This is a genomic window from Comamonas sp. SY3, from assembly GCF_041730275.1.
GTDB lineage: Bacteria > Pseudomonadota > Gammaproteobacteria > Burkholderiales > Burkholderiaceae_C > Comamonas > Comamonas sediminis.
The window spans coordinates 1-57,284 of sequence record NZ_JBGTYN010000002.1 but is presented as its reverse complement, the minus strand read 5'-3'; the positions used below and the strand labels follow the sequence as shown (position 1 = coordinate 57,284).

The 57,284-nt window shown below is 62.5% G+C and carries 52 protein-coding genes and 1 pseudogene (1 of these 53 running past the window's edge); 15 read left to right on the top strand and 38 right to left on the bottom strand.

Features of this window, described 5'->3' with window-relative positions; genetic code table 11:
- The 38 genes from ACCQ08_RS03300 to ACCQ08_RS03115 all read right to left on the bottom strand — a co-directional run.
- Positions 1-444, bottom strand: partial view of a hypothetical protein gene (locus tag ACCQ08_RS03300; RefSeq protein ID WP_373448891.1) — the 5' portion only. It extends 42 nt beyond the left edge of the window; 444 of the gene's 486 nt are visible here — the first part of the coding sequence; it begins with the start codon at positions 442-444; its stop codon lies beyond the left edge, outside the window.
- Complete coding sequence (locus tag ACCQ08_RS03295) at positions 441-1,064, bottom strand: glycoside hydrolase family 108 protein (protein WP_373448890.1); 624 nt, start codon at positions 1,062-1,064, stop codon at positions 441-443. The genes ACCQ08_RS03300 and ACCQ08_RS03295 overlap by 4 nt, the downstream gene beginning before the upstream one ends.
- Positions 1,061-1,384, bottom strand: a complete 324-nt coding sequence (locus tag ACCQ08_RS03290) for a hypothetical protein (protein WP_373448889.1) — start codon at positions 1,382-1,384, stop codon at positions 1,061-1,063. Before ACCQ08_RS03290 ends, ACCQ08_RS03295 begins: the two co-directional genes overlap by 4 nt.
- A gap of 97 nt (positions 1,385-1,481) precedes the next feature.
- Positions 1,482-2,345, bottom strand: a complete 864-nt coding sequence (locus tag ACCQ08_RS03285; protein ID WP_373448888.1) for a DUF2569 family protein — start codon at positions 2,343-2,345, stop codon at positions 1,482-1,484.
- Between the two features lie 185 nt (positions 2,346-2,530).
- Complete coding sequence (locus tag ACCQ08_RS03280; protein ID WP_373448887.1) at positions 2,531-16,852, bottom strand: PLxRFG domain-containing protein; 14,322 nt, start codon at positions 16,850-16,852, stop codon at positions 2,531-2,533.
- Between the two features lie 51 nt (positions 16,853-16,903).
- Positions 16,904-19,003, bottom strand: coding sequence for a hypothetical protein (locus ACCQ08_RS03275; RefSeq protein ID WP_373448886.1), 2,100 nt, complete (start codon positions 19,001-19,003; stop codon positions 16,904-16,906).
- A gap of 70 nt (positions 19,004-19,073) precedes the next feature.
- Positions 19,074-20,966 (bottom strand): hypothetical protein, encoded by a 1,893-nt coding sequence (locus ACCQ08_RS03270; RefSeq protein WP_373448885.1) that lies wholly within the window; start codon positions 20,964-20,966, stop codon positions 19,074-19,076.
- A complete protein-coding gene (locus ACCQ08_RS03265; RefSeq protein WP_373448884.1) occupies positions 20,966-22,132 on the bottom strand; it encodes a hypothetical protein in 1,167 nt (388 codons plus the stop codon). Before ACCQ08_RS03265 ends, ACCQ08_RS03270 begins: the two co-directional genes overlap by 1 nt.
- Positions 22,125-24,749 (bottom strand): hypothetical protein, encoded by a 2,625-nt coding sequence (locus ACCQ08_RS03260; protein ID WP_373448883.1) that lies wholly within the window; start codon positions 24,747-24,749, stop codon positions 22,125-22,127. Before ACCQ08_RS03260 ends, ACCQ08_RS03265 begins: the two co-directional genes overlap by 8 nt.
- Positions 24,750-24,753: 4 nt before the next feature.
- Positions 24,754-25,344 (bottom strand): hypothetical protein, encoded by a 591-nt coding sequence (locus tag ACCQ08_RS03255; RefSeq protein ID WP_373448882.1) that lies wholly within the window; start codon positions 25,342-25,344, stop codon positions 24,754-24,756.
- 113 nt (positions 25,345-25,457) lie between these two features.
- A complete protein-coding gene (locus ACCQ08_RS03250) occupies positions 25,458-26,594 on the bottom strand; it encodes a hypothetical protein (RefSeq protein WP_373448881.1) in 1,137 nt (378 codons plus the stop codon).
- Positions 26,591-29,881: a hypothetical protein gene (locus ACCQ08_RS03245; RefSeq protein ID WP_373448880.1), complete on the bottom strand. Its 3,291-nt coding sequence runs from the start codon at positions 29,879-29,881 to the stop codon at positions 26,591-26,593. The genes ACCQ08_RS03250 and ACCQ08_RS03245 overlap by 4 nt, the downstream gene beginning before the upstream one ends.
- Before the next feature lie 811 nt (positions 29,882-30,692).
- Positions 30,693-31,256, bottom strand: a complete 564-nt coding sequence (locus ACCQ08_RS03240; RefSeq protein WP_373448879.1) for a LamG-like jellyroll fold domain-containing protein — start codon at positions 31,254-31,256, stop codon at positions 30,693-30,695.
- 10 nt (positions 31,257-31,266) lie between these two features.
- A complete protein-coding gene (locus ACCQ08_RS03235; protein ID WP_373448878.1) occupies positions 31,267-31,638 on the bottom strand; it encodes a hypothetical protein in 372 nt (123 codons plus the stop codon).
- Positions 31,639-31,742: 104 nt separating this feature from the next.
- Complete coding sequence (locus tag ACCQ08_RS03230) at positions 31,743-32,150, bottom strand: hypothetical protein (RefSeq protein ID WP_373448877.1); 408 nt, start codon at positions 32,148-32,150, stop codon at positions 31,743-31,745.
- Positions 32,131-32,349 (bottom strand): hypothetical protein, encoded by a 219-nt coding sequence (locus tag ACCQ08_RS03225; RefSeq protein WP_373448876.1) that lies wholly within the window; start codon positions 32,347-32,349, stop codon positions 32,131-32,133. Before ACCQ08_RS03225 ends, ACCQ08_RS03230 begins: the two co-directional genes overlap by 20 nt.
- Entirely contained in the window at positions 32,346-33,044 is a 699-nt protein-coding gene (locus tag ACCQ08_RS03220; protein ID WP_373448875.1) for a DUF6682 family protein, read from the bottom strand. Before ACCQ08_RS03220 ends, ACCQ08_RS03225 begins: the two co-directional genes overlap by 4 nt.
- Positions 33,044-33,454, bottom strand: a complete 411-nt coding sequence (locus tag ACCQ08_RS03215) for a hypothetical protein (RefSeq protein WP_373448874.1) — start codon at positions 33,452-33,454, stop codon at positions 33,044-33,046. The genes ACCQ08_RS03220 and ACCQ08_RS03215 overlap by 1 nt, the downstream gene beginning before the upstream one ends.
- A gap of 47 nt (positions 33,455-33,501) precedes the next feature.
- Positions 33,502-33,981, bottom strand: a complete 480-nt coding sequence (locus tag ACCQ08_RS03210; RefSeq protein ID WP_373448873.1) for a hypothetical protein — start codon at positions 33,979-33,981, stop codon at positions 33,502-33,504.
- 63 nt (positions 33,982-34,044) lie between these two features.
- Complete coding sequence (locus tag ACCQ08_RS03205; protein WP_373448872.1) at positions 34,045-35,340, bottom strand: DUF4043 family protein; 1,296 nt, start codon at positions 35,338-35,340, stop codon at positions 34,045-34,047.
- Between the two features lie 56 nt (positions 35,341-35,396).
- Positions 35,397-36,419 (bottom strand): hypothetical protein, encoded by a 1,023-nt coding sequence (locus ACCQ08_RS03200; protein WP_373448871.1) that lies wholly within the window; start codon positions 36,417-36,419, stop codon positions 35,397-35,399.
- Between the two features lie 261 nt (positions 36,420-36,680).
- On the bottom strand, positions 36,681-36,974 hold the full coding sequence (locus ACCQ08_RS03195; RefSeq protein WP_373448870.1) for a hypothetical protein: 294 nt from the start codon (positions 36,972-36,974) through the stop codon (positions 36,681-36,683).
- Between the two features lie 152 nt (positions 36,975-37,126).
- Positions 37,127-39,421: a hypothetical protein gene (locus ACCQ08_RS03190; protein ID WP_373448869.1), complete on the bottom strand. Its 2,295-nt coding sequence runs from the start codon at positions 39,419-39,421 to the stop codon at positions 37,127-37,129.
- 10 nt (positions 39,422-39,431) lie between these two features.
- Entirely contained in the window at positions 39,432-41,024 is a 1,593-nt protein-coding gene (locus ACCQ08_RS03185) for a terminase (protein WP_373448868.1), read from the bottom strand.
- A gap of 13 nt (positions 41,025-41,037) precedes the next feature.
- On the bottom strand, positions 41,038-41,760 hold the full coding sequence (locus ACCQ08_RS03180) for a terminase small subunit (protein ID WP_373449074.1): 723 nt from the start codon (positions 41,758-41,760) through the stop codon (positions 41,038-41,040).
- A gap of 354 nt (positions 41,761-42,114) precedes the next feature.
- Positions 42,115-42,651 carry a hypothetical protein gene (locus tag ACCQ08_RS03175; protein WP_373448867.1) on the bottom strand — a complete coding sequence of 179 codons (537 nt, stop codon included), beginning with the start codon at positions 42,649-42,651 and terminating at the stop codon, positions 42,115-42,117.
- The gene (locus ACCQ08_RS03170; protein ID WP_373448866.1) at positions 42,641-43,150 is read right to left on the bottom strand and encodes a hypothetical protein; all 510 of its coding nucleotides are present in this window, start codon (positions 43,148-43,150) and stop codon (positions 42,641-42,643) included. The genes ACCQ08_RS03175 and ACCQ08_RS03170 overlap by 11 nt, the downstream gene beginning before the upstream one ends.
- 14 nt (positions 43,151-43,164) lie before the next feature.
- Positions 43,165-43,407 carry a hypothetical protein gene (locus tag ACCQ08_RS03165; protein ID WP_373448865.1) on the bottom strand — a complete coding sequence of 81 codons (243 nt, stop codon included), beginning with the start codon at positions 43,405-43,407 and terminating at the stop codon, positions 43,165-43,167.
- Entirely contained in the window at positions 43,404-43,811 is a 408-nt protein-coding gene (locus ACCQ08_RS03160) for a hypothetical protein (RefSeq protein ID WP_373448864.1), read from the bottom strand. Before ACCQ08_RS03160 ends, ACCQ08_RS03165 begins: the two co-directional genes overlap by 4 nt.
- 92 nt (positions 43,812-43,903) lie before the next feature.
- Positions 43,904-44,401, bottom strand: coding sequence for a hypothetical protein (locus tag ACCQ08_RS03155; protein ID WP_373448863.1), 498 nt, complete (start codon positions 44,399-44,401; stop codon positions 43,904-43,906).
- On the bottom strand, positions 44,398-44,622 hold the full coding sequence (locus tag ACCQ08_RS03150) for a hypothetical protein (protein ID WP_373448862.1): 225 nt from the start codon (positions 44,620-44,622) through the stop codon (positions 44,398-44,400). Before ACCQ08_RS03150 ends, ACCQ08_RS03155 begins: the two co-directional genes overlap by 4 nt.
- Complete coding sequence (locus ACCQ08_RS03145) at positions 44,619-45,413, bottom strand: hypothetical protein (RefSeq protein ID WP_373448861.1); 795 nt, start codon at positions 45,411-45,413, stop codon at positions 44,619-44,621. Before ACCQ08_RS03145 ends, ACCQ08_RS03150 begins: the two co-directional genes overlap by 4 nt.
- The gene (locus ACCQ08_RS03140) at positions 45,410-46,432 is read right to left on the bottom strand and encodes a hypothetical protein (protein ID WP_373448860.1); all 1,023 of its coding nucleotides are present in this window, start codon (positions 46,430-46,432) and stop codon (positions 45,410-45,412) included. Before ACCQ08_RS03140 ends, ACCQ08_RS03145 begins: the two co-directional genes overlap by 4 nt.
- Positions 46,429-47,148, bottom strand: a complete 720-nt coding sequence (locus ACCQ08_RS03135; RefSeq protein WP_373448859.1) for a phage antirepressor KilAC domain-containing protein — start codon at positions 47,146-47,148, stop codon at positions 46,429-46,431. Before ACCQ08_RS03135 ends, ACCQ08_RS03140 begins: the two co-directional genes overlap by 4 nt.
- On the bottom strand, positions 47,145-47,432 hold the full coding sequence (locus tag ACCQ08_RS03130) for a CII family transcriptional regulator (RefSeq protein WP_373448858.1): 288 nt from the start codon (positions 47,430-47,432) through the stop codon (positions 47,145-47,147). Before ACCQ08_RS03130 ends, ACCQ08_RS03135 begins: the two co-directional genes overlap by 4 nt.
- Positions 47,425-47,835 carry a hypothetical protein gene (locus ACCQ08_RS03125; RefSeq protein WP_373448857.1) on the bottom strand — a complete coding sequence of 137 codons (411 nt, stop codon included), beginning with the start codon at positions 47,833-47,835 and terminating at the stop codon, positions 47,425-47,427. The genes ACCQ08_RS03130 and ACCQ08_RS03125 overlap by 8 nt, the downstream gene beginning before the upstream one ends.
- A gap of 105 nt (positions 47,836-47,940) precedes the next feature.
- On the bottom strand, positions 47,941-48,135 hold the full coding sequence (locus ACCQ08_RS03120; protein WP_373448856.1) for a hypothetical protein: 195 nt from the start codon (positions 48,133-48,135) through the stop codon (positions 47,941-47,943).
- Positions 48,128-48,382, bottom strand: coding sequence for a transcriptional regulator (locus ACCQ08_RS03115; RefSeq protein WP_373448855.1), 255 nt, complete (start codon positions 48,380-48,382; stop codon positions 48,128-48,130). The genes ACCQ08_RS03120 and ACCQ08_RS03115 overlap by 8 nt, the downstream gene beginning before the upstream one ends.
- Here ACCQ08_RS03115 and ACCQ08_RS03110 point away from each other — a divergent pair.
- The 15 genes and pseudogenes from ACCQ08_RS03110 to ACCQ08_RS03040 form a co-directional block, all read left to right on the top strand.
- Complete coding sequence (locus tag ACCQ08_RS03110) at positions 48,381-49,184, top strand: helix-turn-helix transcriptional regulator (RefSeq protein WP_373448854.1); 804 nt, start codon at positions 48,381-48,383, stop codon at positions 49,182-49,184. The genes ACCQ08_RS03115 and ACCQ08_RS03110 overlap by 2 nt on opposite strands.
- 37 nt (positions 49,185-49,221) lie before the next feature.
- Positions 49,222-49,344, top strand: coding sequence for a YHYH domain-containing protein (locus tag ACCQ08_RS03105; RefSeq protein ID WP_373448853.1), 123 nt, complete (start codon positions 49,222-49,224; stop codon positions 49,342-49,344).
- Positions 49,345-49,353: 9 nt separating this feature from the next.
- The gene (locus ACCQ08_RS03100; protein ID WP_373448852.1) at positions 49,354-49,527 is read left to right on the top strand and encodes a hypothetical protein; all 174 of its coding nucleotides are present in this window, start codon (positions 49,354-49,356) and stop codon (positions 49,525-49,527) included.
- Positions 49,528-49,597: 70 nt separating this feature from the next.
- A complete protein-coding gene (locus ACCQ08_RS03095) occupies positions 49,598-49,891 on the top strand; it encodes a hypothetical protein (protein WP_373448851.1) in 294 nt (97 codons plus the stop codon).
- An 870-nt stretch (positions 49,892-50,761) separates the two neighbouring features.
- Positions 50,762-51,133, top strand: a complete 372-nt coding sequence (locus ACCQ08_RS03090) for a hypothetical protein (protein WP_373448850.1) — start codon at positions 50,762-50,764, stop codon at positions 51,131-51,133.
- A 197-nt stretch (positions 51,134-51,330) separates the two neighbouring features.
- On the top strand, positions 51,331-51,636 hold the full coding sequence (locus ACCQ08_RS03085; protein ID WP_373448849.1) for a hypothetical protein: 306 nt from the start codon (positions 51,331-51,333) through the stop codon (positions 51,634-51,636).
- Positions 51,637-51,728: 92 nt separating this feature from the next.
- Positions 51,729-52,001, top strand: a complete 273-nt coding sequence (locus ACCQ08_RS03080) for a hypothetical protein (protein ID WP_373448848.1) — start codon at positions 51,729-51,731, stop codon at positions 51,999-52,001.
- 39 nt (positions 52,002-52,040) lie between these two features.
- On the top strand, positions 52,041-52,406 hold the full coding sequence (locus ACCQ08_RS03075) for a hypothetical protein (RefSeq protein WP_373448847.1): 366 nt from the start codon (positions 52,041-52,043) through the stop codon (positions 52,404-52,406).
- Positions 52,407-52,415: 9 nt separating this feature from the next.
- Positions 52,416-52,838 carry a hypothetical protein gene (locus tag ACCQ08_RS03070; RefSeq protein ID WP_373448846.1) on the top strand — a complete coding sequence of 141 codons (423 nt, stop codon included), beginning with the start codon at positions 52,416-52,418 and terminating at the stop codon, positions 52,836-52,838.
- A gap of 50 nt (positions 52,839-52,888) precedes the next feature.
- Positions 52,889-53,821 (top strand): recombination-associated protein RdgC, encoded by a 933-nt coding sequence (locus tag ACCQ08_RS03065; RefSeq protein WP_373448845.1) that lies wholly within the window; start codon positions 52,889-52,891, stop codon positions 53,819-53,821.
- A gap of 90 nt (positions 53,822-53,911) precedes the next feature.
- Entirely contained in the window at positions 53,912-54,550 is a 639-nt protein-coding gene (locus ACCQ08_RS03060) for a J domain-containing protein (protein ID WP_373448844.1), read from the top strand.
- 8 nt (positions 54,551-54,558) lie between these two features.
- Positions 54,559-55,221: a hypothetical protein gene (locus ACCQ08_RS03055; RefSeq protein WP_373448843.1), complete on the top strand. Its 663-nt coding sequence runs from the start codon at positions 54,559-54,561 to the stop codon at positions 55,219-55,221.
- A gap of 59 nt (positions 55,222-55,280) precedes the next feature.
- Complete coding sequence (locus ACCQ08_RS03050; RefSeq protein WP_373448842.1) at positions 55,281-55,475, top strand: hypothetical protein; 195 nt, start codon at positions 55,281-55,283, stop codon at positions 55,473-55,475.
- A gap of 138 nt (positions 55,476-55,613) precedes the next feature.
- Complete coding sequence (locus ACCQ08_RS03045; RefSeq protein ID WP_373448841.1) at positions 55,614-56,474, top strand: DNA adenine methylase; 861 nt, start codon at positions 55,614-55,616, stop codon at positions 56,472-56,474.
- A gap of 58 nt (positions 56,475-56,532) precedes the next feature.
- A pseudogene (locus ACCQ08_RS03040) lies at positions 56,533-57,284 on the top strand (hypothetical protein); the annotation flags it as partial.

Below are 57,284 nucleotides of genomic sequence, written 5' to 3'. Positions count from 1 at the left end.
GGTGACGACATCACTTGCGTGGCCTGCAGCCTTTGCTGCCATATCGCCATACGCTGCGCGGCAGTCTTCAAATACGACTCCGAGGGCAGTGGCGTACTCAAGGACGGCGGCGGGGGGAGCAGCGGCAAGTCGGCGGGCGGCATCGGCGTTTTGGTCGCGCAGGCCGTCATTGACGCGGCGCAGGCCATCAAGCTCCAGGCGCTGCAGCGCCTCACGTTTGAGGGATGCATTCAGGGCTCCTTGGTATTTTTCGGCCGCGCTGGCGCTGGCCTTGGCTACGCGCTTGTCGGCCGCGCTGCGCTCGCTGGTGACCTGTTCGCGGAACTGACCCGCCTGCAGGCGCTCGTCGGCCAGGTCAGCACCCAAGCGGGCCTCCTGGAAGAACCAGACCAGCAGGCCTGCCAAGATGGCCACGGCGCCATGGGTGATGGTTGCGAGGCTCACCCCACCACCCCCGCCACCTTTTCGGCGCAACGGTCCAGCGGCACATTGCCCAACCGGTGATCCACCCATCCGACCATGAAGCTGGCATTGGAGGCACTCTTGGCAAGCGCGGAGTAGTGGGCGGCCTGGTAGCCATCGAGCAGCTTGATCGTCAGCTCGCAGGCCTTCACCCGGCCCCGGCGCTTTTCCAGCGCGGCATAGGCGGCCAGCGTGCGGGCACCAATGTCACCATCGGTGGCCACCATGGTGAAGTCCCGGCCACCACGGCTCAGGTCGTTGAGGGACTGCTGCAGCCAGCGCGCGGCGCGGCCTGGCCCGGCGTTCACCCCGATGTCGGTCAGCTTGGTGCCCACTGCAGGCGAAAGCGCCAGCACCTGGTCAAACTTTGGCCCCTTGATGTACGACTCGGCGTAGATGTCGATGGCCTTCTCCACCGGCATGCTCGACATCGGGCCGGTGTAGCCGTTGTCGCGCGCCACTGCCACGGTGATGCCGTGGTTTGTCTCGCCGCCTGCATCGTTGGCGTCATTGACGTAGCCGCCTTCAACGCCCAGCACGCCCACCACCACAGCAGCGACAAGCGCGCTCAGGCTGCCCCAGACTTTGCCCCGGCTTGTCATAGATGGCCCAGGTCGGTGTCAGGCTCGACGGGAACCTTGGCCATCGCCATCAGCCGCTCACGGTCAGCGCGGCGACGTTGGGCGCGCTCGTAGTCGCTGCGCCACTTCCAGACCAAATAACCGGCCTGCAGTGCTATGAACGCAAGCGAGGCCACCACAAGCCAATCGCTCAGTGGTAGCCCCCAAACCTTGAACACACCTGTTGCGGCAGCGCCAGGGCTTACCGACAAGGCAGCGCCAGCGATGTCTTGCTTTTGCTCGGCGCTCAGGTGCTGATGAATGCCCAAGAGCGCCAGCAGGGATGCGAGGTGTTTCTTCATGCCTCGCAGTTTTGCGGGGCATGCCTCTGCCGTCTAACCCTATACCGGGGAGCCCCTCCGCCTCCCTGTACTGCTGGCTTTAAACACTGTGCACAGGCTATTGACCCATCACAAACTCGTTGGCGGTTTTGTCCCAGATAGTGGCGTCGGTGGCTCCTGTACGCAGCAAACCAATATCTTTAAGGCACTCGCTACGACTTGCCTTGCCTGATGATCGGCAAATCGTCCTGCCTTCCACCGTCTCCTGCAGGACCCAATACCACTTACCATCAGCATCAGCGCGAAACATGGTGAATTTAAGCGTCACCGCTGCTCGGTGAGGTTGGGCCTCCTGGGCTAGAGCCGGGGATACTTGTGCAGATGTTGGCGGCTGTACAGGGCTTGCTTTTTCTGTCTCTTCTGGAGCTTGCTGAGACTCAACAATATTTTGCGTTGAAGATTCGGCTCTGCTACTACCACTATAAAGGTACGGAGCCCCCTTTGAATAGGTGTTCCTAACTCGCTTGGATTTTAGAAGATACAGTGTCCAAACGATTAGCCAGAACAAGCTACTAAACGTTCCTCGCACTACTTCGCCAGATACATCCGTGCCTGGAATGTATCTAGCCAGAACGAAAGCCGGTACAAAAATAGAAGCTAGCGCACCAATCCACATGCACCTAATCGCAATATTCACCGAGTACCACTCATCATGCTTTATCAACATCCAAGCAGCAGTGGCAATGACACCAGCCGACAGCAGAACCGAAAGGTAAAACACTGGCTTGAATCCATTCGGCCAAACAACACCACGCTGCTCAGCTTCGGCAATAGGAACCAAGTTTCCAGAAATTACATAAAGAGTTGAGAAAATCAACGAAAAAAGCAGTACAGCAAGCCATCCACCGCGTCCCTTGGGCTCCATCCCAACACCTCCATAATCTTTTGTTGCATTTATAAGCTTAGCAGATGCCAGGGTCATCCCCCGCAATTCCAGTGTGCTGAGAAGTAGAGGCTCTCACAGAAGAATCTCTACCACGAAGAAATCTCGTTTCACCGACAGCCAGATCATCGATGCGCTAAAGCGACCTAGCAACTACCCTGTGAACTTGGCCCTCATCTTGCTTTACCAGCGTCATGGCGTTTTTCGCAGTCGATTTTTAGGTGTCAGCGGTTCGTCTCCTGCGCCATTTCCCGCATCTGTTGGCGCAGCGCCTTGGGTGCGGTGTCGGCAATACGCTGCTGCTTGTCCTTGCCCATTTCGCGGACCTTCTTCATGATTTCAGGGATCTTCACAACTATGGGCATATCCGGGTTCTTGCGGTTCCAGCTGGCCAGGCGCTCGCGCACGCTCTCCAGCGCGGCGTCATCCTTGCGAAACAGTGCATCAGCCCACTGAGCCTTGATCTCGGAACTTTGCAGGGTATAGAAGCTGCGGCTTTTCTGCATCGCGCCATTGGCCTCCTGCACGTCTGCCACAGCGCGCGGCTGGAACCCGATGAACTTGGACAGTGCCTCACCCAGGTTCGTGTCGATGACCTTGTAGCCACGGCCGTCCTTGTACATGCCGCTGGTGGCCATATCGACACCCTTGACCGCATTACGCACAGCGCCGGGAGACGCCTCCAGAGCTGCGCTACCCACGGAACCGCCCAGAGCCATGCCAGCGGCATTGAAGATGCGTTTCGCAAAATCACCAGCTGGCCCAACAAGCTCCAGCAGATCTCGGCTCTTGTCAGTCTGTGGACCGACCAAGCCGGTACCGGGGATGAGGTTGCCCATACCCAGGCGGCCGGCCACGTCGATCGGCATGCCAGGCAGGCCCGAGATACCGCTGTTGATGAACTCGGCGCCAGCCTGGCCAATCACCTGCTGCAGGAACTGCTTGCGCGCTTGCTTGCTGTCCCAGTTGTAGCCCATCTTGTTCATGAGGCCGTTGACCAGATCCTCGACGTCCTCGACGAACGGCAGGCCACCGGCGCCGCCCATCAGCGCCAGCATGGCCACCATCAGCACCAGTGCCTTGCGGGACTCCGCGCGCTGCTGCGAGCCGGGCGTACCGGCGTTCCACATACGGCCCATCAGCTCCAGGTAGCTCACCGAGTAGGACTTGAAAGTCATCAGCGTTCCGCCGATGGCGCCTCGGCCCCAGCGCATTTTATTTGACTTACTATATTGAAATTGTGTTTCTTTTACGGCTTTTGCCGCAAAAGCGTCGGGGTCGGCCATCTTCTCGGCCACCGCGATCCGGTAGGCCGCAATGAAGGTAGAGCGGCGGTTGAGCTGCTCGGCCCAGGCGAACGGCTGCCCCCAGGCCACCACCGTGCGGCGCCAGGCGTTGCTGGCAGTTGCCCGAGCGTTACCCAGCGCGGTGCCGTCGCCAGCGCGCAGGCTGGCCTCGCCCCGGGCCTGCGCCATCAGCTGGTGGATTTCCTGGGGGCTCACCGTGCCCTCGTCCTCTGCCCGCTTCAAGGCCTTCGCCAGATCTGGCTCGTAGGTTTTGCCCACCGTGGCCATGTCCTTGAAAGCCCGGGTGAGCTGCGCACCCGCCTGCTTGACGCCGCCGTACTGGCTGAGCCACGGGAAGGTGATCTGCACCGGCTGCAGCATGTTGACCACGGCCGAGGCCACGGAGCCCCCCAGGTACTGTGCGAACAAGAAGCCGCGCACGGCCTGGCCTTCCTCCTGGGGATCCTGGATATAGGAGCGCAAACCGATGGCCACGTCCCGAAGCTGCCCTTCCTGCTTGGGGATCTCTTCGATGGCCTTCTCCATAATGCCCGCGTTCAATGCGCCAGCACCCTGGCGTGCATTGCTGTAGACGAAGGAGGCCAGCACGCGGCCCACGTCCTGGCTGTAACCTGCAATGCCCTTACGGTGGATTAGGCGCTTGAGGGCCGAATGGTTGTTTTTAGTGCGGCGGATGTATTCCTGGAATGCCGAGTCCTTGGCTTCGTTGCCTTTCGTGTCCAGGCCGAGCATGGTGCCGAAGGCCTCCAGGCTTTCAGGCGTCACGCCAGCAAGTAGCTTGTACTCATGTTTCGAGATGGTGCCCTGTTCTATGGATACGCCCGGCTCCTTGCCATACATTTCCTCCATGTTCACCTTCATAGCGGCAGCTTCCCGAGCAGATTCAAAAAGCCCAAAGTACAGGCTTTCACCATCCTTGCCACGTACCCATACCTTGTACTCACCAAAGCGGGACAACGGTGCATAGCCCTTGTCGACCAGGTCGCGCGCCTTGGTGGCTCCGGTCACCACCGAGTTGTGCAGCTCCATCAGCCGGGCGCTGTTGTCGGGGTTGGCATTGGCTTCATCCTGCAGGGTGCGCGTCACCAGGGTCAGCGCGTCATCCAGCGTGGGGGCCTCCATCACTGCCTCACGCATGTCGCGGTACTCCTCGCCGATCATGCGCATCATGTCGGCCCGCGCCGTCGTGTCGATGCTGGCGTCGATGGTGGAGCGCGCCTCCTTGAACAGGCTCAGCTGGCCGTCGGTCAGCTTGAACATGCTGCGCAGCTCGGCGTCCGTCCAGCGAATGCCGGGCTTGAGCACCTTGTTCTTGAAGGCGTCCGTCACCAGCTTCTCGTACTGCGCCAGCGGCAGGCCCTGCCAGGCGCGCGCCTGAGCAGCGCTCAGCTCCTTGGTAGCGATCAGGTAGTGCTCCTTGGTGCTGGTGTCCCAGGTGTCAGTCTCCTTTTCCAGCGCGTCCACGGTCACCGGCTTGCCATGGATGTCGCGGGTCCACATCAGCGTGCCCTCGAAAAGCGGTTTGGCGATCGCGGTGTTGTCCTCCCCGCTGATGGGCTTGCGGGCATCCTTGCCCCAGAATTTGAGGTCACCAACGGTTTCCAGGCGCGGGATCAGACGCGGGGCAAGGTTGGCCACGTCATTCGCCAGGCTTGAAACGTCGTCGGTGAACTGCTGGGCGGCATCGAACACCGGCTTGAACGCGGGATTGCGCTCGGCCAGGTTGTTCATGGTGCCCACAGTCTTGTGCCACCAGTGGACGGTGCCGGGCGCCTGGCTCATGGCGTCGTGCACGTAGGCCATGGCTCCGTCCTTGATTGCGGTAGCAGCTGCCCCCAAACCGTCATTTTTTTCTGTGGCAGTTGCCCGGTAGCGAACTGCAGGACCATTGGCCGGCCCATTGAATGGGGTGGTATTGCCCGGCGAGGCCATACTGATGGTGTCCAGAACGAAACGTTCAGTCTGGGTCAGATTCAGAGAGCGGATGTGCGCGGCCAGCCCATGGAAGCCAAGCGAGTCTGCAATGCGGGACAGCGCCACGGACAAGCGGCGAACCAGCACTGTGCGCCTTGTGCCCACCATTCGATTGCGCGTCAGGTCTTCCGAGATTTCCGCCAATGATTCCTCTACCGAAACTGCATAATGCAGCTGCGTGACCCAGTTGTCGGTTTTACCAGGATTTGCATCACGGATCGCTTCCATTTGAGCCCGGCCCACTTCTGTTTCACGCCAAGCCCTGGCCCCTTGCTCCACGCGGGGGTCAGATTTAGCCATTTGAACCATCGTGTTGTAGTGCACGTTCCCGTCACCGAGGCGGAGCGCACCAGAATGGAATAGCTCATGAAAAACGGTCTGGATAAGGTCGAGCTTGGAGGAATGACCGCCGGCAAAGATATAGACTTCGCCGGTGCTAAGCGTGGCACCCTTTGGAATGGCCTGGATGCTCGGGTCCCAGTTGCTCGCGATCTCGGGCACCTGGGAGGGGTCGAGAACGACTTGCACACCCTGGAGGAAAGGGGAGCGTTTGCGCAATCCTTGAATAATCCCCTCCGCTTGCGCAACCGTAAAGCCTTTGTCTACGCGCTGATCGCTCTGACCAGCATTCTCGGTGCGATAGCGTATGTCAGTATTCTTGGCTCCGACTGATTCTCTGGTTGACGAAGGTCCCTGTTGATCGCCAGCAATCTTGTCTAAGGACGCCATACGTCGGCGCAGCGCCACGTTCTCGCGCATCACCTCAACTCCCAGGGTCAGTGCCTGCGACAGCGCGTTGGTGGAGTCCACCGGTAGGCCCAAGATAGTGTGCAGGATACGCACCAGCGAATCCCATGCGCTCTTGAGCACGTTGCCCGATGGAGCGCTCATTTGCTTGAGCTGGCGTTGGAACTCGGGGTTGGTGAACGCTTCGGCAACGAACTCGCCCACGTTCTTCATGCCGTAGGTGCCATTGGCGCCGCCCTGCTTCTTGACGTGCTCATAGAGCTTGCGCATCTGCAGGGATGCCACGCCTTTGCGATCGAGCGCTTTCAGCGTAGCCGCATGGATCATCTCGTGCAGCAGGATCTGCTCGGCCTGGGCCTGTGCGCCAGCAGTCAACCCAATGGTGTCATTGCTGCGGCGGTACCGGGCCAAGAAGGTGAAATTGCCATCACCGCCCAGGGCTCCAGCCTCCAGCACCACGTTGGGCGACACCTTGGCCTTGGTCAGCAGGCGCGCGACCTGCTTGTTGAACCGGCTTTTTGACGTGCCGGCGATCAGCTGCAGCAGATCCTGTGCCGGTTTACCCTCGCGCACCATGTCCATCAGTGCCCTGTCTGTCGCCGTGCCTGCGCCATTGCGAAGTGCTGCACCCGCATGCGCATCATCTTGCCCGTCGAGGCCTTCTGCCTGAGCTTCAGTGGTGGGCTGTGCCGTGGCCTTGCCTTCCAGCAGCGACACCAGCTCGGCCAGGCGCTTGCGCTTGTCGCCCAGCTCCTGAGCCTTGGGGAAGCCCTCACCCTTGCGCGCTTCGAGCCCCGGGAGGTCGCGCTTGGCGCGCTCGAGGCCCTGGGCCAGGTATTCAGCCTCGTTGCTGCGGGCGTTGCGGTGGATGTCGTTGGCCAGCGACTGCAGCAGTCCGCGCAGGTTGGTCCCCGACAGCTCGCCGGCCTGCACGTTGCCCGAGTGGCTGGCGACAGTACGGTCGCCATCCATCAGGGTCAGGCTCGGCTCGTGAACCGTGGTGCCGTCCTTGAGCTGCATGGGCAGGAAGTCGGCCACCAGGTCATAGCCCAGCATCTGCCCCACCGGCAGATTGGACAGCTCGGTCTGACCTTTCATGGCCTTGTTCATGCGCTCGGCCACCTCGCGGGCGGCGGCAGTGCGCTGGGTGAAGGTCTTGCCCCCCACGGTCGCGGCGAATGAGTCCACGTCGCCCAGGGCGCCCGTGATCTGGTCGGACACCGCTTCCTTGGTGGTCACGCGCTTGCCGTCGATGGTCAGCGCGTAGCGCGCCTTGTCGTTTCCGCCTTGCTGCGCCTTGATGGATTCCTCGGCAGCCGCAAAGGCATCGCGGACAGTGCTGTAGGCCTGGCCCTCGACCGTCACGCTGCGGCTGGCCGCTTCGGCTTCCAGCGCGCCCAGAGCCTGCTCGGCCTGCTCGCGGCGCTGGTTGGCCGCCTCGATGCGCTCGGGGTTGCGCGCAATGGCGTTGCGGGCGGCCTGCAGCTCGTCCTCAACGCTCCACATCTTGCGGCGGTGCGCGCGCTCCTGCAGCTCCAGCGTCTGGATCTCGGACTCCACCTTGACGCGCTCCAGCAGCATGGGGTTGCCCGATGCCAGCGCGGCCATTTCGGCCATGCCCACGGCTTCCTCGTCGTCAAACTCCATCGAGAAAGCGCCGTCGTACTTGCGGATACCGTTGATGGTGCGCAGCTTGGTGGCGTTCAAGTCCCACATCTTGGCGTCTACCGTGCGCTCGGTGGCATAGGCCAGCAGCTCCACCTCGAAGTCCTCGCCGTACTTCTCCAGCAGCTTGTTGCCCTGGCGGATGGCCCGGCCCTCGCGCTGCTCGATGTCGCTGGGCTTCCAGGTCACATCCACATGGTGAAGCGCCACGATGCGCTGCTGCACGTTGGTGCCGGCGCCCATGCGCGGGGTGGAGCCCAGCAGCACGCGCACCTTGCCGCCGTTGACCGCATCGAACAGAGCCGCCTTCTGCTCATCGTTGTTCGCCTCCTGCACAAAGCGGATTTCCTCGGCAGGGATACCTGCGGCGATCAGGTTGTTCTTGATCTGCTGGTAGGCGCTCCAAGGCGAAGACTGCGCCAGCCGCAGCTCTGCTATCTCGTTGGCGTCGTAGCGGTCCAGCGCCTCCTGCGCTTCATCGAAGGCCTCTTGGTCGTCCACGCGCAGAGCCTCGGAGCGCTTGGCCACCAGGTCGTCGTACTCCTTGAGGATCTTGTCGTCGCCCTTGGCCTTGGGCACCGAGCGATCCAGAAACACCAGCTGCGTGCCCAGGTCGGGCGTCCACTTGTCATAGATGCGTTTGATGTTCTCGGCCACCACCTGCAGCTTGCCGCCTTCTTCCTGGCTGGCGCTGCGCGGGTCCACGGCCCGAATGTCCAGGGACAGCTTGCGGGCACGGTCCATCAGGCGCAGGCGCTCAGCGTTGCGCTCGTAGGGGTCTTGGATGTCGTCCAGCCCGTCGAAGCTGGCCATCACGGCTTTCAGCTCCGCATCTTGGGCGGGCGTCGGCTTGATCGGTACAAGCTGGCGGTCCTTGCCCCCGGCGATCTTGGGCACCGGGAAGGCCGCACCGTTGTTGTCCTCGGCGTAGAAGCGCTTGATGTCCTCCAGGCTCACGGCGTCCGTGGTCTGGTAATAGAGGTCCATCAGCGAACGCATGTTCGACCAGGTGCGGCCCAGTCGCGTCACCTGCTTGAGGCGGCCCGATTCCGTGGGCTCAAACGCTGGGGTGGCCTCCACGAACTGGGCGCGGAAGGCGTCGAAGTGGGTCAGGCCCATTTCCTGCAGCGAGTCGGCAGCCAGGTAACGCAGCATGGTGAACATCTCGACCGCGCTGTTGCTGATGGGAGTGCCCGTCAGGAATGTGACGCTGCCGGTGGGATGGTCGCGCAGCACGCGCACCTTGTTGTACAGGTCGTTGGCCTTGCGCGATCCGGTCTTGTCTCCCATGCCCCGCACGCCGGTCAGGTTGGACGAGTAGTAGAGGTTTTTGAACTCGTGGGCCTCGTCCACGCTCATGTCATCCACGCCCAGCTGCTCGAAAGTCAGCAGGCGGTCGCGCACGCCTTCGGCCAGCCGATCCATGCGCCCCTGGATTTTCTCGGCCAAGCGCTCGGCCTCCTTGACGTTGAACGGCTTGCGGCGGCCGTTGTCCTGCCCGTCCTCGCGCGCTTGTGCCCAGGCGTCCTCAATGGCTGCTTGGGCCTGGGCCATTTCCTGCTCCAGGTAGCGGCTTTCGGTTTCGGGCGCAATGCCGATGAAACCGAACGACGAATGCGGCACGATCACAATGTCCCAATCGCCCGTGGCGATCTTGCCGAACAGGCGACGGCGGCGCTTGGCCTCGAAGTCCTTCTTGCCGGCGGCGAGCACCTTGGCGCCCGGGTACAGGCGGTACACGTCCGCCTCCCACTGCTCCACCAGGTGGTTGGGCACCACGATCATAGGCTTGCGCGACAGGCCCATGCGGCGGCGCTCCATGGCGCGAGCAATGGCGGTGAAGGTCTTGCCCGCGCCCACCGCGTGGTCGACCAGCATGAAGCGCTCGTAGATGCCCCGCCAAATGGCGTTCATCTGGTGGCGACGCATCTTGATAAGGGCATCCGGCACCTTGCCTGGCAACTGCAGGTGCTGGCCGTTGAACTGGCGCACCACCCGGGTGTTGAATTTCTCGTTGAAGATTTCCACCAGGCGCTGGCGCCGCTCGCCGTCCTTGAATACCCAGTCGCCGAACTCCGCTTCGATCTCGCGGGCCTTGAGCCCGGCCAGCGCGGTCTTTTCCTTGTCGATGAAGGTGTTGCCGTCCGCATCGCGGGCCATCACGGTGACAGCCTTGCTGTTGAGGATGCGCGAGACGATGTAATCGACTGGCGCGCCCTCGGTGCTCCAGTTGGCCAGCGCTGCACGGTCGGCACTGTCTACCGTCACGTTGAAGCTGTTGGTGAGCGCAGAGAACGACACCCGAGCCTTGCCCCCGGCCAGGTGCTGCACAAACTCGCCATAGACATCAGCCGGCACCCAGGTGGCGCCCATGGTGGCGGCCACGTTCTCAGCAGTCCAGTCGGTGGGAATGACTTTCTCCAGCGCCTGCACGTTCTGCGCCAGCCCAGCCGCGCGGGCAGCGTTCAGCTTGCGCTTGACCATGCCCGACAGGTAGGCGTCGGCTGTCTCCCAGACCTGCGTCTCAGGGTCTTGGAACACCAGGGGCTCGTTGCCTTGCTGCAGCTGCTGCGCGGCTTCGGCCTCGTTCACCCCCAGCAAAGAGGCGATGCGCTCCATGTCCACCCGGCCGCGCTCGGCCAGCGTGATGGCCAGCGCGTCCGATGCCGTGGCGGCCTTGGTCGCGGGCTCGTACTTGGGCACCACGCGCTCGCGCAGGATCGGCGCAGACTGGGCCTGCTCTTTCTGCGCGGGCAGGCCCGAGCGCGCGGCCTGGTCGGCAGAGCGCGCGGGCTGGTAGCCCACTTCCAGGGCAGCCACCAGGCCGCCATCGGGCATGGTCATGGCCATCTTGAGGTTGGTGACGCGGTTGACCGGGCCATTCGCCTTCACGAAGGCATCGTAGGCCTTGGCCAGCGCCTTGCGGTTGCCTTCCATCACGGCCTGCGCCGCGTCGGCGGTTTCCAGCACCAGCTGGCGCTTGAGCAAATCGCGCAGCCCCACCAGACCCTGCAGGCGCTGCAAGCCCAGCTTGCCCAGGCGCATCGACTCGGGCACATCGGCCGGCGTGTCGAACACCTTGCGCTCGTACAGGTTGCGGCGGGTCGGCGTGCCGTCGGCGGCCAGCACCTTGAGCTTCTTGCCGTCCGCGTCGATCGCCTGCTCGAGCACGTACCACTTCCCGTTGGCGTCCTGGCTGAGCGCTTCGCTCCAAGGGCTGTTTTCGTTGATCGCCTGATAGGCAAACTCGAAGTCCCCCTCTGGCGTCTCGCGCTCGATGACGCGCTGCAGGCCTTCGGGCGTGCTCTTGACGTGGCCGGCTTCCTCGTTAGACACGGCGATGCGCAGGGCATCGCTCATGCTCTTGTGGCGCGCGGCCGTGGCTTCCATCACCTGCTCGTCAACGCTGTGGACGTTCTCAGGCAGGCGGTTGGTGGCCTCGCGCAGCAGTGCGCCCAGGTCGGTCTGCTTGTCCAGGCGCACCGTGATATCGGCGCCGTGCTGCATCGAGCCCGACCGCTCCATGACACCCAGCACGTTGCGGGCGTTGTCGCGGAAATAGGCATTCACCGTCATGGCCTCGCCGCCCAGTGGGTCGGGCACCTGCACAGTATCCACCCAGGCCGGTACCAGCGCGGCGGCGGCCTCGTCTGCGTCCTTCTTTTTGGCGGCCACCTTGCGGTATTCGGCCACGGCGACCTGCATGGCGGCCTGCTCGCCGGCATCCAGCTTCTGGAAGATCAGGATGTCCGTGACCACGTCGGTGCGGGCGTTCTCCTTGAATGCCGTGTCGGGCAGGCGGAATGCGCCCACCAGTTTGGCCTGCTGGGCCAGCGCCAGCCGGGTGCTCTTGTCCTGCGCATCCATGAGAAAGCGCGACACCACCATGGCCTGCAGGCCACCAGGGCGCAGCGCATCCATGCCGGCGCGGAAGAACTGGTTGTGGATGGACACGCCCTGCAGCTCGGGCTTGTATTGGAAGCGCAGCGACTCGCTGCCGAACGGCGGGTTGCCGATGTTCAGCATGAAAGCGTTGTCTGCCACCGGCACCTTCTGGAAACCGGAGTGCAACACAGTCGCCTGCGGGTAGAGCGCCTGGCCGATGCGCGCGGTCAGGCTGTCGTACTCGATGCCCACGAACTGGTTGGCCATGTCCTTGGGCGCCAGGCCCAGGAAGTTGCCGGTACCCATGGACGACTCCAGCACCAGGCCGCCCCGGTAGCCCAGGCGGCGCACCATTTCCCACATGGCCGACACCACGGTCTGCGAGGTGTAGTGCGCGTTGCGGGTGGAGCGGCGCGCAGCGGTGTATTCCTCCTTGGTCAGCAGTTCGCGCAGCTGCTCGCCACGCTCTTTCCACTTGTCCTTGAAGTTGCCGCTGATGGGCTCGGGGAATGCGTTGGCCAGGCCGCCCCAGCCCACGTAACGCGCCAGCAGTGCCTGCTCGTCGGGCGTCGCGCGGCGGTTCTCGGCCTCGATGCGCTTGAGCGCGGTGATGGCCGCCAGGTTGTCGTTGAACTTTTGGACCTCGCCGCCCTTGCCCAGCCCCACGTCGGCGGTGATCTGGAAGTCAGTAGCGGGGATGTTGGGGGCGCTTGCCTCGCCCCCAGGAACGGCTACGCGCCCATCGACTTCCGGTACGCGCGCTCCTGCGCTGCCATTTCCTTGCGCTCCCACGGCTCCAGGTTCGCGGCGGGCTCGGGTTTGAGCAGGACGAACTGCGCCAGTGCCACTTCCTCCGCTTCGTGCTGCTGGAAGCCTTGTTGCATCAGATCCAGCACTTCCTGCTGCGTTGCCTTCCCGGCTGTCTGCAGCGCTTGCTCCAGCTCCCCGGCCGCTTTCAGGGCGGCCACCTTCTGCGGCAGCCACTTGGCCCAATGCTTGCGGGCCATCGCCTCGTATCTCTGAGCGCTCATTGAGCTGTCCCTCCTGTTGGTCAGCGCCTGCTGGCGCTTCTTCAATGGTATCGGTTTCCGCCTCTACCGGGGAGGCTGTATGGGCTTCGATGTCTGCCTTGTCCTCAACATCAATCACGGCGCGCTTGGTATCGACACCCTTCTTGCCGCCAGCCATGGCGATGTAGGCGCCCTGCAGGTGATCCAGGCTCAGCGCGTCGGCGGCCTCGGCGCCCAGGTGCTCGCGGATCTGGTCCAGCGAGAACTTGGCCGCGTCCTTGAACTTGTGATAGCCCAGGCGGAAAGCCGCGTCCAGCACGCGCGTGAGCACCGGCAGCAGCTTTTGCTCCTGCTCGGGCATCATGTTCATGCGCGTGTTTTTGCCCAGGATGTCGCCCAGGTCGGCCAGCGCGTTCATCAGGTCGGCTTTGGCGCGGGTCTGGTCGGCGCTGGGCTTCTTGGCAGTTGCTGGCGCGGAACCCTTCTTGGCCTCGATCTTGCCGGCTGGCTGCCCTTTCTCCTGCTTGCCCTCCATAGCGGCCATGTCTGCGTCAGAGAAGTTCTTCCCATAGACGTGCGCGTCTGACGTGACTGCGTTCAACTGGCTCCGGGTGAGCCCAAGAGCTGCGATTTGCTTCACCGCTCCACTGGTGAACAATCCCCTATTCATCACTATGTCCAGGGCGCTCGCCATTTCGGGGCTTGCTGCGCGGATCGCGGCGTACCCATCACCTGTCGTGAAGTTGGACGTGCGCATATAAAGAGAATGCACCTGGCCCAAAGTGACGCCATCGCGGAGCGCTTGCGCGGCTTTTGCTACGAGGACTGACTTGTCAGCCTCGCCGTTGAGGTAGTCAACGGCAGCCTTCTGCAATTCGTACTGCGGCGCACTGATGCCAGCATCACGTTCGTGGTAGCTGTAGCGCTTTTTGGCCTCAGATTCTGGCGCGGATGCAGGCTTGGCGGCCTCGCTCTCGGCGGCCGTCATGAATTCGGGTTTCAACTCACCGCGCGCCATGCGCATGCCCTCGCGGGTCGGGCGCATGGAAACGGTTTCCTGAATACGGACCCCGCCCTCGGCATACCAGCGCACGCCATTCTTGTCCTGGCGCACCATGACGCCATCGGCGCGACGGCCGACGATGGTGTTGCCGTCCTTGTCCGCGCCTTCCTGGGCGGGCTCGGTCTTCTGCACAGCCTGCGCCTGGTCGGCGGCCTTGGACACGGTGTACGTGACCTTGTTGGCGTGGGCCAGATCCAGCTTGAAGGATGTCTTGCCGCCGCGCACCGGGTCAGCAATGTAGACCTCACCCTTGGGCGTGATGCTCTCAATGCGGTAGGGCTTGTTGCCGCTCGCGTAGTCGAAGTCCTTGGAAAGTGTGATGGTGTCGCCTGCCTTGGCGCCGCTCAGGTACTGGGCAGAGACGCGCTCCACCGCCGCTTTCTGCTCGGCGGCCTTGGACTTCTTGGGCTCGGTCGCCCGCTGCTGTGGTGCGGGCGCCGCTACCGGCGCGGCTGCGGCGGGCAACGTATCAGCAGTGCTTATAGATTGAGGCGCGATGGCGTCCGCGATCTTGCGCTGCAGATCGCCGTTCAGGTTCGCCCATTGCGAGCTGGGCAGGTTCTTGGCGATGACCGGCTTTACGCCGTCCAGGCGGGCTGCAACGGCCTGGCGCTCGGCAACTGGCATGCGGGTCCAGCTGGCGCCAGCATCATCGAGGCGCTGTGCGCGTTGGGCGCGGTCAGCTTCTTGCGTTTGAGCTTGCGCGCTTGCCGTTGGCGCTGTTTGCGCTCCAGGGTTCGCAGTCGTGGTGGTGCCATTGGTCAGTCCTGCGGCAGTAGTTGCAGGTGCAGCGCCAGCGCGTGCAGTGCCTTGACCTTGCGCTGCAACGCTTGTTGCGCCCGGTGCTGCTCCTGTTTTCGCCGGTTGCGCGCCAGCCGGCTGGGTTTGAGCGGTTTCAACGCCATTCGTTTGTGCTCCATTGGTTGCAGAGCCCGGCGCCTCCTTGGCGCGGGCCTGAATCTCTTTCTGAATCTTTTTCTGCCGCGCATGGTCGGCGGGCAGCAGGCTGGCCAGCTGGTGCAGCTCGTCGGTGCTCATGTCGGGCAGCACCTTGCGATTGAGCTGGGCCAGGGTCGCCACGTTCGCGCCTTGGGCCTGCGCGCCTGGTGCCGCTGGCGCTTCGCTGCTGGCGCCCTGAATCTCGATGCTGTCCGGCACAGCGCCAGCGTCCTCTTGCACGCTGGCGAAAGCGCCGTCGCCACCCTCGGGCATCTCCGAGGCCGATAGATCAGCCTGCAGCTCTGCCTGCAATTGAGCTTCTTGGCGGCGGGTGCGGCGGCTGCTCAACTCCATCGCCAGCTGGCGGCGCACTTCCGGCGCTTGGGCAGTGCGATACAGATCCGACAGATCCGCGTCGCTCCACTGAGCAAAGTCCATTCCGCCGATTTCCCCGGTTTCGGGGTTCACCTCAGGCGCTTCCTGCTCCTTCTTGTCGGCGGGCTTAGCCTTCTCGACCTGCTCGGCCGCCTGCGCCAGCATGGATGCCTGCTGCAGCTGCGCGGTGACGCCGCTATCCACGGCCAGCGCTGCGGCGTTCTCCATCGTCCCAGCGGCAGGCCCAGGACGGAGGCCCATGGCTTCAGATGGGCGCGGGGCGGCAGCGCCTGTTGATTCGAGAATCTCGTCGTCCGGGCTTGACACTGCGCGGCTGGCTGCGATCTGCGCATCGCGCTCGGCCTGGGCCTGGGCCTGCTGGCGCGCCAACGCGACGGCGGCATCGGGCGGTGCAGTCTGTGGAACAGCAACCTCCCCCTGCTCCTGCTCTTGCAGTGCCTGCAGGCGCAGGGCGAACTCGTCGCTTACGCGCTTGAGCCCCGGATTGGGGGCGGCGGGCGGCGCGTCCGTATCGGCTGGCGCTTCTTCACCGGGCGCGTCGCCTGGCTGGGGCTTCTGGCCAAAGGAATCGCGCACACCCTTGAAGCCTGCGGCGCCCGCGCCCATGGCGCCACCGGACAGTACGCCCATGACGGCGGCAGAGTCCAGTTCTTCATACCAGGGCTTGTCGAGCGCGATGTTCTGGAAAATCTGCTCGGCCATCGACTGGGGCAGTTCTTCCAAGAAGCCCTCGGAGATTGCGCCCTCAATGACCTGGCGCGGGATGCCCTTGACGGCGGCCTCGGCCACCAGCGGATTGGCCGCGGCGGAGGCTGCCTTATCGGCTGCCTCCTTGTTCATGCCCTTGATGCCCTGCGCCAGCATGGTGTCAGCCTCGCCGATGCCGAGACGGTTGGCCACACGGCCACCCAGCGCGCCGAATGCAGTAGTGGTCACGCCAGTAGCGCCAGCCAGTGCTGCCTGCTCGGGCGTCAGCAGCCCGTCCTTGGTTTCCTGGCGAATCTGCTCAGCAGCAGAGCCCGCACCCACCACGCCCTCACCGATGGCGCCAGCCACCCACGGCGCCACCTTGGGCGCAACTGCCAGCAGGCCGCGTGCAGCCACACCGCCCAGACCCATTGGGCCAAGGGATGTTCCGATGCTCTTGGCAATAACGCTGGGGTTCTGAATAGCTGCCACCGTCTTGTCGACAAGGCCATCAGCCTCCTGAAACTTTCGCTCTGCCTCCTTGGTGGCATCGGAGTACCAATCGCTTGTTACCTCGCGCGCGGCTTTAGGCCGGAACCCTACCGCACCATCTTCGTTCTCCAGGAATTTCCCGACGCGCCCACCAGTTGGAATGTCGGCCAATCCGACAAGGGACTCGGGCACTCCGATGGCCAAATCGACAGCACCAGCGCCTAAGTCACGCGCCCAGCCCTTCAAACCGCGCGCCGGTGGGTCTGGTCGAAACTCCTTATCACCCGCACCCCAGTCACTGGTGGCTGCAGCGGGTGCGGGCTTATCGTTCTGGCCCCACGTTTCGGTGGGCTCGGGTGTCTTGGTCGGGTCTTGTGCCATTCCCCCAATGTCGTGGCGCAAGACCGATCCGTCGAACCCTATGCTGGGCGATCAGCTTTTGACAAGAACCTTGCCATCCTTGATGTATTGCGCGCCCTTGGGCAGTGCGTCGTACTCTGCTTTGGTCTGGGGCGTGCTCGGGCCGGTCTGCCGGGCTGCGCCCGTATCCACCCGCTCCACAGCCCCGGTCTGCCCGTTGTAGCGGTAGATGCTGCCCTCGCTGGTCGAGCCGTCCACGTTCTTGGTGGCCGGCGTGACCTGAATCTTCCACGGCGATTCGGTCTGCTTGCCCGACAGGTCGCGGACTTGCTGGGCGATGGCTGCCTTTTCCTCGGGGGTCTTGGCGGCGTCGTACTTCTTGTAGAGCGCTTCCTGGCGCTCGCCCGAGCGGATGTCAAAGCCCCGCACCTGCTGCTCCAGGTTCAGGCGCCCTTGGTCGATGTTGTTGCGGGCGTTGGCGCGGCCAGACTCCCCAGTCTCGCGCATCACCGCGCGGCCGGTGTCGCCCACTTCGCGCATGGCGGCGATGTCGCGCTGCGTGCTGTTGCCCATCTGGGTCTGCTGCAGCGCCGTCGCATTGCGCTCTGCCGCCTGCTGGGCCTGCGACTCCTGATTCATCAGCGCCAGCATTCCGTTGCGCTGCGCGGCGGTGAGCTGACCATTCTGAGAACCCTTCAATGGCGTCATAAAGGAACTCACCAGTTCGCGGCGCTCGCGGTCTGCGCCCGGATCGGTGCCAATGACGCCAGACCAGCCGGGGCCATCGCCAGCAACTGCACCCATGCCGCGAGCGCTCTGAGCGGCGGAAATCCGCGCAACTGACTCCTGTTCAGATCGCTGAGCCAGTGCGTCGGCGGCAGCCATATTCTGTGGCGAAGGCAGGCCGCGCGTCTGTGCACCAGCACGGGCAGCCTCTGCCGAGTCGCCGTAACTGTTCCCCGTTCGGTACACCCCTGGCAGCACCTGGTTGACCGGCGGCTCTGCGGGTGCTGCACCGGTAGCGGGAGCCGTCGCTGACGGCGATGGGGCGAGGCCACTCAAATCCGGCGGGCCCATCTCGCCTTGAGTTTGGTAGTTATAGCCAGGCAAGCCTCTTGGCTGATCGGGGGCTGGCGCCGGATCGGCTGGCTTTGCAAACGTAGGATTTGCAGCATCCCACTGTTTGGCCGCTTCTAGCCCAGTGCTCGCAGGCGCTTTCGGTGTACCGGCCATGGATCGGGTCACACTTTGGCGTTGGCGGGCGAAAGCAGCATCACGAGCCTCCTGGGCCATCTGCGCTGCACCAGCTTCGTAGCGCTCACTGCCAGCCGCCCGTTGCGCCTGGTTCATCAGCATTGTTTGCCGCGCTTGCTCACCACGGGTGGCAGCGGGTCCTACCAGCATGCTGTTCAAAATCTGCTGCGACTTTGGAATTTCAGTAGTAGCAGGTGCTGCAGGCAGGGGCGGCTGGGTTGTTGGCGATGCAGCCGGAGCACCAAGACCTACAGCGGCGGCTGCCGGAAACGCTGCCGTACTGGCAGCGGGGGGAGAGACGCCCGTCACAGGCGCGCCAGTGGCCCCGCTGTCACCCTGCAGGCGATTGCCGGGGAAGGTGTTGGCGGGCGAAGGCGCGGCGGTCGCAGGCACGGCCGGGGTCGGTACCGGCGCGGGCGCAGCTGCTGCGCCAGCCGGTGCCGAGCTGAAACCGCTATCACCTGGCAGGCGGCTGCCCGGGAAGGTGTTGGTGGGCGAAGTCTGGCGGCGGCGGCGTTCTTCCTTGTCCACCACGCCACCATCAGCGAAGAACAGGGGCGGCTCTGGCTGCTGCGGCGCGCCAGGCGCACCGGCCGAGAAACCGCGCGGCGCCACGGGCGTGTGGGTCGCGTTCTTCATCTGGTCGAGCGCCTGCACGCCGATGGCATGCACCTGCTCGGGCGGCATCTTGAATTCGCCGTCGCTCAGTTGAACGGGCACGCCCTTGGCATCGGCGCCCATGGTGGCCAGCTTGCCCTGGCCCACGGCCTGGGTGCTGTCGGCCGGCATGATGTAAGTGCCGTTTGGCACCTCGTCTGCAACCTCGTCCGAAGTTCCCGTGCCCGGCCCACGCACGGGGCCGCCGTTGGCAAAGGGTTTGGCGGCCTTCGATTTCACCGCTGGTTGAAAGCCTCGCATGGAGCCTCCTTTGAATCTGGTTGATGAACTGTATGGGGCAAGACCGCGCGCGGCCAAGCCCTATACAGGCTCAATAGTTGTAGTTGTGGTTGGTGCTGGTGCTCTCGCTGGTGCTGCGGCTGCTGCTGTCGCTTTGGCTGCCAGATCCGCTGACGCTGGCCGAAACGTGCATGGCGCTCATGGCGCCGGCCGCCAGCTGCGCCGCGTACTGGCCCATGGCCTTGGCGCCCTCCAGCGCGATCTGCGCCTGCTGGTGCGCCTTGTTGATGTTGGCGGTGTACTGACCCATCTGCATTTCCGAGTAGGCAATGGCCATGCGGGTGTTCATGTCCGCAAAGCGCGATTGCATCTCTGTTTCGCTGATCTGAGCCTGAGCCCCGGCCTTCCATCCTTCGATCTGCGCCTGGAAGGCCTGGGTGTCGAACTGCACGGTATTGAGCGCCGCCTGCAGCTTGGCCTTGAACATATCGCCATCGGCCATGTACTTCTGGATGTGGACCCGCGCGGCCTCCATGCGCAGCTGGGCGCCCTTGACCTTGATGTCCGACTTTGCGGCCATGCCCTGGATGGTCGAGGCATAGGCGCGCGCCTGAGTCTCGAACACGCTGGCCTTGCCCAGCTCGCCCTTGACCTGGGAATCGTAGGCGTCGAACTTGGCTTTCTCGGCGCCGATCTGCTCGGCGTAGGCCTGCACGTCCGCGCGGTAGGCGTCGTACTGGTTCTTGATGACATCGGCGCGCACCTGGGCGCCACGCATGAGGCTGGTGAACACCTCCACCGATGCCTGCACGGCGCCGATCTTGGCCTTGTAGACCTCCACGCGCTGCTGGTTGATCTGCCCCAGCGCCACCTGGCCGTCGATGGCGGTCTTGTACGCCTGCAGCTTGGCCAGCGCCCCATCGAGGCGGGTGCGGTACACCTGCGCCAGCGTCTGGAAAGCCGAATTCTGCGCATTGAACAGGCCGATCTGCGCATTGAACACGCTGATTTGCGCCTCGGCCTGGAAGCGCGCCACCTCAAACAGGCGTTTGCAGGCGTTGTCGTAGATGCTGGCGGTCAGCTGCTCCAAGGCAATGCCCTGGGTCACGGCAAAGCGGATGCTCTCGATCTGCCACTTGGCCGCTTCCACCAGGATGTCGCGGTTCAGCTCGGATGCGCGCAGGCGGCCTTGCTCGCGGGCCACGCTCACCTGCTTGGCCAGCATGCCCGGCGGCATGGTGAAGTTGCGGGCTGCCCAGGTATCCACGGCCTCCTGCACGGCGCGCTGCGTCTCGGCGCTGTCGCGCTCGCGGGCGCGGCCAAAAAGCGCATCCTCCACCGCTGGGGGCAGTCCGGTACCGCCCTCCATCATGGAGCGCACCTTGGCCTCCAGCTCGGGCAGCAGCTCCGAGTCATATTCCGGCTCGGCCCAGTTGATGAAGACGTTGGGCGCCGTGAAGTCCACCGTTGGCTGGTTGCCGTCGAAGTCGGGCAGCTGCGGGAACTCAAACGCCGGCAGCGTGATGCTCTCCAGCGTATCCATTTCCGGGATGACGACATTGGGCGCGGTCGGCAGCTCCACGCTGTTGTCAATGGTCGGGCGCACCGGCACCGCGACGGCGGCCATGCCTGGCGCTTCCGGCAGGTTGAGGGCGGGCATGGTCGGCGCGGCAGGCAGCGTCTCCATGTCGCCCACGTCCAGCTGAGACAGCAGCGTGCCAATGGTGGGCTCGGTCGGAGCGTTGGGCGTCACCAGCACACCAGGCGTGTAGGTGGGTTGATCCCCCAGCTTCACAGACGGCACCGGGGTGGCGGGCGGCTGCATGATGACCGGCTGCGACACGTCGCTCATGCGAATGCTGGCCATGGCGCCCAGCGATGCCTGCAGCAGGCTGCTGTATTGCTGGGCGGTGGTTTCCAGCGCGCCCATGCGCTCGGTGACGACATTCACCGCCGTCTGCATTGCGTATACGGGTTCTGCCATTAGATGCTCCTTGCACTGACGGCGGCCAGCACCGTCCAGTCGTTGATGTAGGCCTGCTGGCCAGTCAGGCGCAGCGTGTAGGCGAAGTGGCGGCCCTCAAGGCCGCGCCCGAACTCGAAGCGCGCATTGGTCAGCGCGTCGGCCACCGGCCGGGCCTTGAGTGGGTAGGTGAAGGTCTGCAGCCGGCCGCTTTGGGTCTGGGTCACGCCGATGGATGCGGTGCCCCGCAGCTCGTACTCGATGTGCGACTCCAGCGGCAGCGCCAGCTTTTGCCCGGTCATGTCGATCAGCCCCGTGCGCACCTCGGCCGCAATGGTTTCCTCGTCGCCGTCCAGCGCATAGATGCCATCGGGCGCCGTGGCGTAGAGCTGGCCGTCGATCACCACCAGCCCCGTCATGCCGAAGGGTGCCCAGCGGCTCATGGCCCAGTTGCGCGCGTCTGCCGTCCAGGCCTGGCCCAGCAGCGCGCCCAGGTTCACCAGCTCGTCCCAGCCCACGGCCGGCGCGTCCTGCACCAGGTCACGCGCCAGCAGCCCCGAAAACACCTCGTCGCTGGCGCGGGCCTTCTCCACCAGCAGCACTGGCCGGGCCTGCGTGTGCTCGATCACCTCGTCGGAGGCCGTGGCCTGCGCGGCCAGCACCATGCGCGTGCGCATGCGGCCCAGCACCAGGTCGGCGACGCTCGCCTGCTCGATTACCCGCTGGGTCTGCAAGGCGATCAGGACATCACGGCCCCGGGCCTTCTCCTGCACCAGCTGGTACGCATGGCGCTGGTGGATCAGGCTGTCGCTGGCGCTGGCGCTCTCGGTGAGCACGGTGCGCACCGCTGCGGCGGTCAGCTCGTCGGCGCCGTGGCCTTGCTCGCCCAGCACCAGGCGATAGCGGGTCAGCAGCACATCAGCCCCGCTCGCGCGCTCGCGCACCAGCACGGAAGCCTTGACGCTCTGCTGGTACTGCTCGCTCACCTGCGCGGTTTCGGTCAGAAGCGCGCGCGTGCGGTCCTGGTAGTGGTCCGATGCGACGGCGGTTTCCACCACCACGGACAGCAGCCCATACAGCAGCACGTCACGGCCGCGCGCCGTGCTCTCGGCAATGGATCGGATGCGCACCCAGGTGCTGTCGGTGGCCACCGCCGTATCGTTCACGTCATCGCGGTAGTTACTCATTGATTACTCCCATGAAATGGTGGGCGCTCTTGTGGTCGGCCAGGCGCGTATAGCCCCAGTGCTTGCGGTAGGTTGGCGCTTCCGGGTCGGGCTCCAGCACGCTCCCATAGACGGAACTTCCCGAACAATTCGTGATGGCGTCCATGTAGAAGATGTTGCCGAACTCGTCCGGCGATGGAAGGAAGTAGCGAGGGTTCGGTACCTTGCGGTGGATCGTCTGCAGCTTGTCCATCAGCGAGATAGTCAAGTGCCCCGATTCCTCATGCTCGCCATAGGTGACGCGGCTGTACTCCTTGACCGTAGGCGGCCCGCCACCAGCGGCGCCGTACTCCCAGTTGTTGGGGTCTTTGTGCGCGATGTGCGTCACGTCCTGCGGCAGCCCACCCATCCAGTCGCCCTCGTCGGCGAAGTCGGAGCAAGGGCCGGGGTAGTAGCTGTAGCCAGACAGCCAAAACGGCCGACCTTCTGAGGGCGCTGGGTCGAACTTGGTAGCCGTGGCCATGTTGCCGCTTGAGTCACATCCGAACCAAGCGAACACCCTGTCATAGGTGAGGTAGCGATAGGAATTCGGATCGCGGACGGCGTAGACAGCCAAACTATCCCGAATCGTTTTTCCGGTGGTGGCCTCCTTCATGGCATGAATGGCGGCGCTTCGCTCGAAGAACGGAATGCAAATAGCGATGTTCAGCGAGTACCCCTCGGACATGACCGAATTGACCGTGTGCGAGTAGTAGCGATTGCGCCATAGCGATCCGCACCACGCTGGCCAGCCGTCCAGGCCGTAATAAGGCGCCGAGTCATAGCCCAGGTCTTTGCCAACGGTCTTCGTCACCGTGGTCGTGGGCGCGGCAGCGGCCCGGTCATCGACATCGGTGATGTAGAAGTTCCCAAGCAGGCCCGTGCTGCCGACGGTTTCTGTCATCTCCCAGGCGCCGACGATCATGCATTCGTCGTAGTTGTGCTCCACATTACGGTCGTAGGTCCGCCCGTCGCGGAAGTATTTGACGTACTTGAGGTCGTCGCCCACGTAGTAGACGAACATGGTGGTGTCGCAGCGGGTCGTCATCGGCGGCGCTGGGTAGCCCTCCAGCCGGCCGAAGTCATGTGAAATGCAGCCGTCACCCATAGCGGAGGGCTCCGGGAATTTGATCTGGGGAAACGTCTTCGGGTTGCCCGGCGCCCACACAGTGCCCTGAGCGACGCGCGTGACATGCCCGGAGTGCGCGGCGATTGGCTCTACCTCCAGGTTGTCCCAGTAGTCCACCTCGGCCTGCGGCGATGTGCGCAGCGCGCCCGCGCGCGACAGGATGGTAGCAACCGGCACACGGCGCAGCTTGTACTTGATCGCCAGGTTCCGAGCGCTGTTGCCGCTCAGGGCCTCAAACAGGGAACCCAGGTAGCTATTGAGCGTGGCCGCTTCGCGCGGATCGTCGGGGCGGAACGAATCAGGAACGCGCAATCGCCCTTCATGCTCGGCTGCGGTCAGCTGAATCGACAGCTGGTATGTCTTGCCCACCTGCAGTCCATCGTCGCCGAACTCGTAGCAGGTGTTGTAGCCCTCGGTACCGGACAGATTGAAGGCCCAGCCGCAGGTGGTGGCATAGCCCATGTTCTGGAAGAAGTCGCCCGAGTCGCACACCTTGATGACAGCCCCGGCCCGGCGCCAGGCCTCAAAGGCCCCTTCACTCTGGGGCGGGAAGCCTTCACCGGACGGCATGCCGCCGAACTGGTCCAGCATCCACAGAATCTCGTCATCGTTGACCGACTCGATGTACTCGCGGAATGCTGCGGTGGTGGTCGCCGGGATCACCGGCAGCGGCATGGCGTAGACACCGGCAGCGCTGATGCGGATCAGCCAGCATTTGCCCTTGTCGTCTCGCATGACCCCGTGCGACTCGTTGAATTTGTAGTCGTACTGGATCTCCCCGCTCTTGTCGGGCAAGCCGGTGTAGCCTGGCAGGCGCACGCCCACCAGCTCTGGCTCGATCTTCAAGCGCCACTTCTCGGGCAGCAGCATCTTGGCGCGCTCGATCTTCGATTCCGGCAGCTTGTCCAGCTCCTGCTTGCCGTAGCCGCCAGCGATCCCCACCACCGCAGACATCAGGCCAGAGTACCAGCTGGGGCGCAGCTTGGTGTACTGGGTGTGAATGCGAGCGGAGGAATTGGGCCGGAACTCCTGATGCCGGTTGCTGTACTCGATGGCGAAGCGCTCAAGCACCTGGCGCTCTGCAACGCCCTCGGGCATGTCTTCGGCGTAGTTGGACACGCGGCGCCGTGCAGTGCGCGTGAGGCGCATTTCCACGCCCTCGCCGGGAAAGACAATCGGCTTTGTGACCACAGCCGAGAACAGCATGGGGATGCCGGGCTTGGCGAATCCGTCGAATGTCTCGTCTGGCGGCCGGGGCACTTCCGGCTGCTGCACGAACACTTTGAGCACGCCGCCCATGTCCAAGGCCACAGCGATGCCGCCACCCGGCAGGGCGCGCACCATCTTGAGCGAGTCCAGCTCGCCGGCCTTCTTGAAGTTGCTGAGCCGGCGCACCAGTGCATCGACAGCTGCCGCGTCCTCGTCGCTGGTCAGCTGCCCGTGTAGGCCATAGGGGCGCGGCTGGTGCATGCGCTTACGAGGTCAGATTGACGCGGTAGCCGAGCTCGTACACGTCGCCGTTCTGGAACACGCGCGGTGCAGCGTACAGCGATGCAGACACCAAGGCGCCCGTGGTGCCTCCGCGCTGGTTACTGGTCAGCATGGCCGCGCCGGTCACGTTCAGGGTTCCGGCCGTGGCGATGGTCAGCGATGCCACCGTGGTCAGATTGTCGATGCTGCCAGTGTTGGTCTTGAGGGGCGTCCAGGCCGGGCGTGTCGCGCCGGTATGGCCCTCGGTCATGCTCACAATTTCGCTGGCCACGGCCGCGAAGTTGGCCGCCTGCCAGTTGGGCACGGGCGCGGTGTTGCCCGAGAAGATGGCCAGGTAGTGGCCAGCAGCCTTGGGAGTGCCCGGGTCGAAGGTCGAATTGAGCATGTGCGCAAAGCCTTCGGTGACGATCAGGTTGTCGCCTTCCTTGCTCCACGCGCCGCTGTTGACGCGGCCGAAGTATTCGCCACCGGCAATGGCGCCCAGGCGTGGCAGATAGATTCCCTCGGGGGTGAGGTCGAAGCGCTGGGCGCGGATTTCGCGTGCCGCTTCGGCGCGCAGGTTGGTCTTGGGCATGGGTGCTCCTTGGTGGTTGAACCAAGGCGCACTCATGCGCGCCGAAATGAGGCCTCAGATTACGGCGGTAAAGAGGCGGTTTGCAAACACTATGCTGGTCGAGCTGGCGCCCGTTACCCCGCGAAGGCGTTTGCCCCCGGCTCCACGGTCGCTCCGTCTGCTGTGCCCATGACATAGCCGTTGTCAGCCAGCCATGCCACCACGGCCGAGCCCCCGCCCGCTGCCTCGCCCGCCGTCTCTGCGTCCACCGCCACCGCGCTGCCCGGCACCGGGGCCTTGGCGGTCTTGCGGATCAGTTGCAGATCGGCCGGCGAAGCGCCAGCCAGGAAGGCCACATGATCCACCTGCCCCACCCAGATACCGCCGTCCACCGGATGTACGAAGGTGATGCGCTGGGGCATCTGCACAAAGCCGTGGCGCGGGTCATGGATGTGATAGGCCAGCGCCTCGGAAAAGCGCAGCACGTTGGCCCGCGCGCTCAGCAGGCGGCCCCGCCACTGGCCGAAGTATTTGCCGGTGGACATGGGCTCCATGTGCTGGAAAGCTGGCGCCGCGCCCAGGGCGGGAAGCAGTGCGATCGACACCTGCGCGAGCACGATCGGATAGTCCTCGCCGCGCAGCAGCTCGCCCCCATCGGGCCGTGTCAGGTACAGGCGCGCGCCGGTCACGGTAGGGTCCATGCACAGCGGCAGGATCACCTCCAGAGCGGCAGCAGCCTCCACCTTGCATTGCGTCATGGGCGACAGGGGCGACTCCATGGCGCCGCGCAGCCAGGCCACGGCCACGCCATAGGCCCCGGGCACCAGCGAGCCCGCGCCAGCCTGCACCATGGGCGCGGGCGGCGCGTCGAGGGTGAAGCGCTGGGCGGCCTGGCCGTCGAACTGATAGATTCCGCTGGCGCCAGCAGCCAGCACCACGTTGTTGAGCACCAGGTGCGACACCGGGCCGGCGCCAATCTCTGCCAGCGTCTCGGTGGTCCAAGTCAGCGGGTCCACCCTCACCCAGTCCTCGCCCAGGCGCCCGAACACGTCGCGGTGCAGCGTGCTCTGCCAGAGGCTATCGAGCCCCAGCCCCGACACCTTGCGCAGGCATGGCCGCATGCTGGCGCGGCCGGTGTGGCTGATGGTCACGTTGAGCGCATCGCGCACGTACAGGCGCCGCTCGTCGCCCCCGATCTGCAGGGCGTCGTCGCGCGCTGATGCGTTGTCGATGCCCGCCAGCGGGTAGAGGGGGAATGGTTTGGTCTTCATGCGGGAACTCCCTTTCTGAATTGATCGCTGTTGCCGTCTGGCCGGATGTAGTGGCGCATGCGGTTGGTGCTGGGCGCGGCAGTGTGGCCATCCACCCAGCCGTAGGGATGGATTTGCAGCGGCGGCACATACGGGTCTATGCGGCGCACCTTCATGCGCTTGTCAAAGCTCTCCTCGTCGTAGTCGAGGGTGAAGCTCTCGAAACCCTCCGCAACCACCTCACGTATGCGCAGCGACACCCAGGCTTCGCCGTAGGCATCCGCTTCAAAGCCGCGCGGCATGGTAGGAACCAGGGGGCCGACACGCAACCCTTGCCACTGATAGGGGCTGTCTCCTGCCAAGCGCGCGCCCATTGCCATCGAGTCGAACCCCATCAGCTGGAACCAGCGGTGCTGGTTGTGCACGGTCGTCTGGCCGAATGCTCCTGCGATGCCCTGCGGACGGAGATAGTAAGGCCCTGAGTCAGGCGCGAAGTCCACAGCATGGCTCCCGAACGGCGACACCTCGGCGTTTTCATACTCGGTATCAGACACATACTGTGTCCCCGGTATCGTGACCCATCCCATGCGCAGGAGATTAACGCCGGTCGGGCGGATGGTCTGCCGAGTGTTTACAGCAGCCGGCGAGCCGACGCCCCAGAGTCCGCTTGCAAAATCGCGGTCAGCAATACCCACCGGTGTGATGGTGTTGTTGTAGCCCCCAATCGCCACACCTCCCAATTTGATGCCGGTGTTGACGTATGGAATGAAAGGAAATTGCTGGTGGTTTCTCACTGCCTGCGCTGTCGCATTGTTGACAGCATAGATCGTGTGTGGCGACAGTGCGGGCCGCCCCCAGCTGCCCAGGCTGTAGTAGCTCTCACCATCAATCACCTGCTGCCCGATGCTCGCAACCGCGATGGTTCGATTCTTGTAGGTGATGACCGGCCCATCGATGAACTCCGCTCCAATGCCTGGCTCTACTCGAATGGTGTTGGCCGTCACCACAGCATCGCCCCACAAGGTCGCCTCGCTCGTCTGGTGATGGAACACGTAGCCCTTCATCAGGTCAGGCGGTGGAACCTGGCCTCGCATGAACTGGCCACTGTCGTCTGGAATGCCGTAGCCCTCGGGCGCCTCAGTCACCGTGCCGTCATCCTGCCGGTTGAACTTGCGCAGCTCGATGTATTGCGTGGATACAGGGTCTTCGCCAGGTCGGATCACCACCAGCTTGTCACTGACGGTCATGAAGTTGCGGCCTGCAACGGTGATGGTCTGCTTGCGGTCGGCGATGCGGGTCAAACCGAACAGTTGCATGTCCGATCCAATCGGGTCTACGGGTCGCCATTCCAGTCGAACAAAGGCGTCGCCCCACTCGTCGGAGGCTCGACCGCGCGCGCCAAGCTCTGGCGTCACGTTCCGAATCGCGGGCGCCCCGAACTCGTCGCGGTGTGTCCAGCGAGGGGTAATGATCGTCCAATGGATAGACAACTCGGGCGCACCAAACCACGATCCATACTGCGGATCGCCAATGCCTTGCGGCTCTACGTACCGGGTGTACAACTTCACTTCCGGTAGCTCGATCCGTGGCGGCTGGATGGAATACCGTGGGTCAAAGGTCAGCTCTCGGATCGCATCGGCCACCATCGGGTACCCGAACACATGCGCCTCGAAGCCCTGCACGTTGCGGAAGCGCCGCAGGTTCACCACCTCGGTCTGGCCGAACTCCGTGGCCACGAGGCCCGCAGGCTTGAGCGGGAAGGCCTTGTTCCACACCACCAGCCATTCGGGCACAAGCGGCGGCTCCAGCCCCTGCAGCGGCAGGTAGCGGATGCCATGCGTCACCGAGCCGGCGGCTTGCCACTCTGGGAGCGCTGGCGCTTCTACGCCAGCGGGCAGCAGCGGCCGGGCCTTGTTCTCCACCAGAGCCGCGCCGTAGCGGGTCGCAACGAACCCCTCGGCGCCGAAGACCTTGTTGCGGTTCTCGATCAGCGTCCAATCCGGCCACGCGGGCGGCGCCAGCCCACTATCCAAGTCCTCGAACTGGGTGATGACCTGGCGCAGATTCCACACCCGTGCTACGCCGTAGCGCATGGAGTCCTCGGGATAGGTCGTGATCCCTTCCAGCGGGATGTATCGGTTGTGGTTGCCCACTGCTGGCCAGCCCACCTCACCCGTGAAGGTCTTGGGGAATACCTCCTGCTGCTCGGGGATGATCCGCGTCAGCCACCGGGTGGATTCCCAGCCCTCGGGATACAGCCAGCGTGCGCCGCCGATCTGATGCCGGTGCATGGGCGGGTAGTCGATGCCCTTGGGCGCGAGCACGCGCACCGCATCGGTAGCCCAGGCCGTGCCAAAGGCCATGAAGCTGCTGCCGAAAACAGCTACGGCGCGGTTCGCGTTCTCGATGCGCGCGGCATTGCCGTAGACGCTGGCGTCGAAGCCCTGAACGGGCACAGGGCGCCACGAGAAACCGATGGCCGTTTCGTCGCCAATGCGCAGCGTCTCGGAGCCCTTGGTCTCCACCGTTCTGATGCCGGGCCAGATCGTCGGCGCAGGGACGGCTGGCGCAGCGATGCCGTCAGGCTTGATGCCAGGCGTTTGCCACAAGCTGGGTTCCGGCACCTCATTCATCGGCGCCGGTACGCCATCTGCGCGGACCTCACGCACGCGCCAGCCCACGTCATGCGCGCCCCAGCTCTGCGAATCGAAGCCTACGGGGGCAAAGCTCGGCGTCTTGTTCCGAATGGTCGGATGGGCCCAGCCGATCGCGTCGAAACCTTGGGCCAGCAACCAGCGGCTGGTACTGTGAACGATAGCCCAGTCCACCAGCTCAGCAGAGTCCCAGCCCGCAGGCCGCACAAAGGCATTGAGCAGCCGCACCCGCACATCGCCAAACAGTGCCGTGACATCCGAAGACTGGTGAAGCACCGTGCGCGCTGCATCGCGCACCGCGGGGAAGCCTTCCGCAAAGCTGCTCAGCCCTGTGGGTTTGACCAACTTTGTCTTGTACTCAATGACCGGATAGCCAAAGGCGGCCGACTCCCATCCTTGGGGCTGCGGTGGGAACTGCACCACTGGAAACCCAGTGATTGTCCCGTAGATGCCAGTCGGCCACAGTGAGCGCGGCGACACATTGGGCGCGGGCACCTGCCATTCAAGCACTCCAATGCCGGCTGGTTTCGCTTCCTGGTCCGCCGTGGTGTTGATGACCCGATGCGCTCCAGAGGTGAAGCTCTGCACGCCACCTGGATATACGTACTTGACGCCGCCCTGCACATAGCCAGCACCAAACAATTCGCCGCGCAACCCTGGGGCTAAGACATACTGTCGCAGATTCTCAATTTTGAGAGTGCCTACGGATAGGGCAGAAAATCCCGCAGGATACATCGCGTTTGCACTATTGCGAACATTGCATCCATTGACGGTAGACGATTGCCATCCTGCAGCTGAAATCCCTCTTCTAGAAAGCTCTGCTTTAGGGTTCCCGGCCTGGAACCCATCAATACCAAGCCCATTTCTCAGAACTTGATGAGTGCTTAACCCAGGAATCTCATAGCCCACCCCGAGAACTACAGCAACACCAAACGGGGGCGCTACGTATGGACCATCAAGTGATATGCGTAAAACGCCAAGGGTAATCTTCGGTGTGCCGAATCCGAGGCTGAGAATTCCCAAAGGATAAGCCTGCTGGGCTCCCCTCCCAAGAACCACCGGGCTTGAAATTGGAGGGACCGAATAGCCTCCATCGAGCACGACGACGCTCGGAAAGACGGGAGGCGTGTACATATCAACCTATCTCATACAGTCCATGAGCGACTGGTGCCGCGCCGTCCGCAAGGTAAGTCACATCATGCTTGCAGTTGGCAAGCCAAGCCGACCAATTACCAGAAGAGTCTGGATTAGCAATTATTGTTCTCATATCAGGCCAAGACCGAAACAGCGCCACAGGCGGTGGAGCAAGTCCATCTGCACGGGTGAGATTGCCCTCAACGAGTATCTGAAAGGCTCCTGGAGGAGTGAAATTAGCTGTGTATCTTTCAGCCTTGGTTATGCGAACATCTTGAACATTGCCCGCTATGATTTGCGCCGACCCAGCGGAAGACTGGAGCAAGTTGATTTAACGAAAAAACGCAGGATCTGTAGCAGTAGCAGTATTTGAAGCGGCTAGCACTCCATTGAGATACAGGCTTAATTTCTTCGTTGAATGACTGAAGACCATGGCCAAATGAAACCATGTGTTCGCAGTCACGCTATTGGCGCCAGTCGCAAAACATGCCGACCCATTGTTGCCAAGAAAAGCAAATGGCTTGCCAGAACGATCAATCCCGAGAATCACGTCATTTATAAAATTTCCAAGATTCTCATAGCACCTCGCGATGTATTGGGAATCGCCATTCTGAGCAGCTGTGGACCCTGGAGTGGTTAGTTTGCACCACGCTTCGGCAGTCAAGCTAAGATTCTTCAGGCTTAGCTGAGCACCACTCTCTAGCACTACATTGTTGCCGGCGCTATACGTCCAACTTGAAGGGTAATTATTGATTCCAGTTGCAGAGCTTGTCGCGCCTAGGGCCTTGCTGGTTATAGTCAGCTCACCGGACGGTAGATATATCTCAGACACCGAACTACTCGGATTGAGCGGCATCATGAGCATCACATCGTCAAAAGCGGGGTCGAATGACATGGGCTAGAACCTACTCATTGGCGATTGGGTCGCCCATTGGGGTTTCATTGGGCCAGTAGCCTTGCGCCCCGTGCCACGCTTCGTATTCCTTGAACAAGGATTCGCCGTCATTGGTGCGCGCATATCCCAATGTGGCCTGCATGGCGTCATCGCCTCCAGGATGGCGCATTTTTTCTGCCACGAACATCTGAAATGGTGGCAGCGCTACTAGCTTCGGCCAGTCGATGACGTTGGCCGCATCAGGCGTGAGCGTGATGGCTTTGGCCTCGATGCCAGCGACGTTCAGCACGATGGGTGGCGGCTTTTGCCCTGGTATTGGCGCGCCGCAGTCAGGGCACGGGGGCCGTTCGTTGGGATTGAAGGTGTGAACGAACTCGGTCATGAAAGGCGTTCCTGCGCTGTTGATTGACAAGTTCAACCATCATGAATAGAGAGCGCGGCGATGCGAAACCCTATGCCGGGTCGCATGCCGCGCGTGGGGCCTGGTCAGACTTTGAAAATCTTGTTGGTGCCGTTGTCCCAGGTCACGATGATGTCGCCCCCGTTCGGGGTAATCGGCAGGCCGGTGGCCGTGTCGATATAGGCGATCAGCGGGCTGGTGCTTTCGGTGCCGGTGTCGGCATAGATCACGATGGCCTCGATGCTGGCGCCAGACACACTGGTGAATGTCACATCGGCCGCATCGGCCGCGCCGCCGGTCGTGGTCTTGCTGGTCAGCGTGACAGGGCCAGCGATGCGCGAAGACACCGGGATGTCAGCCAGGTACTGGTGAACGGCCGTCTGCGGCGTGTAGGCGCCCGTGTCAACCAGCAGCACCTTGATGGTGTCGGTCAGCCAGTTGATCTGGGCTTCCAGGAAGCGCTTGCGCGCGGCGTCATACAGGGTATTTGCCATGAGATTGCTCCTTGCCCGTCTGGGGCGAAGAAGCGCACTCATGCGCGCTGGGGTTGGAGATGGGGTGCTGGATCTGCACCGTGCTGGGGGCCTCGATCACGATGCGGGCACGCTTACCGGATTTCTCCACTAAGGTGATGCGCGCGCCGCCGATCAATGCGGCGTCACCAGCGGCCAATTCGATTGTTCGCTTGGTCATGGCAGGATGGCCTTGTTATGGTGCACCACGTCCTCACGGGTGATGCGGCGTATGTCGCTGTCGGGCAGCAGGCCGAAGTAACGGGAAAAGGCACGCTCTGCCAATGCCGAACGCTCGGTATCGAACAGCTCGCTGTCAGGGATGCTGAAAGCCTTGTGCAGCGCCCATTGCACCAGGTGCTCATGGTGCGCATCGTGGATTTCCGGCGCGGGCCACACTGCTGCGGGGTCGTTCGGGTCAGCAGGCCCGACCATGGGCTCAAGCGGCAGGCGGTAGGCCTCCAGGTGCAAGACTTCGCCGGAGTAAACGTAGCCCACCAGGCGCAGGCCGGTATCGGTCTGGATCGCCATGCATGCCGGGCGCTGGTGGTCACGCCAGCCTGGAAGCTCTGCGTCTAGACACTCGCGCGACTTGAGCGCCACCTTGCGCACCTCGCCCGTGGGCGACTTGATGCGCAGGTCGATGAACTCGTACAGAGCGCGATTGTGCTCGTAGGCGCTCTGGCCCGGCGTCAGTGTGACCTGGCACAAGGCCGGGTCATCCTCGGCCACCAGCAGGCGGCCGCGCACGCAGGCCTGGGCCTGGGCGTCGTTGAGCCAGTCGATCACGTCCTCATCCTCGACCCGATACGGCTGAGGCACATCCTTGGCGAGCACTCTAAAGCGCCGGATCAGGTCTTTCAGCGTGAGCGCCATCAGATGCGTCCACCCTGCACCAGGGCCGTGACTTGGTTGCGCAGGTCATCCACCTTGGTTTTTTGGTCCAGCTCCACGCCATAGTTCTGCTTGGCGTAGTCGCCCAGCGCGGCCTTGGACATGCGAGAGACTTCCATCAAGATGTCTTCGTTCTGCTTCTCGGCCTTCTTTTCGAGGGCCAGGGCTTCGGCCTGAGCCTTTTGGGCCTGCTCCAGCGCAGCATCGTTGCCCGCCTTGGCGTCCTTCTTGGGAGCCTCGTCGGTCACTCGCTTGAACTCCAGATAGCCCAGCAGCGTCTTGGCATCACGCTCGGAAACCAGCTTCGACTCGCCCGGATCCCAAGCGTTCTTGAGGGAGGTTCGGTCGGTATACGGGGCTTTGCCCTCGTAGCGGATATTGATGAACTTCATGGATTACCCCCTGAACAGGCGGGCCAGTTGCCCGACCCGCCTTGTCTTTACTTGACGCCTTCGGCAATGCCGTAGATCACCACCTCGATCTCCGAGGCTTTGGCGTTGGCCGCACCCTTGACGGTCAAAGTCAGGTGGGCGTCCTTGGGAAGCACCACAGAGCCGTTGGCCGTAGCGTTGCGCAAGCGAGCCGCGGCGGCCACATCCAGCGCGGCGCCAAAGTAATCGGCGTCCTGTGGGGTCGCGGTCACGTCCACGCCATCCTTGTAGGCAAAGCCCAAGTCGCCGGTGACGGTCGCGGTCATGCCAGTCTTCACCAGCACCTGGCTGTCGACAAAGCGAAAGCCTGCGGGCAGGTGGCCGATGTTCACCACGTCATTGACGCCGAGCGGCAGGGCCGAATCGGCGTTGATAACAGCGCCAGCGGCATTGGTCTTGAGCGAATAGCGCAATGCGGACAAATTGCCCCAGGGCGTGTTGCCCAGTTGCACGCCGTTGTCCGGGTTCTTTTTGTTGATGGTCGCCATGATGGCCTCCGTTCTTGAATAGATTGAGAAGAAGGAAGGCGGGGCCGCAGCCCCGCACCCCTATCAACGCTCGCCGGGGATGAGCTTCACCACCGTGTCGATGGCCATAGCGCCTATGTCGGTCCAGTGCTTGGTGCCGTTGCCCTGGTCCACCGCGAAGCGGATCTTCTGCAGGCCCTGGATCACGCCGATCATCAGCTCGCGCTTGTCCTTGTGGTCGAAGGTTTCTTCGTTCCAGAAGAAGGGCATGCCCGACAGACCGGCAGCCGCGAAGGCTTGCATCAGCGACTGGCCGCCCAGCAGGATGGCGCGGTCCACCGCGTGGGTGGTGCCGAAAGACGCGGGCACCGTGCAGACGCTTTCCGCCTCGCTGGTGAAGCTGTTGCAGTAACGGATGTCGTTGCCAGCGTAGAAGCGCACGGGCTTGGGCTGCTTGAGCAACAGAATGCCGTTCCACAGGCCGGCCTCACCCAGGAACAGGGGGTGCTTCTTGGCATTCGCGGCGCGGTTCAGGGCCGACACCTGGAACTTGCGGAAGTTGTCATCCTGGGCAAAGGCGTGGTACTGCGCAGGAGACAGCAGCATGGCGCGCAGTGGCTCGTCCTCGGCGGCAATGTCGCCGGGGATCTTCACGGCAGGAGGCGGCATGGCCAGGGACTCCATCAGCGTGCGCACCGAGTCCACCACGGTCATGTTCAGATCATCAGTGGTCTGCAGCGAAGCCTCGCCAGCATTGACCGTGAAGGCCTTGATGCCGTGGGTGCCGTCCGCCATGTAGTGGCGGTTCTTGGTGGGCGCCTTGACGGGGTTCACCAGCAATTCGGCAAACTCGGGGTCGTCCTCGGTGGGTACGCGCCACTCGATGTTGTCGTGAAAGCCGCGCGCGCCTGCCAGGTGGGTCAGGATGGACTGGTCCAGGTAGGCATTGGCGTGGGACTGGGCCACGGGGCGGGCCAGCTTGGAGAAGTCCACGGCCGAACGCAGGTTCGTCATGGTGTCACCCAGCTTCACAGGGATACGGGCCTGATCCACACGGGTGCGGGCCTTGTCGTAGGCCATTCCCTTGCCCTTGCCCTCGACCATGCGTGAGCCCATGGTGGGGCGCATCTTGGTGGGCTGCACAAAGTGGAACTCCACCTCGTCACCCATGCCGCGCGACAGGTCCATCGACTTGACGATGGGGTAGTCGGAGCTGGATTGCTTGCGGATCATCTCCGCGACCTTGCCCTCGCCCTTGGGCAGAGGACCAGAGAGCTGGCCCAGGCGGGAGCCGCGGTTTTCGGCCAGGGCAAACATGCCTGCCGACTGGACGTACATCGCCTTATCGGAACCGGCGGGAACGTGGCTGTTCATGGACATGGTGTCCTCCTTCGATGGGAAAAGGGCGACTCATCACGAGTGGCCCGTTGGGTTGCTTACAGTGCGTTCAGCAGGCGATCCACCTGCTCGGGTGACATGTCCTGCATGCGCTCAATGAGTGCGACAGGGTTGGTTCCGGCCGAAGCCATCACCTGCTGAGTTACGTCCTGGTGCTGCTCGCCCGCTGCCTCCGACAGCGAATGAGGGACGCGACGCTGCACCTCCGGTGCTTTGCCTGTGCCTGCTGCACGCGACACAGCGGCGCGGCCGGTCTGTGCCTTGAACGTGTCAAAAACTTCAATTACTTGCTCGGCAGTGCCGCCCGTTTCGGGGCTGAGCACGGCAGAAATGGCATTGCGCGAAAAACTGGGAAGCGAGTTCATCCAGGCGGCGAACTCCGACGACTGCGCAATCTCCACGGCATCTGGATGCTTGCTGTAGATCGCGCCGAAATGGCCGTCGGCCGCTTCCTGCGCCTGGCGTTCCTTCAAGGGCTTCAAGGCCTGGGCGTTTTCCTCGCGCAGCTCGGCACGCAATTGCTCGCGCGCCTGTGCCACCAGAGAGCCAATACCCTTGGCCAGTGCTTCCTCGGAGAAATCGCCAAACAAAGAAATGTCCACACCCTGCTCGATGGCGGCCTTGGCCACCTCCAGGTTCTGGTCGGCCACGGTCTGCGCTTGACCGGCGTCCGCACGGTCTTGGGCGCTTTCCTCGGCACGGATCAGGTTGTGCTGCTGCTTGGCGCTCAACTCTGCGAGCTGGGCGCGAAGCGTGGCGTTCTCGCCTTCCAGGTTCTTGGCGTGGTCGCGCGCTTGCTGCAGCTTCTCGTAGGGGATGGTGTATTCACCCGACTTGCTGGCAATGGGAGCGCCTGCGGGCTCAACACCCGTGGCTGGCTGCTGGCTGCCTGCTGCGTCCTCGTGCTTGGCTTCATCCGAGGTGCCTGCCGCATCCGCAGCATTACCTTGGGCGACTGCCGCGCCATCGTTCCCTTGTTCGCCCAGGTCGTCGATAGAGTCGCCATCCAGCGATTCACCGTTGAGGGCCTTTTCGAGTAGTTCTGCTGGCGTGAGTGCCATCTTGCGTGCTCCATCCCAGCTATCCGGCTGGGCCTTAATGGGCATGCGTTCGAGAGGCTGGCTGGGGCCTAAACCCCAGCCTTCCACTCTCCTGCTGCGGGATATGCCACCTCGTCACGAGGTTGCGAATCGCCCGGCGCTTCACAGCGGGGGGCTTGTGAGGGAGTATCGGCTCGCGCGCGGCAAACCCTGCGCCCTATACCGGGCTGGCATGAAATAGCCCGCTGTCGCGGGCCTTGCAGAGGGCGTGTGTCTCTAAGGTCAAGCCCATGCACCTCCGCGCCAATACCGCGCCACCACCGGGCGCAACCAGGCCCACATGCCAACGTCGTGCCGCTCGCGAGCGGTCAGTTGCGTGCGCGCCACGGGCAGTGGCTTACCAATGGGCTCGGCGGGCGCGAACAGGTTCAGGCCATCCGTCACAGCTTTCATGACGTAGAAGCAGGCAGCAAGCACAGCTGTAACCGTGGCGGTGGCCACCTGGGCGGTGCTGGCGGCGATGGAGCCCAAGGAAGCGATACAGAGGGTCAGGAAACGCGAACGTGAGGTGGCCATGTGGTTCTCCAAGTAGATGCCGTGGCTGCCGGCGCAACCCCTTGCCATAACGGGGAAGCCCCATTGCACCTTCGGGGGCCGCGCTGCCGAACCCCTATGCTGGGCGAGCAGGAAAAAGCCGCCTCAATGGGTGGCCTGGTAAGCTGGTGCTGCTACAGGTTGTCGTCTGGTGTGGGCGTCTCAATCCCAGTCTGGCCGGTGCCCGGCTCCTGCACCACAGGCGGAAAGTTGGGGCTGGTGTTCTGGCGCACGGGAGGCGCAGCGTTAGCTTCCGCTGCAGCTTCGGCTGCCACCTCAGGCCCTTGGCCCTGGATGTACGGGCTCTTGATGTTCATGGCCGCCGTCTGCGCCGGTACCGGGAAATTCGGATCGTCCCCGCCTGGCGTTGGCTTCTGGTAGCCCGCGCCCTGCATGATGGCGTCCGCGATGGGCGCGATCATCGGCATCTGTGCCACTTGGGCGCCACCTTGCATGGCGCTGAATGCCGTTTGCACGCCCACCTGCACGGCCTCGCGCATCATCTTCTCGATCTGCGCATCCGTCAGCCGCTCCTTCATGTCCAGCTCGCGCGCCTTCAAGTCGTGCATCAGCTCCTGCTTGATCTGCTCGCGCATGGCTTCTGGGTCGGCCTGCTCCTTGGCGTTGCGGATGGCCTGCACCACCTCTTTCTTGCGCGGCAGGTCCATCAGGTCAACCATGAACGGCATCACCACCTGCTGCACATCGGGCGGCGAGGCCTTGATAGCCTCCGACAGCGCATTGAGCTGCTGGGCGCGGAAGCTGCTGGAAGTGGGCACATCCTCCATTGCCACCTTCAGGCGCGTGCGCTGCACATCGTTGCTCAGGATGGTGATACCCGTCATGGCGTCCACCTCGGGCCCGTTGAGCACCACCGTGCGGGGCTCGTTGATAACATCGCCTTCTATCACGATGGTGGTTTCCTGCTTGCCGATGTCCTCGATGATGAGCGCCATCAGAAGCTCACCCACCATCGTGCGCGCCTCCTTGAAGTTGTCCATCAGGTCGGCCAGCGACACTTGGGATTGCTCGACCTGGGTTTGCTCCTGGAGGCCCCTGGTCGCGGAACCTTGCTGCCCCTGAAAGGATGGCGTGATACCCGACACCCGGCTGGCAGCTGCGCGCGAGTCCTCCATCAGCTGGAACTGCTGGGCATTGAGCTGGAAGTCGCGTTTACGCTCAAACTTCGCTCCGGTGTTGTTAGCGAAATGCTCTGCGTCAAGCACAAAGTCGGCATCCACGCGCGAAGCCATCTGCCGGAACTGGGCATCCGACATGGCAATGGCGCCCTTGGTGCGGATCGTCTCTACGGCAGACATACCCCAGCGCAGCTTGGAAATTGTGCTGTTGAGGTTGTCCTGGGGAAACATCATGTCGCGCACCAGGCCGTAGGGAATGCCGGTCATGTCCTCGGAGCACCCCATCACACGCACATACGGGAAGTGCGAGTGTGGAAACGGGCTTGGCCCTTCAAACAGGCAATGCGGCCCCATCCAGTAGGCGCGGCGCACCACGGGAATCAGCTCTTCTTTCAGCTTGCCACGGCCCAGCGACAGGGCGGCATTGTGCAGATCGTTGGCCGGGTCGAACTTGACCGCGCGCCCATCGTCCAGCTTGAGCACGGTAGTAGTCACCCAGCGGCGATACCACAGCTCGGTGATGCACACCGTCTTGTTTTCCTCGTTGTAGTAGGCATCCTCCTGCACCGTCCATGCCCGAGCGGCTTCGGCGGCAGCATGCAAGCCCGTGGACTTGCCGCCCTCCAGCTCCTGAATGGCAAATTCCGCGATCCAGCGGTCTGGCCCGCCGGCCATGATGAGCGTTTCGTGCTCCGGGAACATGCGCGCGGCGCGGCTGCGGCTGAGCCATCGGCGGCGGTACAGCCAGCGCGCGTCCGACAAGTCGGGCTCAATGGCCTTCATGTCCCACCAGATCTCATTGCGGTGGATGTAGCGGCACTTGTACGGGTAATCCATCGAGTTGGATGCCCGCGTCACCTCCACCCAGCCGATACCTACGGCTGCCGCTGGCCGGAAGGCCTGGGACAGCGCACGGTCGGCCTTGCTGTGGCGCTCGGCCTGGTTCAGCCGGTAGTTGAGCGCGTCTGCCACGTCCTGGCCGCCTGGCTCCCCGTCGGGCGTCACGCGCCAATCTGTACGGGTCTTGGCCTCGAAGCCGCAGACAGCCGCGATGGCTGGCCCGATGATGTTCTCCTTGGCCGGAGGGATGCCCATCTGCTCCATGCGGCGCAGCAGATCGGTGCCCAGCTGGTTGCCGTCCGCATAGTCGGCTTCCCGGTCGGCCTGGTAGCGCCATGGTGGCTGGTTCAGCGACTCGCGCACGATGGAAGCGAACTCATCAATCGTGATGGGCTCGTCGCTGCCGTCTTGCAGCTCGTTTTGGGTGCCGGTGGTGTGGTTGGTCTGCATAGTAGTTGCCTCATGTGCGCCAGTCAGGCGGTGGTGGCATTTCAAAATCGTCTTTGGTCCCGTAGGAGTCGTCCGAAGGCTGGTAGAGCCCCGATTCCTTGGCCTGGGCCCACTGCCGCAGCGCGTCCGCGCTCTCGGTACACCCATTGCTCTTGTCTGGCTCGTCAATGAACTTGGCCAGCGATGCGCTGTACTTCTTCTTGTAGCCGCGCAGGCGCTCCAGGCCGAAAGAGCACCTGTCCTTCTCAAACCAGGCACCGCGCATGTGCTTGCGCAGCGTATTTACGCCCGTCATCAGCTGCGTGACTCGCGGCACGATGACGAACTTCTGCCCAGGCATCAGCCCTTGCAAGATCTGCTTGGTGGAGCGGTTCGTGTCCCCCAGCCGCTTGTGGTCTGCATCGTGTGGCAGGTAGTGCTTGCCAAAGACATAGCCCAGGGCCTGAAGGTGCCTTACGTAGTGCTTGAGGTCTTCGTTGTGCTCTTCGTAGTAGTCGATGAAGCGGTCCTCGCCGCGCAGCTGCTGCACAAACCAGATTGCGCAGCCATCGCTATTGCCGATGTCCCAGAACGTGTGAACGGGCAGATCCAGCATTGGCACGGCCGTGATACCGCCGCGCTTGGTCAACTCGGTGATGGCCTTGGTGAGGTAGTGACCCTCTGTGGACTGCTGGAAGGCTTCGCGCGGCGTGGAGGGGTACTCCTGCCACATCCGCTCTTCGCGGCCTGCGAAGTCGGCCCCGACGGTGGCCGCGTACCAGGCGCGCTGCTCGGGGTCGATATTGACGCCCATGGCCACTTCGATCTCGTCAAAATAGTCATGCAGCTTGTCCGACACTACTACCGCGTTGTAATCCATGCGGTAGTTGGGCTCCATCCACCAGGCATAGAAGTGAAAGCGGTAGTCGCGCGGCGTCAGCTTCTGGTGTGAGTGGTGTAGCGACTCAGCGCGCGTGCACAGGTCGTAGAACTCCCCGTTCGCGCCCTCGGCAGTGCTCTCGATCACCAGCACGCCTGTAGATGGCACTGCAGGGATGGAGCCCGTCATCACCTCCTTGGCCTTGTCCGGGAACTTCGCGCAAATCTTGCCGAACTCCGAGATATGCAGGCGATGGATCGTGCCCGAGCGCATGGACGTGGCCACACGCACGCTGCTGTTGTTGTGGGCAAAAAGCAGCTCGGTCGCGCTGTCGCGGGCCAGTGGGAAGCGCTCGCGAATTTCCTCGGGCAAATTAGCGTAGGCGTACTTCACCTTGTCCCGGAAAATCGCCTCAGCGGCCTCGCGGTCCTGGGCGATGATGCCGCAGCGCTGGTCTGCATTGAACAGCGCATGATCCAGCCACATGATGGCGATCAGCGTGGTAAAGCCCAGTTGCCGCGCCTTGAGGATGATGTTGCGGTGCCACAGCCGCTTTATGAAGCGCCGCTGCGCGTGGTTGGGCTTGAATGGCATGCTGAACGTGTTGCCTTCCTCACCATCCTGGCTGTCACCCTTGACCATGATCTTGTAGAGGCAGCCAGAAAACAGGCGCCACTCAGGATCGGCAAGACACCGCTCCAGCTCCTCGGCGCTGGCCGGCATCCTATTGAGTGGGACATTCACGCGCTGAGACACGTCAGCCCTCGTCGTCCAGGTCTGTTACGTCCTCCCGTACAGGCAGGCTTGATGGCTTTGGCTCGCGCTCCGGGTCATCTGCTACAGGGGCAAAGCCATTGCCGCTGCCGCTCGCAATGCGGCCCAGCAGCGCGGCCAGCGGATCGGTCTTCTGCTGGTTGTCCTTCTCGTAGATACCCAGATGCTTGGAGAGCTTTTCGATGGCATCCATCTTGGAATGGAAGAGCATCTCCACACCGTGCTTACCCATCTTGGCGCCGGCATAAAGGGCCAGGGCCTGCGGGCTCAGGTGCCTGGTGTCCTTGAGCACCACACGGGCATCACCATCGCCACCGCACTGAGGGCATTCAGGATGGGGCAGCTTGAGGGCATCGAAGCCGATACCGCCCTGCTCCTCAAACAGGATGGGGTCTTTGCCTTTATCCAGCCACTGCTCACGGTCGCGGTTGTATTCGCTCAAGGTGCGCTGGAACTTGAAGCCTTCGCCCCAGCAGTGGCGGCAGCACGCAATCTTTACCTCTGACAGCTCCCGTGCGTCAGCGAAGGCAATGAGGCCCAGTTCCATCACAACTCGGTCAGCGGTGATCTGGGTGCGCTTCTGCATTTCAGCCCGTGCGTCTGCGATCGCAGTCACGATTTCAGGTTTTTTTAGGTTTTCGTGCCCGATTGCACCGGCTGTGCCTGGGCTGTAGCCGGCCCGGATGGCCGCTTTGGTGGCATTCAGGTCCAGCAGGTACTAATAGACAAATCGCTGCTGCTTATCCGTCAGGCGCAGATATGGCTGCTCAGTGGGCGCGGTCTTCGGCTTGGCCTTCCGTACTGCAGGTCGCTGCTTAGGCGCTGGCCTGGCCGATGTCTTGGGTGAGGCCTTCTTTCGTGCTGGCGCTTTCGCCTTGGGCGCAGGCGCGGCTTTGCCTGCAGGCTTCTTCACGGCTGCTGCAGGCTTTTTGGTGGTCTTACGGGGTGCAGGCTTCTTGCCTGCCGGTGATGTGGCCATGCGCGCCAGTGTTCGTGGGCGCGGGCGTTTGGTCTAACCCTATGCTGGGCGTAAAAAAACCGCCCTGGGGCGGCTGTCTGTTTAGGCCAGGTCGAGCGCCTGCTGATTGCCATCAGGTCGGAGCGCTCGGTAGGCCTTGTTCTCGCGCTCCAGGCGCTCAACCCGGGCCGCGAGCTGCGTTGCAAGGTAGAGGTGCTCGTTGGTGCTGTTGATGAGGATGGCTTGGCCTGCTGCGCCCACGGATAGCATTGAGAGCGCCCGATCCTCGCTGGGCGTAAGGTGAAGCACCACGTCCGGGCTACCGTCTCGGCCTGCAATCTCGATCATGATGTAGCCACTGTCCAGGATCGTCTTGCTGATGTTGCGCGTGGCCGGGTATTCCTCCACCAGCTCATAGATGCCCCGCAGCAAGCGCTTGAGTTTCACGTCTCCCACCAGCGCGCTCAGGCGGTCATCCACAATCGACAGCTTCAGCCCCGTCAGCTCGGCCACGGTTTCGCGCGTGGCGATCTGGTTTTTGGCACGCAGCTCGCGCACCGCCTCCAGCACGCGAACTGTGCTCGGGATCGGCTTGGCTGGCGCTCCCTCCTGCACCTCTGGCAGCTTCTCAGATTGCATCGCTTCCTCCTTCCTGCCACTGGGGCACCTTGGCCGGCCACTGGCCAGCATCCTTGATCTGTTGGCGTGTGCGCTGGGCCATGGACCGGCCCAGCTCGATGTGCGCCTGGCGGCCACCTGGCACCAGACGGTATTGGTCGAACGCCGTGTGGCAACCCTCAATGTCCGGCCGCGCGCAGCACAGCGGCATGCTGCGGCGGTCGTCCACCTTGAGGCGCGCGCCCTTGCCCTCGTTCTCGTGCGCGTGCTGGCTGTAGCCCGCAACGCCGCACCAGGCGCATGGCATGGCTGCCACCAAACGACGGTAGGTTTCGCTGCGTAGTGGCTGCTCCTTGCGCACCGCAGAGACAGCGGCAGTGCACACTGCCATGGCCACACGGGCCAATGGCTTAGCCAGCCCAGCCTGCAGCGCGCGCTGGGCACGTTCGTCCAGGCGCTGCTCACGAGTGAGCGCCAGGGTCACACTGGTAGAGCGGCTTTTGAAACCAGTGCGCTTCATGGGTGAGCTGCGCATCATTTCGTGCCGCCCTCCCCTGCCAGCTCCTGCTCGGCCAGCTGCACCACTGCAGCGGTGATCTGGCGGCGGTACCGCATGGCGGCCGTGCATAGATAGCGGTGCTGCTTGGGAGTCAACGGGGCTGGAGCTGGCTCCAGTGCTCGCAGCGCCATGTCTGCGGCGAATCGCTTGGTGCCGGCGCCCGGAAAAAACGTGCACGCAGCCAGCGCCCGCGCTATGGTCTTTTGGTTCTCGGTCATGCGCGCCCCAGCTTGGTGATTGCACGGGATTGCCAGGCGACCATGGCTGCATCGCGCGCGTGCTCGTTGCTTTTGCCCGTCCAGCCGGTGACCCTTGCGAAAGCATCTGCATTGAGCTTGGCGCCTTTGCCAGCGGGGCTGATACCTTGGACAGGGATGCCCAGCTCGGCGCAGACTGCAGTGATCAGATAGCACCAGGCATCCACCTGGCCGACGTTTCTGGCCATCTTCGCTGCTGCTGCCCGGGTTGCGGCCCGCGTCCAGGTATGGGACTGCAGGCGGCTATCCTCGAATACGACTCGCGCTGGCGCAGTGGCGCGGATGAAGCGCTCTATCTGGTGCGGCTCGATGGTATCCAGCGCAACCAGCTTGCCGGCGCAGAATGTGGCCACGCCTGTATTCACACCGGGATCTATTCCCAGGACCACGTTACTTTGGCCCGGCGCGCTGGCGCCAACATGCCCAGGCATCGTCATGACTTGCATCTCGGTCCTGCTCATTTGAAAAGTCCTGAAAATGGCGTGCTGGGCGTCTCGCGCCAGGTCTCATTGCGGATGATCCGGCCGATAAAGCTGCGGCCTACCTTGTATTGCTGGGCGAGCACAGCGCGGGGCTTGTCGCTGGCGCGTATCTCGCGCACCTGCTCCATGGTCAACTTGCCCGGGCCGTTTTCTCGCATCCAGGCCGAGGCCTTAGCTCCCCTGCGCAGATAGCTGACGGGGTGATCCTTGGCGGCCTTTTTCATCCGGGCGGAATATGTGGAATGCGCTTGATGCCCGGGAAAGACGCAAAGTGGTTCACCGCAGGTGCAAACTGCAAGTCTTTTGGGCGGCACTGGCCGGCCATCAAGACGCAACACCAGGCGTCGCACCAGCGTCTCACCGTCGTTGGCTGGCTTGAAGGCGGGATACTTCTTGCTGGCAACGGCACCCTGCCAGATCCAGCACTCGCCTTCCTCGATACACCGGGCTTTAACTTCTTCCAAGGTGTTCATGGCTGTACCGCCTTTTTCCGAGAGAACATGAGATTTCCAATGCTGTTGCGCACCAACATGCCTTTGCGCTCAAGCGCAGCGGCATGGCACACAGCAGAATTGGCCGAGCGAAAGCCGAAGTGGCGTGCAATTTCGGGCATTGGGGGCAACTGGTCGTTGTCCGCGTGGAATTCGCGCATGAAGTCCAGCACCTGCTGCTGGCGGCGTGGAAGCGTGGTCATGACTTCCCCTCCTGTGCCAGGCGCTGCTTTACACGCGCATCCAATTCGCGCTTGTAACGGGCAACCCGCATGCGCTCCATGCGCTCAGCGGCGCCAGCGCGGCGAGCACGGCCGGCCACCTCATCGCGCAGCTGCGCCAGCCGGGCGCGCACCTCAGGGGCTGCCTCGTGCACCCCTTTACCCTCCTCCACCCGACCAGTGAGCAGAGCGACGGGGTTGAAAACCGGTGCGGGTAGCGCTACGGACATTTCCCGGGCGGCGTGCTCGGGGGTGATGTAGCCCAGGGCCAGTGCCTTCTCGATCGCGGGATCGCGCATGCTGCCGTCCCAGCCAATGGATACCGTGACGGTGGGCAACGTCTTGGCCTCACGGGCGAAGCGCACCACCCTCTCGTAGGCTGCGATGAAAGCCATGCGGCCACCCACCATGTCGCCAGCCTGGGCCACTGGGCGGGCCACGCTCCACGCATCCATCATTTCGTTGGTCCAGACGACGGTGGCGCGCTCGTCCAGCGCCGACGACGCTATGGCCCATGCCTCGTTGGCTGTCGGCCGGCCCACGGCATCATCGATGCGGTCCAGGATCGCTTTGGGCGTCAATCGCCCTGTGTGCTCGTTTCTCACGCGGCTCAATGCGCGCTTGAGTACCTGTTGCGGGAAGCACATGAGGTCTTCGGCCATCAGCGCTGCTGCGTTCGGGCTCAGTTGCTGGCCTAGCACCTCGGCGGTCCCCATCAATTCCCGGGCCAGCCACACATCGATGTCGTGGTCATAAAACTGCTGATCGCTCATGCGGCAGAACCTCGCGCTTCGACTTCTGCACGCTTGGCGCGCATGATGGCTACGGCCTCTGCAGCGGCATCGTAGTTCGACTGGGATTGGTCGATCTGCTTGGCTCGGGTATTGGTGATGGTCTTGTTCGTCTGGCACTGCGTAGCCCATTTCTCGGCGTCCGACAGCAGCAACTTGACCGGGTGCATCAGCTTGACCACGAACTCTTCATTGACTCGGCGCACGAAGTGGACCGCCACCTGCGGCGCCAGCTCAATGCCGATGCGCTCGATCAGGTTGGCTATTTGTCCGCCCACCTGCTTATTCCAGATTGGCCAGCTGCGATACCGGCCGTGGTAGGCGATGGCGTAAGCGATCCAGGTGCGATGTGAGCGGGTTCCCTCACCGGGGTAGCGCAGCTCACCAGGAATTTCATGGACCACGCCGTTCCGGCCTGTGACCATCATCGGTGCAGCAGGTGCAGCATCCTCACCCGCCGGGTCGGCTTCTCGTCGCTTGCGACGTGGGGCCGAATAACTCTTTGCAGTAGTCTCTGCAGTACTCTTTGCAGTAATCTTTTCTTTATTAACGGATTGCGTTTTTGTCGCTCCGCCAACTGCGTTTTCCGCTCCCGGCGAACTGCGGTTTTCGTTCTCCGCCAACTGCGCATTCCGCATTTCCCGAATTGCGTTTTCGTCGTTCGGGAATTGCGTTTTCGTCCATGCCTCGAAAGCCACGTCCACTGCCTCGAGATCCAGTCGGAAATAGATGCGATGCTGCAGGCGCTTGTGGGTCTCTTTCAGGAAGCCCAGCTTGACCAGGTTGGAGCGGGCGGTGGCCTGCTCACGGTAGGAAAGGCCTGTTTCCTCGGTCCATTCCTCCGCACTTTTGTAGACGCCCTTCTCGTCGTCGACCCGGCTTTGCCAGTAGTGCAGCTGCGTGAAGAAAATGGACGAGTTGATGCTGCCAAAGAACTTGGACAGCTTCGGGTAGTACGCCAGTGCCCGGCCGACGTCCGCCAGGGAATGGGACAGGCTCATGGCTGCACCTCGCATCCCTGCGCCTTGGCCGCCAGATGCTTGCCCCACTCACCCGCCACCCAGGTCACGCCCTTGGGGGTGAAGCGGGTAGCGTTGAATGCGTGGTCATTGCGGGTGGCGACACCAGCGCGGACAACGAAGCGACCGGCATCGATGTGCTGCTGGTAGGCCACCCACTCGCCGCCCAGGCGGTACATGATCTTCTCGTCCTGCAGCCACGCGCGGAACTCGTGTTCGTTGGCGCCCAGCAGCTTGGCCACCTGGCGGAATCCCTTGGCGCCGTTGGCGGCCACGTAGCGATCCACGTATTCAACCTTGGGCGCGGCCAGCGCCAGCTGCTCAGCCTGCTGCTCGATCTGCTCTGCTTGGTCGGCGGCCAGGCGCAGGGCCTGCGCCATCGTCTGGGGCACCGCCGGGGCTTGCTGGGCCTCCAGCTCCTGCCAGCGCTTAACCACTTTCATGCGGGCTACTGGGTCGTAGCCCAGCAGCAGAGTCAAGCTGGTGTCCTTGTCCAAGAGGTACTGGGGGTATTCCTGCCCGTTCTCACCGGCGTAAGTGCTTGAAATACAGACAGAACGCAATTCTGCGTTTTGCTCCAGCGCCAGCATCATCGTGCGAATGTCCCGCATCACGTCGGCATGGCGCTTGCCGGTGAGGTCAGCTATCTCGCAGCTGCTCATGGTGGGCACGGCCACCGGTGTGGTGATCGCTGTCATGCGCCACCGCCGATCTGGGGCAGGCCGCGCGCGGCAAGGTGGCGCAAGGCCTGCAAGTCAGATTTCGTGATTACGACCTGGTCCTTACCCACAATGTTCAGATTCAGCGCTGCAATAAAGAGAGCAAAGTTCTCAATGCTGCTGTCCTTCAAGCGCGAAATCGTTGACTCGGATGTGTTCATCTTGTCTGCGACCCGGACCTGGCCCATATCTGCAAGGGCGTTGCGCAAAAGGGTTTCGATCTTGCGTGCGCTTTCACGCACGTCTTGAGAAACTTCAGCCATGGTTCAAGCCCTCCACCACAGCCACCACCTCTGCCGCATCGCAGATTGCGCATTGCCTCTGGCCATTCATGAATGGAGCGAACGAGCGGGCAAATACGTGCCCAATCGCGCCGCACCGCTGACGCAGGTTCAGGCGTTTTTGTTCAATCTCAGCGGAGGCGATCTTGACGATTTCGATGTGCTCGCGGGTCAGCCCCTGGATTTCATCGGCGATTTCCTGACGGGCCGCTGCGGCCTGATCAGTCGGCTGAATATCCAACACCTGTGTCTCCCAGGAGCGGCAGTGATCGATCAAGGTGGCAAGATGCTGACGCTCAGCATTGAGATCAGGCGTATCAGCGACAAGTCTTGCCAAGGTCGCAAGCATTTCAAAAATTCGTTCTTTGGGTGAGAGGTCAGTCATGGCAGGACACCTTGGAAAGGAAGTGGGATTCAAAAAATCTGGGAGCGCAGCTGCTCGCCAAGCACTGGCTCGACGCGTTCGCGGTCTGGTGGCTGGCCCTGGTGTTCATGCGAAGACCCAAACCGCAGCGAGCACCAGCACGACAGGGCCAAGCATCAGCGCACCGCGGGTCGAGCGCGATGGCCAGGCGCAGTTCGCTTGTGGTGGGGTGGAATCAACGAGTGCTGCGAGCGCTTCGCCGCAATTGCAGCGACCGCCGGCATGCGCGGCACAGGTGTCGATGTGGATGGAATCACCCATTGGTGCCCACCTTGTCGTTGCCAGGTTCCTGCGCGCGCAGGTAAGCCCAATCAACGTCGGGCCGGATGTCCTCGCAGCGAACGGCACCAGCGGATTCGCGATCCAAAGCGATGCACAAGCGCTCACCGATTCGTTGGCCAGTGCTGATCGCTTTGCGCAAATAGCCCTCGCTCGTCTTGCACGCGGCGGCGTATGCGCTTCTTTCAGTCTTGCTCAGACTGTTGAGGTACTTGAGGAGTTTGTCCATGATGCATTATTACTGTTTAGTAATGCATCAGCAACTCCTTTTGGTGATTTACCTCTTAGTAATTGAGAATGAGTGCATGGCTACAAGATCAGACGCAGCAATCCAAGATGCAACCAATCGCAGACTCCGTCTTCGACGTTGGATAGATGATCACTTTGGTGGTTCGCAGGCTGCTTTCGTTGCTCGTCACGGATTGAACCAGGGGGAGATCTCAGCTTTGTTGAAGGACAAATCTTTTGGAGGAGTGAAGGCGCGCAACCTTGAGGCGGCCACCGGCATGCCTGAACGCTATCTCGACTCGCGCGATGAGGCTGCAGCTACTCCGGTGAGCATTCCCTTGTCGAGGCGCGAAGTTCTTCCTGACGGATATGTGCGACTTGAGCACCTATCCCCGACACCCTCCATGGGCCCGGGGACCTCGTTGGCAGAGCCGATGCACGTCGTTCGTCATTTGGACGTTCTCGAAAGTTGGGTGCGTCAAAAGGTTGGCAGCGTTGACTACGACCGGATCAAGATTCTCACCGGCTGCGGGCAGAGCATGCTGCCCACAATCCACGATCAGGACTTAGTGTTCGTCGACATCAATCAACGCACCATCGACGTTCCTGGAATCTATGTGGTGGATGTCTACGGGCGCTTCCTTTTGAAACGGGCGTTGATCTTGTCGGACGGCACGCTCATTCTCAAGAGCGACAACGTGGAAGAGTTCCCTGACAAGGAACGGATTGACCTGCTCAAGGCAGCCGACACAGTCACTGTGGCCGGTCGTGTGAAGGCCTGGTGGACTTTAAGGCATGGCTAGGTCAAAATGTAACCTCCATTAACATTTGGAGGTTCTCATGAAAGTTATCCTCGCGCTAGTTTTGGCTGTTGCCAGCTTTGGTACGTTCGCTCACTCGGGCGGCACAGACAAGAATGGTTGTCATGTAGACAGTCGCACTGGAACCCGCCACTGCCATTGACTGACGAGCATGCGCATTCTCGCTACCCTGCTGCTCAATCTCGCTTTAACGGCACACGCTTGGGCTGACAAGTACGGTATCGATGAGGCGATGAGCGAAAGTGACGCCTCTATAGGGGACCTGTTCTTCACAGCCCTCATCATTTGGGCAATCTACTGGCTCTGGAAAAAGTTCTTTGGCTGAAATTACTGTACAAAACAACAGTATTTAGATAACCTAGATACTGTGTTTTTAACCAGTAAAGGAGCAAGCTTTGTCCGCCATCAATGTCACCCTCCGCGATGCACCAACGAAGATGTCTTCTGAAGGCGTTGCAGCTGCAGAACAGAAGTTTTCCACCATCCTCGCGAAGCAGTTTTCAAGCCAGGAGTCTATGAGTAAGGCTTACAAGGCCTACCAGACGGCCCAGGACGGCGATGTGCCACTGAGTACACAAGCCCAAAGCCAGGCAATGGCATTTCATAACGCAGTGACCAAGGCCACACAGCTAGCCCTCGGTGGTTACAGACCAACAGAAGATACACGGTTCGATGTGCGTCTAAATTGAGACGCCATCAGAAGCAAGCCGCTCGATGAGCGGTTTTTTTTCGTCTTCAATCAAGAAAATCACCATTTGGTATTGCAAAACAAATTACCTAACAGTAATATGCATCACCGGCTCAATTTGACCGGGGGTGCAAGGTGATCGAGCCAGCGCCCAGTTCCTGCAGCTGGCACGGCTGCTTAAACACAGGGCCTCCGCAGGTGGGATCAAACAGCGGGCTACAAAAGACCACATGCGCCATACCACTGAATCAGCCACCGCACCGGACGGGTAAGAGCTGTGGATCTGGGAAAGGCCCATCTAAGTACCAGCCCTGGGACATGTACGGGGATGAGGCGCGACGCCAAGAAACAAAAGTCGATGGGCGAAGACGGCCCACCACAACGGTCATGCCGGTTGGAATCCCGGCACACCGGTCCTCGCAAGAGGGCCATCAGGAAAGATGGCAGGCAAACAGCCCTCTCTCCCGATGGTTAGTCAGCCGGAGCGCCCAGCAGTGGGTGGCGAGTAACTCACTGCAGTCTGTGGCCACCGCCGCACTGTCTCCCTGATGCTCTAAGCCCGGTCCGTCGGGTGGGTAGCTACCGCGCAGCAAATGGGGGGCATGCGGGCCACTTTCAGCGTAAAGCTGGTGAGTGCATAGACGGACAGCGGGAAAGACTGCACTGATTCCCATACCCGCACCAGCGGGCCCGCAAGAGGCCTTCTCAGCCGCAGCAGGTGAAAGCCCTGCATCCTTTTCGCCGCGCCTGGGGTACCCCTCCTTAAACACCCTCTCGTTTCCCCAGGCTCGCCGCAAGGCAGCGGCTTTTTTATACCGGCCCGCAGCTGCAAAGCTCGCGGGCCTTTCTTCTTCATACAGGAGTCAAAGACATGCATCTCGACCTCGATCAAGCAGCGAAACTTTCGCGCCTGAGTAGCGAAGCGGCTCGGAATGCCCAGCGAACAGTGGCCGCTGTTCACGCCGGATATGACGCGCAAAAAGGCGCAACCGCACTCAGCGAGATTGATGCCGCCATGGCACGACTGGACGCAGCGACCGACGAGATGCGCACAGCAGTCACTAACATGACCGAGCGGCTAGAGCCAGTGTTGAAGCAAGAGCCTAACGCCAACGGTTCTGATGATATGAAATCGGAAATTGGCAGCACAGCCCCACTTGTGGCGAGCATCGACCGCCAGTCAACCCGACTGCGGACAACCATTGCGGCGCTGCGCGAAATCAGCAACCGTCTGGCACTGTAACCCCTGAGTCCCCAGTTGCTGGGGGCTATCAAGCAAGGGCCCTGGTTCCTTCCACCCGTCTCTATCTCTGCCGCCCCGCCCGGGGCATCCAGGGTTATTGCTTGATGGTGCTGACCACCACTCCCCCTCAAAACACACTCCAGCCCCACCGCTGGTTCCGCCGCCTTTGTGCGGCTTTTTTATTTGGAGCCCTCCCCATGCAGCGTGTCATACCCACCGAGCCCTACAACTCCGACCCGGAAGTCAACTACCTGCGCGGTGCATCCCGGCCTGGCCCCATGTTTGCGCCAGCATCCGTGGGCATCGTTCCTCTGGGATGGCTGCTGCTTGCTGGCGTGATTGCCTTTCTGGTGCTCCTGGCCATGGCCTGGCCCGCGCCAGCTGCCCTGCCTAAGGAGCCTGCCTTGAAGAAGGCGGCGGCCAGCGCCTGGGTGTGCCCGGGGATGCATGCCGAGTGGATTGACGACAAGACTGTCCAGTGCATGAAGGAAGGCCGCCTGTGAAAGCCTTCCAACTTCTTTTTGCCTGGCTGGTGTTCTCCTCAGTCGCCTTCTTGGCAGCGGCCTACATGTCCGGCGTCCCGATCTGAGCCGCCATGGGTACCACCATCACCATGAACGCCGGCACAGGCTTGCATTCGTTAAGTGATGACGAATTCAAGCAGCTCATTGCCAGTGGCGGGACCATGAAGATCGATCAAATCAATGCGCGCCTGCAGGGGCCATATATCGGTGTGGTCTTCATCCTGGCGCTGGGCATTCCTGTTCGGCAGGAACGGCGCGCGTACCACATTGACGCCCGCGACTTCAATCTTCTGGCCATGCGAATCGCCGCGCATGTTCTCAGTAAGGCCGGCGGGGCCGCCTAAATGTTCCCTCCCGGCGGAGATCCTCACTGGAGATATGAAATGTCAAAGAGTCACCAGAAACCATTGTCGAAGACCGCTCAAACGAAAGCGGATCGTGCTGCTCGCAAAATTCAGCGCGCTGCCATGAAAGCCCAAGAGCAGATAGCACTGCAGGAGTTGCGTGAACGTGCTGTCAAGCTGTGCGCAGCACCTCCACACGAGTACCAAGACTGGGGCGTCACGAGGACGCAGGCCTTTCTCAAGTTCGCAACCATCACGCGAAACAAAGCCGCACTGAAGACAATCAAGTCAGACAGGCTGGGGGTCTTCGTCGCGCAACTGGAGCGCGTGAATTCGTGGCCGCTCGAGTACTGCCAGTACATCAGCAAGCTCAGCGATACGGCAAGAACCGCGCTGCAGGAATGAGGTCTCAACATGCAAAATTCAGACTTCTTTACCCGGCTCATCCTCCAGAATCACCTGGGTCCAAACATGGCGACTCCAGGCAATGCCGGCGGCAGCATTGAAAGCTATGCGTGTGCAGCGTGCGGAGAAGAGCACATTGATCAAGAGGATGCAAAGAGTTGCTGTCCACCGTCAGTCATTTTCAAGTGCAGAGTTTGTCGCTCTCGCTACGAAGAAGAAGACGATGCGGAAGATTGCTGCCCTGGCGTGGCCAACGGACAAGCTCTGCAGTGTCCGGTATGCCTCAAAGGTGCCGATTCATTCCTGGTGGCAGCTGATTGCTGCCTGCACACCCACCCCACCATGACGGCCTATGGCCGGCAACTGGTTGCTGAGGCCGTTTCGAGGGGAACGCCCTGGCCTGAAGCTGTGGCCGCCAACATCAACCACTAACCCCAATACCGACCCGCCCCGAGCGGATCGTTTGCATTCCTGGAACACACATGTTTAAAAATCTGATCATTTACCGCATTTCCGAATCCTGGCAGCCCGACCTAGTGCAACTCGATCAGGCGCTGGCCAAGCAGCAGTTTGAGCAGTGCGGTGCCACCCAGGAAAAATCCACCGGTTGGGTGCCTCCGCGCGGCGAAGAGCATGGCGCCATGGTCGAATCGGTAGGCGGCCACTGGATTCTGCGGCTGATGAGCGAGAGCAAGATGCTGCCCGCAAGCGTGCTCAACCGCAAGGTCGATGAAAAGCTCGCCCATATCGAAGCCCAGGAAGGCCGCAAGCCTGGCAAGAAGGAAAAGCAGGAGCTCAAGGACGAGTGCAAGCTGGATCTGCTGCCGATGGCCTTCACCAAGCAGGGCGGGCTCTGGATCTGGATTGATCCGCAGGCGCGCCTCTTGGTACTGGACACCAGCAGCCAGGGCCGGGCCGACGAGGTGATCACCATGCTGGTGGAGGCATCGCCCGGGTTTGCCGTGGCACTGATCGACACCCAGAACAGCCCCCAGGGTGCGATGTCCGCCTGGTTGCACAGCTACGATGCGCCGGCCGGCTTCAGCATTGACCAGGAATGCGAGCTCAAGGGCACAGACGAAGCCAAGGCGGTAGTGCGCTACGGCCGCCACCCTCTGGGCATTGATGAAGTCCGCGAGCACATCGACCAAGGCAAGCTGCCCACCAAGCTGGCCATGACCTGGGACGACCGCGTGAGCTTTGTGCTCACCGAGGGCCTGCAGCTCAAGAAGGTGGCCTTGCTCGATGTTGTGTTGGAAGGCGCCGGCGAAGAAGGCGGCTTTGACGCCGATGTAGCCATTTCCACCGGCGAGTTCAGCCAACTGATTCCTGACCTGATCCAGGCGTTGGGCGGTGAAGGCCGCACTGAGCTGGGCCAGTTGCCCAACCGAAGTCAAACAGGCACCGCCACCTAACACCTGAGAGCCTGGCCCAGCGCCGGGCTTTTTCATGGGCTATGACCAGAGGGCGCGCTGCGTCCTGTGCTGATACCCCAAGGAGCCCCAATGGAAGACCACTACAAAACCCTGGGTGTGCCGCGCGACGCTACCCAGGAGCAGATCCGGGCCGCGTATCGCCGAGCAGCCCGGCAGGCCCACCCCGACCGCGAAGGCGGCACTACCGAGCGCATGCAGGCAGTCAACGCTGCATATGAGGTGCTGATCGACGAGGAGCGCCGCCGGGCCTATGACGCTGGCGAGACAGATGGCAGCCCTAAGGCCGAAGCGATGGCCATTCTGCGATCCATCTTCACGGAGGCGATCCGGGACAACGTGCTCGACCCGTTCAAGTTTGCGCTGGGCAAGATTCGTCGCTCGGAGGAAGGTGCCAAGGCAGAAATTGAAGTCATGCGGCGCGCAATCAGTTCGATGGAGCAGCAGCGGGACCGCATCAAGGCCAAGGGCGGGCGCGACCTCTACCACGAGACTTTGAACAACGGCATTCGCACTGCCGAGAACCAGGTTCGCATCCTGGAGCAGAACGTCGAGAACGCACAACTCGTGCGCCAGCTCTTGACCGACGAATACGAGCGCGGTCCCGCATGCCCAGATCCGTTCAGCGATCCCAGAGCCGAGCTTCGCCGCTTCGGCCGCCTGCCGCTGGCAGATATTTACGACTCCGGCGGCTACGTGCCACGCTTCTGAGGCTCAACATGGACAGACGACAAAAAGACATCGTGACCATGGCCGAGCACGCTGAGCTGGCCGTAGTCTGCAGCGAGAAGAAGAACGGGCGCCAGTACCTCACGGCCCAGGCCGACAACGGCGTCAAGCGCACTTTCTCCATCAGCCTGGGAAGCCGTAGCGATGCCCGGGGCGACCTCAATGAGCTGAGCGACATGAAGCGCTTCGCCCGCGAGAACCGCTCCCAGGAAGCAGCCGCCAATCAACCGCTTGAAGCCCCCAAGGCACCTGAGCCCAAACCAGCGCCCGTCATCAAGATCAAACCTGCCCGCAAGGCATCCGCGACCACCATGAGCACCAACACCGCCCGTTTCACCAAAGCCCCAGCTGTGCAATCTCTCTCCCATGCGGACTTTTACCGCGTCTGCGAATGGGTCAAGGGCCAAGACCTCGCCAGGGTTCCCAGCCTGGAAGCCTTGGCAATGCTCGCCGGCCAGCACCTGGGCAGCGCCGTGCCCGAGGATGAAATGACCGTCGTGATGAACACCATCGGCATCAGCGAGCCCCAGCACTGGGCAGACCCGACCGAGCCCAACGCGATCCTGGCGCGCGAGCTGCTGACGATCATGAAGAAGCTGGGCGAGTCCCCGAGCCCGGCCTTCAAGCGCCTGGCTGACTCACTGCTCGCCTGACTGCCCCCACCACTACGAAGGCCCGCAATACGCGGGCCTTTTGCATTTTTGAGGCCCACATGCGCCACCTACGCGAAATCGACAACAAACCCTATCAGCCGCAGGCCTGGGAATACCAGGGCGCCGAGCTGCGCCAGAACCCCGGCATTTTGCCCGGCCGCATGCACGCCTACTCCCTGCCCAGCCGCATAGGTGATCGCCTGCACTACCCAGATGGCCGGGTGGAACCCTTCCCCGGTACCGAAAGCACCTGACCCATGAGCACCTCTGCACCTCCCCCTCCGTCAGCGCCAGCACCACCCCCCATGCGCTGCGCCAGCTGTGGCGCCCCAGTGTTCAAACCGCCCGCCGAAGGCGAGGGCCTCCCATGCGGGCATTGACAGGAATCACCAATGGCGAAAATATCAAGCCCAGCTCTGCGCTACCACGGCGCAAAGTTCCGGCTCGCACCGTGGGTGCTTAAGCACTTCCCCGAGCATCGCTGCTATGTCGAGCCTTTCGGGGGTGCAGCTGGCGTGCTCTTGCAGAAGCCACGCGCATACGCCGAGGTCTACAACGACCTGGACGAGGACATCGCTAACTTCTTTCGGGTTATCCGCGATCGAGACTTGTCCGATCGGCTGCTTCAACTGCTCCGTGTCACGCCGTATGCACGCGCGGAATTCGATTTGGCCTACCAGGACTGCGACGAACCAGTTGAGCGCGCCCGCCGCACCGCAGTGCGAGCGTGCATGGGGTTTGGCTCTGCAGGCGCGACCAAGGGGGTGACCGGATTCCGCATCGATACCGCCCGCCCATATGGCACGGCCCAGCACCTGTGGACACGCTACCCGGATCAGCTCGGCGCGGTCATTGAGCGCTTTCAAGGCGTGCTCATCGAAAATCGGCCGGCGATCGAGGTAATGCGCCAGCACGACACCCCGGAAACGCTGCACTTTGTTGACCCGCCATATGTGTATGCCACTCGATCGCTCAGAAACGTCGCTCAAGGGTGCTACCGGCACGAAATGACCGATGAGCAGCATTTGGAGCTGCTGACAGCTCTCAAAGGCCTGCAGGGCATGGTGGTTCTAAGCGGCTACCCGAGTTCGCTATATGAGGGCGAGCTGTCTGACTGGCAGGTGAGCTCGACCGGAGCCCGCATTTCAGCTGGACGCGGTACCGCCATCAAAACCGAGGTCCTTTGGCTGAACCCTGCATGCCAGCAGCGGCTGGCCGCCCCTCCAGCAACCCAACAAGCGCTCGAGATCTAGCTCGAGCTAGACAACAACAGCCCGCCCCGAGCGGGCATTTCCATTTCTGGAGCCCAACATGGCTGAAAACAACTCTTCCGATCCCCTCAAGACTGCCGGCGAACCGTTTGTCGCCCTTGGTGAATGCATGGCGGATCAAATCTGTCAGCGTGTGGCAGAACTCCCAGACCGAGACAGCCCAGCAGATTGGCCTGAGGCCATGCTGGTCACCCCTGATGAGCTGCGTAACATCATCCTCGATGCCATCAACGACGCGGCCCAGGCAGTGGAAGCACAGGCAGCGCCCGCAGCAGTGGCTGTGACAGATGCTCAGATAGATGCGATCTTGGATGAACCAGCGGGCATGATCTTCTACGTTTCAGATCAGCGCCACAAGCAGCATCTGTTTGCGCGCCGAGTCCTGGCACTCGCCGCCCCAGCCCTTCCAGCTACCGAGGATTCCTCGGCAGGTGACCTGGCACAGGTGCGTGATGTGCGCATGGGATTTGAGAATTGGGCGAGCAGAAAGTATCCGAACCTTAACCTTACTAGGATCGAAGATGCCTATTGCGCGTCCCTCACTGTTGGATTGTGGGAAGCATGGCAAGCCAGCGCAGCCTTGCCAACACCCCACTCCCAGGCAGAGGTGCAGGCCGAGCCGGTGATTTACGTCAGCCGTGGCCAGCTCGAAACCCACACAGATCCCGATAGTGATGGCGGCCGCTACCTGCCGGCGCGCCGCACGCCGCTGGGCCTGCTCAACTATCCACTCTACTCAGCACCCCAGGCCCAGCCCGCTGATGCGCTGACCCGAGCCGCACTTGATGTGCT

Coding starts and splice junctions, on each gene's coding strand:
- ACCQ08_RS03295 (WP_373448890.1), bottom strand. CDS start 1,064: ATGACAAGCCGGGGCAAAGTCTGGGGCAGCCTGAGCGCGCTTGTCGCT.
- ACCQ08_RS03290 (WP_373448889.1), bottom strand. CDS start 1,384: ATGAAGAAACACCTCGCATCCCTGCTGGCGCTCTTGGGCATTCATCAG.
- ACCQ08_RS03285 (WP_373448888.1), bottom strand. CDS start 2,345: ATGACCCTGGCATCTGCTAAGCTTATAAATGCAACAAAAGATTATGGA.
- ACCQ08_RS03280 (WP_373448887.1), bottom strand. CDS start 16,852: ATGGCACAAGACCCGACCAAGACACCCGAGCCCACCGAAACGTGGGGC.
- ACCQ08_RS03275 (WP_373448886.1), bottom strand. CDS start 19,003: ATGCGAGGCTTTCAACCAGCGGTGAAATCGAAGGCCGCCAAACCCTTT.
- ACCQ08_RS03270 (WP_373448885.1), bottom strand. CDS start 20,966: ATGGCAGAACCCGTATACGCAATGCAGACGGCGGTGAATGTCGTCACC.
- ACCQ08_RS03265 (WP_373448884.1), bottom strand. CDS start 22,132: ATGAGTAACTACCGCGATGACGTGAACGATACGGCGGTGGCCACCGAC.
- ACCQ08_RS03260 (WP_373448883.1), bottom strand. CDS start 24,749: ATGCACCAGCCGCGCCCCTATGGCCTACACGGGCAGCTGACCAGCGAC.
- ACCQ08_RS03255 (WP_373448882.1), bottom strand. CDS start 25,344: ATGCCCAAGACCAACCTGCGCGCCGAAGCGGCACGCGAAATCCGCGCC.
- ACCQ08_RS03250 (WP_373448881.1), bottom strand. CDS start 26,594: ATGAAGACCAAACCATTCCCCCTCTACCCGCTGGCGGGCATCGACAAC.
- ACCQ08_RS03240 (WP_373448879.1), bottom strand. CDS start 31,256: ATGTCATTCGACCCCGCTTTTGACGATGTGATGCTCATGATGCCGCTC.
- ACCQ08_RS03235 (WP_373448878.1), bottom strand. CDS start 31,638: ATGACCGAGTTCGTTCACACCTTCAATCCCAACGAACGGCCCCCGTGC.
- ACCQ08_RS03230 (WP_373448877.1), bottom strand. CDS start 32,150: ATGGCAAATACCCTGTATGACGCCGCGCGCAAGCGCTTCCTGGAAGCC.
- ACCQ08_RS03225 (WP_373448876.1), bottom strand. CDS start 32,349: ATGACCAAGCGAACAATCGAATTGGCCGCTGGTGACGCCGCATTGATC.
- ACCQ08_RS03220 (WP_373448875.1), bottom strand. CDS start 33,044: ATGGCGCTCACGCTGAAAGACCTGATCCGGCGCTTTAGAGTGCTCGCC.
- ACCQ08_RS03215 (WP_373448874.1), bottom strand. CDS start 33,454: ATGAAGTTCATCAATATCCGCTACGAGGGCAAAGCCCCGTATACCGAC.
- ACCQ08_RS03210 (WP_373448873.1), bottom strand. CDS start 33,981: ATGGCGACCATCAACAAAAAGAACCCGGACAACGGCGTGCAACTGGGC.
- ACCQ08_RS03205 (WP_373448872.1), bottom strand. CDS start 35,340: ATGTCCATGAACAGCCACGTTCCCGCCGGTTCCGATAAGGCGATGTAC.
- ACCQ08_RS03200 (WP_373448871.1), bottom strand. CDS start 36,419: ATGGCACTCACGCCAGCAGAACTACTCGAAAAGGCCCTCAACGGTGAA.
- ACCQ08_RS03195 (WP_373448870.1), bottom strand. CDS start 36,974: ATGGCCACCTCACGTTCGCGTTTCCTGACCCTCTGTATCGCTTCCTTG.
- ACCQ08_RS03190 (WP_373448869.1), bottom strand. CDS start 39,421: ATGCAGACCAACCACACCACCGGCACCCAAAACGAGCTGCAAGACGGC.
- ACCQ08_RS03175 (WP_373448867.1), bottom strand. CDS start 42,651: ATGCAATCTGAGAAGCTGCCAGAGGTGCAGGAGGGAGCGCCAGCCAAG.
- ACCQ08_RS03170 (WP_373448866.1), bottom strand. CDS start 43,150: ATGAAGCGCACTGGTTTCAAAAGCCGCTCTACCAGTGTGACCCTGGCG.
- ACCQ08_RS03165 (WP_373448865.1), bottom strand. CDS start 43,407: ATGACCGAGAACCAAAAGACCATAGCGCGGGCGCTGGCTGCGTGCACG.
- ACCQ08_RS03155 (WP_373448863.1), bottom strand. CDS start 44,401: ATGAACACCTTGGAAGAAGTTAAAGCCCGGTGTATCGAGGAAGGCGAG.
- ACCQ08_RS03150 (WP_373448862.1), bottom strand. CDS start 44,622: ATGACCACGCTTCCACGCCGCCAGCAGCAGGTGCTGGACTTCATGCGC.
- ACCQ08_RS03145 (WP_373448861.1), bottom strand. CDS start 45,413: ATGAGCGATCAGCAGTTTTATGACCACGACATCGATGTGTGGCTGGCC.
- ACCQ08_RS03140 (WP_373448860.1), bottom strand. CDS start 46,432: ATGAGCCTGTCCCATTCCCTGGCGGACGTCGGCCGGGCACTGGCGTAC.
- ACCQ08_RS03135 (WP_373448859.1), bottom strand. CDS start 47,148: ATGACAGCGATCACCACACCGGTGGCCGTGCCCACCATGAGCAGCTGC.
- ACCQ08_RS03130 (WP_373448858.1), bottom strand. CDS start 47,432: ATGGCTGAAGTTTCTCAAGACGTGCGTGAAAGCGCACGCAAGATCGAA.
- ACCQ08_RS03125 (WP_373448857.1), bottom strand. CDS start 47,835: ATGACTGACCTCTCACCCAAAGAACGAATTTTTGAAATGCTTGCGACC.
- ACCQ08_RS03120 (WP_373448856.1), bottom strand. CDS start 48,135: ATGGGTGATTCCATCCACATCGACACCTGTGCCGCGCATGCCGGCGGT.
- ACCQ08_RS03110 (WP_373448854.1), top strand. CDS start 48,381: ATGATGCATTATTACTGTTTAGTAATGCATCAGCAACTCCTTTTGGTG.
- ACCQ08_RS03115 (WP_373448855.1), bottom strand. CDS start 48,382: ATGGACAAACTCCTCAAGTACCTCAACAGTCTGAGCAAGACTGAAAGA.
- ACCQ08_RS03105 (WP_373448853.1), top strand. CDS start 49,222: ATGAAAGTTATCCTCGCGCTAGTTTTGGCTGTTGCCAGCTTTGGTACG.
- ACCQ08_RS03100 (WP_373448852.1), top strand. CDS start 49,354: ATGCGCATTCTCGCTACCCTGCTGCTCAATCTCGCTTTAACGGCACAC.
- ACCQ08_RS03090 (WP_373448850.1), top strand. CDS start 50,762: ATGCATCTCGACCTCGATCAAGCAGCGAAACTTTCGCGCCTGAGTAGC.
- ACCQ08_RS03085 (WP_373448849.1), top strand. CDS start 51,331: ATGCAGCGTGTCATACCCACCGAGCCCTACAACTCCGACCCGGAAGTC.
- ACCQ08_RS03080 (WP_373448848.1), top strand. CDS start 51,729: ATGGGTACCACCATCACCATGAACGCCGGCACAGGCTTGCATTCGTTA.
- ACCQ08_RS03075 (WP_373448847.1), top strand. CDS start 52,041: ATGTCAAAGAGTCACCAGAAACCATTGTCGAAGACCGCTCAAACGAAA.
- ACCQ08_RS03070 (WP_373448846.1), top strand. CDS start 52,416: ATGCAAAATTCAGACTTCTTTACCCGGCTCATCCTCCAGAATCACCTG.
- ACCQ08_RS03065 (WP_373448845.1), top strand. CDS start 52,889: ATGTTTAAAAATCTGATCATTTACCGCATTTCCGAATCCTGGCAGCCC.
- ACCQ08_RS03060 (WP_373448844.1), top strand. CDS start 53,912: ATGGAAGACCACTACAAAACCCTGGGTGTGCCGCGCGACGCTACCCAG.
- ACCQ08_RS03055 (WP_373448843.1), top strand. CDS start 54,559: ATGGACAGACGACAAAAAGACATCGTGACCATGGCCGAGCACGCTGAG.
- ACCQ08_RS03050 (WP_373448842.1), top strand. CDS start 55,281: ATGCGCCACCTACGCGAAATCGACAACAAACCCTATCAGCCGCAGGCC.
- ACCQ08_RS03045 (WP_373448841.1), top strand. CDS start 55,614: ATGGCGAAAATATCAAGCCCAGCTCTGCGCTACCACGGCGCAAAGTTC.